This window comes from Aquimarina longa SW024, from assembly GCF_001401755.1.
Classification (GTDB): domain Bacteria; phylum Bacteroidota; class Bacteroidia; order Flavobacteriales; family Flavobacteriaceae; genus Aquimarina; species Aquimarina longa.
The window spans coordinates 1-48,254 of the sequence record NZ_AVQK01000035.1; the positions used below are offsets into that span (position 1 = coordinate 1).

The window sequence follows — 48,254 nt, forward strand, 5'->3', positions numbered from 1 at the left end:
ATTTTTTTTTCACCAGATAAGTATTGATAAAAATTTCGTACTATGGTCTGTGATTTGATGTATATTTATAGGCGCAAAAATAGAGTTCATAATAGTAGAAAATTGATTAATTATTTAACCTATGTTTAACCCATAAAAACGAGTTAAAACATAAGTATTTGGTTATCAATATTTTATATTATTCAAGTTAACTATACTCATAGGTCTTAAAGACCTGTGAGGTTTAAACATTTAATCTCAAAGTCTTACATAAAGAGAAAGAAAATAGGAGGTTCCAAATCCATAAAAATATTTTGAACCAAAAACAGGAGTATCACGCTGTGACTCTTCTAATGCTAGTCTATAATTGGCATTTCTGGCTTGTTCAAACCCTCCTGTTCTATAGTTTTGATCCAAAACATTCTGTATCGAAGCAAAAACACCAACGTAGTATTTCTTAATTCTCCAAGACTTACCCCCTACTATATTTACTAAAAAATAATCCTCTAACTGTTCTTGTTGTAAAAGATTTTTTGCAATACTCTCATCATAATCATTAAAAGATAATCCATCGGTATCTTTATAAAAATTAGTAGTTCTCCCAAAAGGACTTACATTAATATAGGCATTAGAAAAATAATTAGTAGTCGCTCCAAACCACCAAAAATCAGGATCACGATACTCAAAACCTAACTGTGCAACACGCTCAGGTCCTCCTGCAATATGATACCCATCTAATGATGATTTTCCAAAACTGCGTACTCCTTGATAATCTACAAAAGCTTCACTAGTACTTGCTAATACTAAATCTGGATTATTATCAAACATATAACTACCTAATGCTCCAACACCTTTCAATTTTATAGTAGGTGTAACCTGATATTCGATTCCTAATTCACCTCCTACATACCGTTTATCTATATCTGTTAGTATTTCTTGTACAAAACCTGTATCAGATCCCGAGATAGCTTCTGTAAAAAAGAACGAAATATTAGTTGCATCAAGCACCTTAGTATAATACCCTGTTAATTTGGCTTTTATCTTAGGAGACCGAAATACATAACTGGCATCTATGGACTGTATATGTTGACTTTCCTGTGTTCCGCCTAGTAGTTGTGCTACAGTAGTATTACTTTGCCTTGCATTTATGAATGCATTACGAATTGTAGGCGCTTTAGTAAAATAAGCACCATGAAACGTTATAAAATTATGCCCATTAATCGTAAACGTTACTCCTCCTTTTATTCCATAATTCGTAAAATCTATTAGCTCACTCTTTCCTAAAGATGCATTCTCAGGAAAATATCCATTCTCGAACAAACCGTTTCTTTGGTATGAGGTTTTAGAAATAGTTGCCCCTATAAAAGAATCAACTCTCTTAAATCTAAATTGCCCCTGAGCAAAACCATTAATTGTAGTTGCTACTACCTCGTAATTATAATCATACCGGTCACCTACAGTAACGATACGATTAGGGTTACGTAAATCACTCTGCGCTCTATTTATTAAATCAGAAGTAGTAAACCCTTTAGTTCCTAATGCATATATATCAATATCTAAAAAACCAGTACCTCCTAGAAGATCTGCTACTTCTGCAAAGTTTTCACTTTTTAGATTCCTATAATTAAGCGCTGTAGTAAACGAAATTGTTTTATTAAATTGGGTATTAAGAATTATTCCTCCTTGTAGCTGGGTATCATCTGTTCTATCATCATACAATATATATGTTGCATTAGTACCTAGTTTTGTATTTTGTTGATTTGTTTCTATGAGCCTATCCCATTGTAGTTGTCCATTATCAATTAAATTTTGTTGTGCTAAAAAAGCACTTTGATACTGTAACGGAGTTGGATTAGTATCAGCTAAAAAAGAGCTTGGTAAATTATCTGTATGTGCAGGATTAGTATCTGCACTTCTACCCCCTCCGATATAAGTTTGTTGACCATTTGGATCTAGTATTAAATCACTACCTCCAGTATCAATTCTACTGTTTGCAATGCTCCCTGTCTGAAATACTATATTAGTCTGTAAATGAGTATTCTTTGAGATATCCCAATAGTGATTGAGCATTAAAATAGGTTCTTTTATTTTTCGTTCTCTAGCATTTCTTATTGTACCATTCTGATATCCCCAATTGGGATTATATGTGTTTCCTTTAAGATCAAATACTTCTTTTGTAATTGCTGTAGATCTTCCTCTTCGGTTTGGAGTATAAAAACCTACAAAGTTTAGGCTATGTTTTTTTCCCAATCTCTTTTCTACCGAAATAAAAAATGAATTAGCATCATATACAGTACCTTCTACAAAACCACTATTGCCGTATCTTCGAGCCAAGGATGTAGAAAATGCCCACCCATTTTTTGTAATTCCGGAATTATATGTCGCCATAATTTTTCCCTGATAACTTCGGTTAGAATATGCATACGATATTTTGCTTACTTTTCTATACTGAGAAGCCCTCATAATGATATTAGAAGTCCCTGAAAGACCCCCAAAAGTATATTCATTCTCTGAAATTCCTTCAGAAAACTCTCGATTACGCTGCACATCATTGAGCCCTCCCCAATCTCCCCATTGTGGACGACCATTAAAAAGTTTATTCATTTCTACTCCATTAATCAGGATTTTTCCATTTTCACTTCCTAAGCCTCTAGGACGAAAAAATGTAGCACTAAAATCATATGCCGCAGCATTAAAAAAAACATCTTTTGTAGATTGCAACAATGCCGCTGGACTAAAAGATGTATTAGTATTATCATCTAGTTCATAATCAGAAAGATTAATGGTTCCTATCTGCTGCTCTATAGTAAAATCAAACTCTAGCCCTATTTTCTTAAGATCTAAAATACTTCCCTTATTAATAACAATAGGAAAACGTTTACTAATAAATCCTTGTTTTGATAATACTAGTATCTGTTCTCCTAAAGGAAGAGTATTAGTATTAAATTCGAACTCTCCTGCAGCATTAGTATGTGTAGAAATACTTGATTCTTTGATTAAAATAGTAACTGCAATAAGCTTCTCTCCTGTAATCTTATCAACAATTTTTCCTTTTATTCCTGTCTGTTGTGCATCTAATGTAGACATAGAAAAAAATAGAAATAGTATGATATATGGTAATATAAAAGGATAATAGTTCATAAAATAATAATGATATGTTAATAATATGGCAAGTATAAAACATCACAGTTTCATTTTTTGAAACTGGAAAAATTAATCTTTGCAATTAATTAACAATTCTAAACAACCCGTTTTATGTTAAGAAGTACATATATTCTTACTATTATAATGTTATTTCCATTCTTTGTTTTTGCTCAGAAAAAAAAGGAGTATAAGATTCATACTATTGCTTTTTATAATCTCGAAAATCTTTTTGATCCAGAAGATGATCCTATAACATATGATGATGATAGAACTCCAAATGGAAAAGATCATTGGACCTATGATATATACACACAAAAGGTAAAAAACATGGCTAGTGTAATCTCAGAAATAGGAAAAGATATGAGTAACAATTCTCCTGCTATTATAGGTGTTGCCGAAATAGAAAATAGAAAAGTCTTAGAAGATCTTCTAAATGACTCTCTATTACAACCTAAAGAATACGGTATTATTCATTTTGATTCGCCAGATAGAAGAGGGATTGATGTAGCGCTATTGTATCAAAAAGCATTATTTAAACCAGAACATACGAGTACTTATCCATTACTAATCTATGATCAAAAAACGTCTAAACGTGTATATACCAGAGATCAATTAGTAGTGAGTGGTTATCTCGATGGGGATTTGATCCATATCATCGTCAATCATTGGCCATCTAGAAGAGGTGGAGAAGCAAAAAGTAGATACAAAAGAGAAAAAGCAGCTGCATTAAATATAAAAATTATGGACTCTCTGTTTGCTATTAATCCATATGCAAAAATTATTACGATGGGAGATCTTAATGATAATCCTAATAACAAGAGTATTAAAAAAGTACTAGGGGCAAAACAGTATAAAAAAGACTTGGGTATAAAAACACTATATAATCCTATGGAAAAAATGGCTAAAAAAGGCATCGGATCTTTAGCCTGGAGAGATCAATGGAGTCTATTTGATCAAATTATTATTTCTTCAGAACTCGTAAAACCAGAGTATTCCTCATATAGATATTATACTGCTAGTGTGTTCAATCCAGAATATTTAATGACTCCCAGAGGTAAGTATAAAGGGTATCCATTTCGTAGTTTTGCTAATGGTACTTTTACAGGTGGGTATAGCGACCACTTTCCTGTTTATCTATATGTTATCAAAGAAAAAAGGTGATCAGAAGATCACCTTTTTCTTTAACATGATATATTTTATATTAATTTGCTCCTATCTGAGGGCATGCTACATTAAATTGATTTTCAAAAATTGATCCTTCTGGGATTTTCTGAGCTGTACCTCCTTCTACACTAAACGTTCCATCTCCATTATCACATACTTCACAATACGCTACACAATCATTTTTATCTAATAGAAAATCAGCATATTCCGTTTAAGGGAATTTTCCCCATAGTGTAAAAAAGATTTTCTATTCTAGTATAATCTCTTATTTTTGAGGTAGAATATACATAGTAATAACCACTTAATACAATCATTACTAATTTACACAAAAATCAATATTACATGAGAAATGTTGTCGAAGATTTACTTCCCCAAGAGGAAAGACAAAAAGCAGAACATCTAGTAACACAGCTAGAGTCCATTTTTATAGACAAGCTATCTGCCCTAACCGAAAAAAAAACATTACTCACAGTATAGCATAGATGCAGGTAAGGCAGGATCTACAGAAAAAGTAGTAGAACTTAAGCAGTTCTTTGCCCGTACCAAAAAAATCAATACCGAACCAGAGGAGTAACCCTCCACTTAGCAAGATATACGCTCTGCTGGGTCAAAAAGACGTTCCGTTTAGCAAAAAAAACGAAGTTTTTAGCTTACTGTATTAAAAAATTAACCTTTGTTGTTAAAATTTCAACACATTTAGTCGAAATTTTAACCCAAAGGGTTAAAAAATAAGCAAACCCAGCCAAACACTTCGTCAAAAAGACGCTCAGGAACGTCAAAAAGACGCACCCTAATGATCAAAGCTTTATAAACCAATACCAATATCTCTTATAAACCTAACCAAAAAACAGCAATGTCTACACTGCACACTACTAGATTCTATATAGACGGTCATAGCCTACCCGTACTAGCATATAGAGAAATCATACAACAACAAACCAATTATAACGGCATGCCCTCTAGTATACCATACGGCAGTGGCATCTATCAATTAGTAGTCCCCGATATAGGCAGATGGACACACCTATTCGACAATTGGGCACTATCCCCCACCATGCGAAAAGAATGTAAGATAGAAACCCAATCCATACAAGGTACTACAATGTTTAAAACCCTAGAGCTATGGGATACCTACTGTACTCGCCTAGAGTATCAAGATGGTGGATACGATGGAGCAATCTATACTCTAACACTATCAGCTGCCACCGTAATCCGTAATGGAGAGGTCATTACCTCTAAGTGGTGGCGTATAAAAGATCCTAATACAAGAAATGAACCTATACAGCAAGCAGAAGAGCTAAATCCAAGGATCATTAAACAGTACATCACTGATCGTAACGACGTAGAACTCGATCAATACCAACGAGGACACGAAATATATTGCGTTATCAAATCAGAACATATGGTTAACGAAACTATAGATATTGATCTTTCTAAATTCGAAGTGCCACTTTTATATCGTAGTAAACGCTTACAAGATAACATCATCAAAGACTATACAATTAATATCGATGAAGAAAAAATTCCATTAGAAGTAATCTCAGAAAACTACAAAGATGAGCAATAACTATAAGAATCAATACGGTAAGAATACGATTAAGATCATACATAGGGGTAAGGTCGTTAGCCAAACAAGTATGAAAGTACAGCTTGGCGGAGGTGATGTCGTAGACAAGCCCGTACAGACCAATATCACCTATACCGATGATGATGGTAAAGGCTTACTACATATCAATCACCAAGCTATTGTAGTAGGCGAAACTGTTGCACAAGTAAAACGCTCTACTACTGCCAAGGTTACCGACAGAGGGACGATACTAGTAAGTCAGTTAAAATCTGAAATTTCATCACGGGGCGAAGACGTATTTTTCTACGATAACTCACTAGGTACTTTTGAGGGCTCTTTAGCAGATGCACAACGTCTATTTCCTAATGTAGATTTTTCGGACTTACAAGTAGCTGATACTGTTGATCGTAGTAATCCAGAATTTAAAAACCTACCCAAAGTAACACGAGATCAGACGGTAACATGGCAAGAAATTAGCAAATACGATGCAGAAGATAATGGAGGCGCACCTACCACATGGGATGATTGGGCAGATAGCTTACAAACAGGATTAGATATTGCGGGGCTTGTTCCTGGTCTTGGAGAAATTGCTGATTTAGCCAATGGATGTATATCATTAGCAAGAGGTAATTATGGCGATGCAGCACTCAGTTTTGCAGCAATGGTACCAGGGTTTGGAGTCGCTGCAACTATTGCTAAACAAGCAAAAAAACTAAGTAAAGTAGTTGATAACAAAGGGATTTATGATTTAATTGTTAAAAATGGAGAGGATTTAAAAGGTTATATTGGTCAGTCTGAAAATGTAATTACCAGAATAAGAAGACATTTTGGAAAAAGGGGTAAATTGAATAAACTTACTAAGGTTGGTAATGAGATTTTATATAAAATGGCAGGCTCTACAAAAGAACAGCGAGAGATTTATGAGCAATATGTTATCTTTAAAAAATATACTGAAGAATGGAAAGATTTAGGGAAATTAATTAACAAAGTGAATCCAGTAGGAGGTAGATTTGATTTGAAATCAAAAAAAGGCTTAGAAGAATTTTACAAGAAAGCGGAAGAAATAGCAGATCATTGGAATTTACCTAAAGAATTTTCTAATATAGATTTTTAAAAGATATTTATTATGAAGTTGAAAAAAAATCCATTAGGGGATGTTTATTTGGAAATTAATAAAGGTTCAGACTTAGTCTTTGTAAAGGATGAATATAAAGATTCTAAATATACAATCCGACTTAATGGTGATTTTAGCACTAACGAATTGGAATTATTTGTTAAAGAATTTGCTAATGTAAAAGAGTTAAGATTTTGCAACGGATTAGAAGGAGAAAATGAATTTTTATATAGCTTGGAAAGTTTAGAGAATTTAATTTTACGATTTTATTCTGATGTACCAACTGTTGTAGATTTTTCTAAAATAGCACCTTTAAAATTTCTTGGTTTTGGGTATCAGAAAAAATATTTAAAAAATATTTGTTATCAAAAATCGTTACAAAAACTATCGGTTTCTGATTATACTGAAAAAGATATGACGGCTTTAAGTTGCTTAACCTCAATCAAAGAATTTAGGACAATAGCCGGTAAAATGAAATCTTTGGAGGGGATTCAGCATCTTACCAATCTTGAAAAATTGGAAATTAGCGCACATCGTTCTCTTACCGATATTAGCCAAATTGCAGCATTACAAAACCTTAAATATTTAGAAATAAATACGTGTTGGAAAATGGCAGATTTTAGCCCAATAGGGAAATTAAAAAACCTTAAACAGCTTGAAATTATTGATTGTAAAAATTTGGAATCAATCAAATTTGTAAGTGATATGCCTAATCTCAAATCATTAAATACATTGGGTACAACCATTATTAATGATTATGATACTACACCCGCTGAACACGTACCCGTATTTTTTGGTAGTCAGCATAATAAATACAACAAACAATATCCAGAAAAAGAAATCCATAAGAAGATAGAAGAGCTATAAATGAACGACTATCAATTCGATATGACGACCACGATGATGCATTTTCTTTTGATCACACCGTAGAGTTTGGAAACTTAGGTAATACTATAAAAAAAGAACTCCCTAGAAGTAATAGGAGGTATAGTTCATAAAATGAAAGGTTCTACCAAGCAAGAACGTGAAATATATGAACAGTTTATTATTTTAGAAAAATATGGAGGTGATATTTCAAGAAAAGGAAGCAAAGGATTTCACAATCTATTGAATAAGGTTAACCCTGTGGGAGGTAGATATGATTTAAAAACTGATATAGGCGTAGAAGCATTGAAAAAGAAAGCTAGAGAACTTGCTAAGCGTTGGGATTTGCCAACAGAATTTGAACCCGTAATATTGAATTGATATGTATTTACAAACAAGCGTACCAAATGAACCTTATCTAATGGTTAAACCCAATTCCGATTTAGATAATATTAAACCAGAATATTTAGAAAATAAATATGTGGTAAGATTGTCAGGGAGTAATTATGAAAAAAGTTTTATTGAAAAATTCATAATACAATTTAAGGATGTTAAGAATCTTGATATTGGAAATAAATCGGGTGGTGATCGAGATAATTCATTCATATATGAATTTCAGAATTTAGAAGGCTTAGTAATTTCGCTATATCGAGATACAGATTTTATACTAGATTGCTCAAGACTACCAAAAAGCCTTTATTCTTTAAATTTGAGTGTCTGGTCAAAAAAGCATATCATTAATATAGAAGCTCTAAACGATACAGATTTAGAAGTTTTGTACGTTGCAGACTTTGACGAAAAAGATCTTACAAAATTAAGTGGGCTTACCAATCTAAAAGGGTTGAGTGTAACCCGTTCTAAAATCAAATCTTTAAAGGGCATCGAAATGCTAACCAATTTAGAACGTATATCTTTTGGAGGTGTACGAAGTCTTACGGATATTTCAGACATTACAGCATTACAAAACCTTAAGCATTTAGAGTTTGATATTTGTTGGAAACTAAAAGACTTTAGCCCCATTGGAGAACTTAAAAAACTAAAAGAACTGGAGTTACTAGATTGCAAAAACCTTGAAAGCATCAAATTTGTAAAAAACTTACCAAATTTAAAACGTCTTTCAACATTAGGTACAACAATTATTAATGATTATGATACTACACCCGCCGAACACGTACCCGTATTTTTTGGTAGTCAAAATAATAAATACAACAAACAATATCCAGAAAAAGAAATCCATAAGAAGATAGAAGAGCTATAAATGAACGACTATCAATTCGATATGATGACCACGATGATTCATTTTCTTTTGATCACACCGTAGAGTTTGGAAACTTAAGTAATACTATAAAAAAGAACTCCCTAGAAGTAAAAGCGATTACCTACGTGTAGGGTATAATGACCAAGACCTGTTCATCAAACCCATTACAGTAGGCACAGGTTTACCAGAGTTTTATACTAATGATGGTAAGTTGATTATATTTGCTTTTAAAATGGTGGAGAAAATGGCTACAGAAATAGTGCCTAATCCTTATATAAGTAGTTTTTTTATCAATACAATTCGTATAACAGAGACGCAAACACTCTCGTCTATAAATACTATAAAGAAACAACTACTCTATGAGCGTGTCTCTTGGGACACGAACCAAAGTATGCGATATGGTTATACAACAACAGAGTCTAGTAACTTTATTATCAAAGGTAAAGCCAGTTTTGATACAGTATCAGAGTTCGAGACTATGACCAAAAAGAAGTTTAGCGACTATTTTAATCATCGAGATCTAAAAAACGCGGGGGTTATCGCATTAAAAGGAATTAGAAAAGCAATAAAAATACTCGATTTTATCAATGCTACTAAGACTGTAACCAGTATTTTTAAAACCCCAGAAGAAGGGCTACAAATCCCTAAACCATCATCTGTAGTCAGTGCTATGGGATTAATAAGTGCTATAAAAAGCATCCCCAGTTTTGGAGCATTAACACCTCTCTTTATGGTTGCAGATGTAATCAGTACCAAAGTAGTTAATGAGATTATCAATGAGTTTACAGAAGATTCTTTATTAGCATGGGAGCAAGCAAAACAAGGGGGACTTAATTCTGCACTAGCATGGGTACAAACTCAAAATGATGGAGCTAAGATGTTAGGCTTAGATTTTATTGAATATATAAGTCAATCACAATATGAAATGCTCTTGAATAATAAATTTAAAACATTTAAAGAATTTTATGATTATAGTCCAAATCCAGAAGATAATAATAAAAACTATTATACTTGTTTTTATTATGTAAAAGAGAAAAATGGAAGAAAGAAATATATAATAGATTCAATAATTTTAAGGTAATGAACAAAATAATAATATTTATACTATTTACTTTCTTTACTTGTACACAAGAAAAGGAAAGAATAAAAATAGATTATTTAAAAAATGATAAAGATTTTAGAATAACTTTTATGAAGAACGATTATCTAATCGATCTAGACACTGTTAATGTAATTATGGAAGTTTCTAAAAAAATATTACTACAAAACAATAAAGTATCTAATTCTCCAAAAAACATTGCGTTTTCTAACGATACTCTTTTTGGACAAAATAGTAATAGAGGTTTAGGTTATGCAGTTTTCACTTATCATAAAAATAAGCGCATTAAAATTAGAGATTTTACATTTAAAAAAAACACAAAATATGAATTAGAATTAGTAATACAATATAGAAATTTAATTTCTTTGGCTCACAAGAAAAAAATTATCAATAATCATTTAGTTAAAAAAGATTCAGTTAAAAAAAAATCAGAATATCAATCCTATCTATTAAAAAACACTAAAGAAAGTCATATAATTATAAACAGCATAATTCCAGATAGTTTAAAAGGTTATCTTCTTTTTAATATTGTCGATAAGAAAAAGAAACATCAATTTTATCAATACGAAAAAATTCGTTTTTAGCTTTTAATATTAAGCGGTTATGTTTAACAAATAGTAAAACATTTACAGAAGATTCTTTATTAGCATGGGAGCAAGCAAAACAAGGGGGTAGAGAAAAAGCACTTGCCTATGTACAAAACTCGCAAGGAGCGAAGATGATTCAACTAGGCGCAGTAGAATTTGTAAGCCAAGAAGCTCATGAAAAGTTTTTACAAAATAACATTAAAACGTTCGATGAACTTGAAAATTTCCCATCAATAGTAACAGCAAATAAAGCTAATAATTATTATACCTATTTTTACTATATCAAAGAAGAAAATGGTAGAAATAAATACTTAATTGACTCAATATTTATGCGATGAAAAAAACAATTTATTTTATTTTTATATACATAATTTTAATAGCATGTGGTTCTACAAGTGCTCAGAATGATGTGGCTATTTTACAAAAACGAACAAACCTTCCTTTAAAGTTAATTTACAACTCTCAAGAAAATGACTCCTCATATATCTATTTATGTTTTCCTAAAAAGATTTACATAGAAAATCAACCAAATATTAAAAATAAAATCCATAATTATCATGTTGGACAGCATCACAAAAATATTGATATACTTCATTATAAAACTTATGAGTACACAAATAAATTGATAATTAAAAAAGATATAACTCTTAATAACAATGAAACAAAAACTTTTATTTTATATCATGGTTACTTATTAAAGGTGTTGAATGAAAAACTAGATGTATTCATTAAAAATAAAAAAGAAAGTCAGATTTTACAAGGATTTAGTGTTTATGATATTTATATAAATGATACCATAAAAAAATGGGCTATTTCAAAAATAAGTGATAGTCTTAAAGGTAAGCTACATTTCTCACTACATAATAAAGAAAAAGGGTTTTTCTACAAGAGTCTAGATATTGAGTTATTTGATGATTAATACTCGTGTATCAATGAGTTTACAGAAGATTCTTTATTAGCATGGGAGCAAGCAAAACAAGGGGGTAGAGAAAAAGCACTTGCCTATGTACAACATTCGCAAGGAGCGAAGATGTTGGAGCTAGGATTTAGACAGGATGTACCTCAAAATGTATATAAAAAACTTTTAAACAATGAAATAAATTCATTTCAACAATTTATTAACGAAAAAGAAGATTTATCCTCTGAGAGCCATTACACAATATTTTATTATATTAAAAATGACTCTAGAAAAAAATATTTAATTGATTCAATATTCTTGCAATGGTAATAAAAATATATATCAAAATAATACTCCTATTTCTTATTCTTACTAGCTGTGTAACAACAAGTCAAACATTACAAATAACAAATAACAAATCTAAACTTCCTCTAAAACTAGTAATTATAGGAGAAAAAAAAGGAGCAACTATTGGTTATTTATATTTCCCTCAATTGATTACTATAAGAAATCCTAACACTTATGACATAACACAAATTGAAACTTTACTTGGAAACCAAGGAGCAAAAGGAACAAGTTTTATACAATATCATCTCAAAACTTTTGATAAAGAGATTATTAATTTCGAACAAAACTTTAAGGTTATTCGTAACTCAACAAAAATTATAGACATATATACTGGATATCGGATTAGTCTCGATAATTTAGACCTTTCATTGATTATTTCAAATGCAAAAAAGCAAGGAGTATTTGATTCTCAATATACTGTTTATGATATCCGTTTAAATCAAAAAATAAAAAGTTTTATTAGATCGAAAATAACAGACGATATAAAGGGTAAAATATGGTTTAAATATTATGATTCAAAAAATGAAAGGAAATATAATATTGATATTAGCCCAATATTTATATGATGAACAAAATAGTATTATTAACGGCATTATTTTTAGTTACTTGTAGATCTAATTCTCAAAAGGAAATAGAATTTACAACTAAGAAATTAGATTTACCATTAAAAATATTACATGGAACAAAAAAAGAAGATAGCACCTTTATATATTTATGTTTTCCAAAAACTATAATCATAAATAACCCTACAAAATATCCTTTAAAAATTGACAGATATAAAGTTGGTTTACATCCTAAGGGGATAAATTATAGACATTATAGAATTTTTAAGTATAAAGATTCTCTCTATTACGAAAACGAGTTTTTAGTTAAACCTATGACAAAAGACTCTTTTAACACGTACTACGGATATCAAATCAAGCTTAAAAATGAAATTTTAGATTCACTAATAAACAATAAAGTGCAAGAAATTAGCAAATTTAAAATATATAATATCCCAATAAACAATAACTCCAAAAAATGGGCTATTTCAAAAATAAGTGATAGTCTTAAAGGTAAGCTACATTTCTCACTACATAATAAAGAAAAAGGGTTTTTCTACAAGAGTCTGGATATTGAGTTATTTGATGATTAATACTCGTATATCAATGAATTTACAGAAGATTCTTTATTAGCATGGGAGCAAGCAAAACAAGGGGGTAGAGAAAAAATATGTTAAAGAAAAAAGGTGATCAGAAGATCACCTTTTTTCTTTAACATGATATATTTTATATTAATTTGCTCCTATCTGAGAGCATGCTGCATTAAATTGATTTTCAAAAGTTGATCCTTCTGGGATTTTCTGAGCTGTACCTCCTTCTACACTAAACGTTCCATCTCCATTATCACATACTTCAATACTCACTGGTCCATTTGCACATTGTTTGCAATTACCATTATCATCATCGCTACTACAAGCAGTAAATCCTACAAAAAGAGAAAATACTACTACAGATATAATTTTTTTCATTTTTACTTAATTAAAATAAATTTAATAGGTGCTAATATAAATTCACCACTATTAATTAACAAATAATTATGTTAATTAATGTTGTTATTGTATACTATTCAGCTTTTTTTTTACGAAGTTTTAAAGTGTAATAGAAAAATTACAATTTCTTACAATTAGAAAGTTCTACATAACGCTCAAAAGGAACTCCAATATCTTTTTCTTTAATGAATGCATTTCCATTAGGACCTCTACAAACTAAAATCGTTATACCACTATTAGTACATGATAAACATACTATACCAGGTAAAGTACAGTCTCCTATACGTTTTAGTTCTAGTCTATATATTTTTAGTTCTTCCTCTGTAGTAGAACAATTATTGTTTATAACATCTTCTAATGCCACTTTATAAGCTCCACATGTTTCTTTAGTAGCATCGTCATTAAACTTCATTGCTGTATTGCCTACTGCTTTTTCTGCATCAGTACAATTGATACCATCGTCATCACTTCCACAAGCTACAGACCCTAGGGCTAGGATATAAGCAGTAATGTATATGATTTTTTTCATTTTGATTACTCTTTTATTAGGTTAAGTAAGCCCAAAAGTAAGAAATTTAAACTGGATTGAATATGTAAGCCTTTTTAGAAAATCATATGATCATTTATTTTAATACTTCAATATCAATTGGTTTACCAATATATGCTAAGAAACTATTATCTTCTATTTGCTCTATATCCCTACTATACGATGGGATAATTCTAATCTTTTTATCAACATTTCGAATAAATAATGGGATAATATCATCATCATCTTTGGTCAATTCAATAATAGCTGAATACTGTTTTTTATCTGTAATTTTTATTTCCTGAATTCCAGGATATTTTTCTGCAAGATTAATAAGTTTATGGTAATCATCAGTATGAGAAAATAATCCTTCATGAGGATTATTTTGGGGATCTTTCATTTCCTCTACTGTAATTAGTCTATAGGAGCCATGTTCCCCAAATTGATCTTTAAACGTATCAATAGCATATCTATTAATATCACTATTTGCTGTTAACGCCATTAAATATCCTATATTATTAAGTTCTATATTGTCTTTAAGTTGATCTCCATAAATATTACCTTCAATAGCTTCTAACCCTAGATCTTTTGCTTTATTAATATTATTCCGGTTACTATCTACCAATACTACATGACGATTATTCTCTTGTAGGTATACTGCAATTAATCTAGAAATTTTGGAAGCGCCGATAATCAAAATACCTTCCGATTTTTTAAGAAATACCCCTACTATCTTAGCAAAAAAACGTGCTGTTGTAGCATTCAATAAAACTGTTCCTAATACAATCATAAACACCAATGGAGTAATATACTCTGCCCCAGGTACTCCTTCTTTCTGTAACTTTAATCCAAATAATGATGCAATTCCCGCTGCAACAATACCTCTAGGACCTACCCAACTAATAAACAGTTTTTCATTAATTGTAAGTCCTGATTTTACAGAGCTAAGAAATACGCCTAATGGTCTTACTATAAAAACAATAATTGAAAAAAGTAAAACTTCTTGCCAATTATATATCAATTGTAAATCCTCTATATTAATATTAGCAGCTAATAGAATAAATAGTATAGATATTAAAAGTACACTTAACGATTCTTTAAAATATAAGATTTCATCAATATGAGGGAGGTTAATGTTTCCTAATACCATACCCATAATAACTACAGAAAGTAAGCCTGACTCATGTGCAAAGGTATCTGATAACACAAAAACGCCAAGTACTACTGCAAGCGTAACCACATTAAGTAGATAATGTGGAATAATTTTTCTTTTAAGAGAAAAAGCTAATGCATGTGCAAAAGTAAAACCAAAGGTAAACCCTACCAGAACTATTTTTCCAAATTCTATCAGAGCAGTTAGTGTAAATTCCTCTCCTCCACCTGCTCTTATAAATTCGAATACCAAAACAGCTACCAATGCTCCTATTGGATCTATTAAAATACCTTCCCATTTTAATATTGCAGATACATCTTTTTTAAGAGGTATATTTCTTAAAATAGGTGTTATTACAGTAGGACCTGTTACAATAATCAGTGAAGAGAATAAAAAAGAAATTGGCCAACTCAGGTTAAAAATAAAGTGTGCTGCTATCCCTGCACCAAAAAAAGTAATGATTACTGCAACAGTAATTAACTTTATGATTACAGGACCTACATTAAGAATTTCACTTCTTTTTAAGGTAAGACCTCCTTCAAAAAGAATAATACTTATTGCTAAAGAGACAAAGTAAAATAGGCTTTCTCCGGGGAATAACCCTTCTTTTCCATTCCATATTGGTTGGATCAACTTCGTTCCATCACTTGTAAAAAAAGTAGCAAATGGTCCGACCAAAAGACCTATTAAAATTAATGGTAAAATTGCAGGAATCTTAAACTTCCATGCAACCCACTGAGCTAAAATTCCTAATATAATTATTCCTGATAATTCTAACATACTTTATCGATTATAAAAATTATGAGAGAAAGATCGTAAAAAAAATTATACATAACAGAAATAAGTGCTATTTTAAAGTTTTTAAAAAATTAAGTTTATATTATACCGCTTTTAAAACCATAAATAGAAAATATAAAAACCTTTGACAGAATTACCAATCCATAAATTTAATACCATCCTCATAGGTATCGCATTTTCGCCAAATTTAAAAAACAACATTTTTGAGACTATGCGAATGGTAGATTTTTTCGATTCTAGAATGATTATCGTTCATGTAGGAGAAAAAACAAAAGAAAAAGAAAGCACTATCAAAGAACTAATATCTGGTTTTTCTGATGATGATGATGAAAAAGTTACTATTGTATGGAAACAAGGTGACCCTGTAACAACAATTATTGAAACTGCTAAGCAAAAAAATGCAGACCTCATCATACTCGGTGCTATTCCAAGAGAAAATTTCCTTAAATTTTATATTGGCTCTATTGCTAGAAAAATAACAAGGCATGCACATTGTTCTGTATTATTACTTATAAAGCCATCAGAAGATTTAAGACCTTGTAATCATATTGTTGTAAATGGTCTTAAGGATAAAAAAACAAAACAAACTATCTTAGATTCATTTGAAATAGCTCAAAACCTAGGAGCCCAAAAAATTACTATCGTCGAAGAAATTTCTAGGCAAGAAGTTAAAATCGTAGTAGAAGATGATAAATCTTTGCGCAAAGATACCCTGATAAAAGAACGATTGGCAAAAAAAGAAGATATTAGAGTACAACATATCTTAAGTGATGTCCCAGAAGATCTTAAAACCGGTATTTTAATCAAAACGCAATCTATTTTTGGAAAAAGAGGGTACTCCATCGGTCATTATGCCAAAGTAGTTGCCGCAGATTTATTAATTATGAACGCTCCTAATAGAACCACATTTCTTGATCGCATCTTTGTTCATGATCTAGAACATATTTTATCAGAATTACCAACAGATGTTTTAATAATAAGATAGATGAGAAACAAGAAAAATAATATATCTGATTTTATATCACAATTGCCAAAAAATATTTTTTCAGGTTTTGTTGTTTCATTAATCGCTCTACCATTGGGATTAGGATTAGCATTAGCATCTGAGGCTCCTCCTATATCTGGTGTAATTGCTGCAGTAGTTGGAGGAATTATAGTTAGTATTTTTGGAGGGTCTAATGTTACAATAACAGGCCCTGGTAATGGGTTAGTAGTCGTACTATTAGGTGCAATAACAACACTCGCTGATGGAGACCTATATCAAGGCTATCTTTTTACATTAGCAGCCATTATATGCTCTGGAGTATTAATGATTAGTATCGGGCTATTACGATTAGGGATTCTTAGTGATTTCTTTCCTTCCTCAGCAATTCAGGGAATGCTTGCTGCAATAGGGATAAGTATTTTTGCAAAACAGTTTCATGTAATGCTTGCCAATACTAGTGTTAAAGGGGATACTATTTCATTATTATCAGACATTCCCAACAGTATTTCGCTATTATTCAATCCCGATTATAGTACTATTGTCATCGCTGCATTAGTTGGAGTCATCAGTTTTTTGATTATGAATTTTTATGGAAAAATAAGAAACAAGTACTTTCAACTAGTTCCTGCACCGATGTGGATTGTTCTTATTGCTATAGGATTAAGCTATTATTATGAGTTTTTTTCTACAGAACCTTATCCTATAGAGGAAAAACTTTTGGTTCAGATACCTGATAGTATTTTCTCTAAATTTCCTAGTCCTGATTTTTCATTACTACTGGATTTTAAATTTATAGGAGTAGTGTTAGTAATAACATTAATCTCTAGTATCGAATCTTTACTAAGCATTAAGGCTGTAGATAAATTAGATCCTCTAAAAAGAAGAGCTAATATCAATAAAGATCTTACTGCACTAGGTATCGCATCGATTGTTAGTGGATTTATAGGAGGTCTTAATGTAGTTACTGTGATTGCGCGTAGTTCTGTAAACGTTAATAATAGTGGAACAAATAGATCATCAAACTTTTTTCATTCAATATTTCTACTCTTATTTGTAGTATTGTTTCAGGATCAACTTAGGCGAATTCCTCTTACTGCACTAGCAGCAATTTTAGTATATACAGGCTATAAATTAGCCGCTCCAAAAAATTTAAAAATTATTGCCAAAATCGGTAAAGAGCAATTAATCATTTTCTTTGCTACAATTATAGCAACTATTACTACTAATTTAATAAGCGGAATCCTTGTTGGAATCCTAACCACTATCATTATTCATTTTATACTTAATAAAAGTCTTGGTTTTTTTGTTAGAAACCTTTTTAAACCCAATGTACTAATGTTTAAAGAAGGTGTTAATGGCATCTATTTTGTTAGTGTAAAAAATTTCTCGAGTTTCTTAAACTACTCATCATTAAAACGAAGATTAGATACAATTCCAGAAAATCAGGATGCAATTATTGATTTTTCACTTTGTAATTTTGTAGATTATACTGTACAAGAAAATTTATTAGGATATCAAGAAACATTTAAACGAAAAGGAGGTTCTTTTGAGATTACAGGACTTGATATTCATGGAACTTCTTCAGAACATCCTCTGGCAGTAAGAAGTTTAATTCCTTTTTCTAAAAAAATTAAGATTGGTGCAAAATCAAATCTCACCAAAAGGCAAGAAGATATACAAACAATTGCAAATGACTTTTCATGGCATTATGATCCTAAAAAAAATAATGATACTTCCGGAATACATGATTTTGTCTTTTTTAAAACCAAAAGTATTAACTATACTAATAATTCTATTTATGACCCTAAGTCTATTTTTAGGATTTTAGATGTAGAATTTTCAGAAGGAGAATTTATTGCTCGTACCCTAGTTAGAACTACAATATTAACAATACAACTAAAAAGAGAAATCCCTAAATTTACTTTAGATAAAGAAGGGCTATTAGAATTTGTATATAAGTTTGCTGGATTTAAGGATATTTCAATTCAGGGGCATCCCGATTTTTCAAAACGTTTTTTTCTTTTAGGAGAACATCCAGAAAAAATTCGCTTATTTTTTACTGATGAGTTAGTCTTATTTTTCGAGAGCAATCCATACTATCATATAGAGTGCACAGGTACTACTTTATTAGTAATGCAAAAAGAACGTCTGGCAAGTGTTAAAGAGATTAAAGCACTTTTAGATTATGGCACACGCTTACAAAAAGTGATCTCTACCATACAATATGGTGAAATATTGTTAAAAAGTCCAAAAATTAAATCCTGATCCCTATCATTTTTTCTATTTTGCAAAGATTTTTAATTTTTCGTGAAAATGTCATAATAGCTATCAATGTATATCAATACAATTTTTAGGCATTTCTATTGAATAATCAAAACATATAAAAATGAATTTATATCCTATAAATGCAGGAAATTTTAAACTTGATGGAGGCGCTATGTTTGGAGTAGTTCCTAGAGTTTTATGGAATAAAACAAATCCCGCAGACGAAAAAAACCTAATCGATATCGCTGCAAGATGCTTACTTATCGAAGATGGAGGTAGGCTTATTCTTATCGATTCTGGGATGGGAGATAAACAATCAGAAAAATTCTTTGGTCATTATTCTTTATGGGGAGAAGATAACTTAGATCGCTCTCTAAAAGCAAAAGGATTTCATCGAGATGATATCACAGATGTTTTTATTACCCATCTCCACTTTGATCATTGCGGTGGAGTTGTACAATGGAATGCTACCAGAACTGGATATGAATTAGCATTTAAAAATGCTAAAATATGGAGTACTAAAGAACATTGGCAATGGGCAATTAATCCTAATGCCCGAGAAAAAGCATCTTTCCTAAAAGAAAATATTCTTCCTATTGAAGAAAGTGGGCAATTAAATTTTATTTCCAGAACAGAACCTACATTCCAAAAAACCTCTGAATTAGGTTTTGGTCTATTATTTGCTAATGGACATACAGAAAAACAAATGATTCCACATATAGAATATAAAGATAAAACAATAGTTTTTATGGCAGATCTTCTGCCCACCGCTGGTCATGTACCATTACCTTATATAATGGGATATGATACCAGACCATTATTAACTCTGGATGAAAAGAAATTGTTTTTAGAAAAAGCTGCTACACACAACTGGTACTTGTTTCTAGAACACGATGCTCATAATGAAATAATAACCGTACAACATACCGAAAAAGGCGTGCGCCTTAAAGAAGTTTTTACCAGTCATGAAATATTTAATTAAAAGAAAAAATAAAATGATTCCTTCGTCTCATAAAGTTATTGCCACTATTGTATCATCTATTCTTATGATCAGTTGTGGCGCTCCTAGTGTTATTTCTACCCCTATAGAAAATATAGATGCAATCCCTCTTAAGAATATAGATCTAACCGATACTCAATTAAAAAAATGGGGAGCACTAGATTTAGCTACTGATACTATACCAGGAATGAGTATTGATAAGGCTTATAATGAGCTTATCAAAGATAAAAAAGGACAAACTATCATTGTAGGTGTTATTGATAGCGGAGTCGATATTGAGCACGAAGATCTAAAAGGAGTAGTTTGGACCAACCCAAAAGAAATTAAAGGTAATGGTAAGGATGATGATGATAATGGATATATCGATGATATACATGGATGGAATTTCTTAGGAAATTCTGAAGATGAAAACCTAGAGTATGTAAGAATTATCAAAAAGCTAAAGCCTAAATATGCAGGTAAGAATCTAGCTTCAGTACCACAATCTGATCGAGATGAATATCAAAATTATATCGAAGCTAAGGCAGAATATGAAAAAGAATTTCAAGAAAATTCAGCACAAAAAACACAATATGAGCAGATTCTACAGCAATCCAAAGCTTCTCATAAGGCTGTTGTCGCTGTATTAGGAAAAGAAAATTATTCTCAAAAAGAACTCTTAGATACAAAAGCAGAAACACCAGAAATGAAGCAACATGTTGCTTTTCTGTCTCAAATGTTTGGATTTATGGAACCTGATGATACCGTTCCAGATTTTATAAAAAATATTACCGAAGGTGTTGATCATTTTACAGAACAATTAAACTATAATCTAAATCTACAATTCGATGGTAGAAAAATTGTTGGTGATAATGTAGATGATATCACTGATACAAAATATGGCAATAACAATGTTATGGGACCTGACCCTAAAAAAGAAGGTATAAAACATGGTACCCACGTTGCAGGTATTATTGCTGCAGATAGAACTAATGGAAAAGGAATGAAAGGTGTTGCTAAAAATGTAAAAATAATGGCAATCAGAGCCGTTCCTAATGGAGATGAATATGATAAAGATATAGCTCTTGCTATACGATATGCCGTAGATAATGGCGCTAAAGTAATCAATACCAGTTTTGGTAAATACTACAGTACACATCCAGAATGGGTAGCAGAAGCCATTACCTATGCAGCATCAAAAGATGTCCTTATTGTAAATGCCGCAGGAAATGAAGGAATAGATATTGATCAAAAAGTAGTGTATCCTAATGATCAAATCAATACAGGTTCTGAAATAGCAAACAACTTTATTACTATCGGTGCATTAAACTATGTATATGGTTCTAATTTAGTTGCTGATTTTTCTAACTATGGAAAAAGTAATGTAGATGCCTTTGCACCAGGTGTTAAAATATGGGCAACGACACCTAATAATTCATATGAATACTTACAAGGAACTTCTATGGCATCACCTGCAGTAGCCGGAGTAGCTGCATTAATTCGATCATATTACCCTAAATTAAAAGCCGAACAAGTAAAAAAAATACTTATGGATAGCGGACTAAGTACCAAATCTTCTGTAGTAATTGGAGGGAAACCAACCAATGTAGGTCCCTTTTCTGAACTATCAAAATCCGGAAAAATAGTTAATCTATACAATGCCCTTATTATGGCAGATAAATTATCTAAATAGTCTTGTATATTATGTTTAAAAAAATTGCTTTTATTATTAGTATTGTAGCCTTTAGTGCTATTGGACAAAATAACACTTCCTATTGGCAACAACATGCTGATTATACAATAGATGTAGACATGGATGTTGATAAATTTCAATATAAAGGAATACAAGAATTAATCTATTCTAATAATTCTCCAGACACACTATATCAAGTATTTTATCATTTATATTTTAATGCATTTCAGCCAGGTAGTGAAATGGATGTACGTTCCAGAAATCTACCAGATCCAGATCCAAGAGTTGGCAATAGAGTAAACAATCTTACTTCTGAAGAAATAGGATACTTAAATGTTTCTTCGTTAAAACAAAACGGAAAACCATTAGTATGCCAAACTTCTGGAACTGTTCTAGAAGTAACACTAGATACACCAATTGCACCAGGAGAAAAAGTTACTTTTTCTATGAAATTTGATGGTCAGGTACCAAAACAAATACGTCGTTCTGGTCGAAATAGTAAAGAAGGTGTCGCATTATCTATGACTCAGTGGTATCCAAAAATCGCAGAATATGATTTCGAAGGTTGGCATGCCGATCCTTATATCGCCAGAGAATTTCATGGAGTATGGAGCAACTTTGATGTAACCATATCTATAGACAAAAACTATATTTTAGGAGGTACAGGATATCTACAAAATCCTCAAGAAATTGGATATGGATATGAAAAACCAGGAACTAAAGTATCTAGAAAAGGAAAAAAACTTTCATGGCATTTTAAAGCCCCTAATGTGCACGACTTTGCTTGGGCTGCGGATCCAGAATATCTACATGACGTAGTAAAAATCCCTAATGGACCAACACTACATTTTTTATATAAAAATAAAAAAGAGATCATCGATAACTGGAAAGATCTACAACCAAAAACTGTAGAATTAATGAACTATTTTAGTGAGAAAATAGGAGAATATCCTTATGATCAATATTCTATTCTACAAGGAGGAGATGGAGGTATGGAGTATGCCATGTGTACACTCATTACAGGAGAGAGAACCTTTGAAAGCTTAGTCGGTGTTACGGCACATGAAATGGCACACTCGTGGTTTCAACATATATTAGCTACCAACGAGTCCAAGCATGAGTGGATGGATGAAGGCTTTACCAGTTATATTTCTACTCTAGCGATGAATGAAGTAATGAAACAAAATAATCCTAATTCCCTAAGAGGAGTCTATCAAGGGTATTATCAGTTAGCTATTTCTGGTATAGAACAACCACAGACCACACAAGCCGACCGATACTCACATAATGCTGCTTATGGAGCTTCTGCCTATTCTAAAGGAGCTGTTTTCTTATCACAATTAGGATATATCATAGGCGAAGATAATCTTGCTAAAACTATTAAAAGATATTTTAAGGAATGGAAATTTAAACACCCTACTCCTAATGATTTTAAAAGAGTAGCAGAAAAAGTATCAGGAATTCAACTAGATTGGTATTTAACTGATTGGACAAAAACTACCAATACTATAGATTATGGTATTAAAGAGGTTGTACAAAATAACAATAATACTAAAATTACTCTAGAACGTATCGGATTAATACCCATGCCAATAGATGTATACGTAGAGTATACAGATAGTACAATAGAATCGTTTTATATACCACTAAGAATAATGCGTGGAGAAAAAGAAAACCCAATCCCATCAATGAAAAGAACTATATTGTCCGATTGGTCTTGGACTAACCCTACCTACTCATTAGAAATTTCTAAACCAAAATCAGAAATAAAAACAATCGGAATTGACATTACCAATACAATGGCAGATATAAACCCTAGAAATAACACCTTTTCTGAATAAATAAAAACAATCCAGAAACATCCTTTTTTTAAAGGTTTATTTGGTATTGTGCTATATAAAATCCCTCACAAGTATATAAGCCTGTGAGGTTTTTTTATCTACCACTACTAATTATACCAAATTCAATTACTACATTTAACACCAATGAAAGCTACTTTTAATAAAAAAGAAAGACTAAAAAGTAAAAAAGAAATAGAATTACTTTTTTCTGATGGCAAATCTATATCCAAATACCCTATTAGATTAGTGTATAGGAAATCAGTCTTTGAAGAAACTATTAAAATTAGAGCAGGAGTATCAGTCAGTAAACGTAATTTTAAAAAAGCTGTAGATCGCAATTGCATAAAACGTTTAATGCGCGAAAGTTACAGGAAAAATAAGTATCTTGTACTCAACACTACAAATCAATTTACTTTTATGTTTTTATTTTCGGGTAAAGAGATGCCAGAATATTCAGTAATAGAATCTAAAATTAAAAAAATATTACAAAAATTTATTGAACAAGAAATAGCATCAAAATGAGTGCAATACCTCACTCCTATTTGATGCATCTTATTTAAAGAAAACTATCCATGAAGAAGAAGATTATCTATCCCATAGTTGCTATTATTGTCTTACTATCCACAGTAAGTTTTAAATCAGATTTTTTTGAAATCGCCAAGCAAATTGAAATTTTTACGACCATGTTTAAAGAATTAAACATGAATTATGTAGATGAGACAAATCCCGCAGAATTAATGGATACCGCAATCAAAGCCATGCTAGATGATTTGGATCCATATACTAGATATTGGAATGAGCAAGATGTAGAAGCTTCTAAAATTCGTAATTCAGGGGAATATACAGGTATTGGAGCCTCTGTAAGAACTGTAAAAAATGAGATCACCATCATAGAACCCTATAAAGACTATCCCGCAGATAAGGCTGGTCTTAAAGCCGGGGATAAAATTATACAAATAGGAGACGTCAAAGTTGCTGATTTTAATGAAGACGCGGGAGAACTTCTTAAAGGAGCTAGTGGAACAACAGTAGACATTATCTATAAAAGACAAGGAGAAACTAAAAGTACCGTACTCACACGAGAAGAAATAGAAGTTGATGCTGTACCCTATTATACATTATTAGATGATAATACAGGATATATTGTGCTATCCAAGTTTAATAATAAAGCGTCTAGTGAGACAATTGATGCCTTAAAAGATTTAAAAGCCAAAGGCGCTGATAAAATAATTCTAGATTTAAGAGGAAATCCTGGAGGCTTATTAAGTGAAGCTATCAATGTTACTAATATTTTTGTACCCAAAGGAGAGTTAATTACCACTACAAAATCAGTCGTAAAAAAATATAATAAAGAATATTTTACCAAAAGAGCACCTATTGATACCCAAATACCTTTAGTTGTATTAGTAAATGGTAGAAGTGCTTCCGCCAGTGAGATTGTATCAGGTGGTATTCAGGATCTAGATAGAGGAGTTGTCATCGGTGCCAGAAGTTTTGGTAAAGGATTAGTACAACGACCAAAAAAACTAACCTATGGTACTCAATTAAAAATTACTATCTCACGATATTATACCCCTAGTGGTAGATGTATACAAGCATTAGATTATTGGAATCGTGATAAAAATAATAATGCTGTACGAATCAATGAGCATGATTTTAAAGCTTTTAAAACCAAAAACGGAAGAACAGTATATGATGGAGGAGGAATACAACCAGATATTAAATTAGAAACCTCTAAATTTAGTAAAATTACTACTGCGCTATTAAAATCCAATGCCTTTTTTGAATATGGTACAAAATATTACTATTCGCATCAATTAAAAGATGCCAATGAATTTAAATTTACAGATAGTGATTATCAAGATTTTAAAAAATTTGTAAAACAAAGTAATTTTAATTTTGAAACTGAAACCGAAAAGTCATTCAAAAAATCAATGGAGATTGCAAAACGAGAAAACTTAGACAATAATATTACGTCATCCTATACTTCTCTTATTACTTCAATAGATGCCTCTAAACAAGCGTTGTTAGATACTCATAAAAAAGAAATTATTAATTTACTTACGGACGAGATTATTAAACGATATTTCTATAGAGAAGGCTTGTATGACTACTATGTAAAAAACAATCCAGAGGTTCTTAAAAGTCAGGAAATACTTAACAATAGTAACACATATCAGAATATTCTAAAATAATCATACTGGTAAGTCAGTATCTATAAAGATAAACAGATTTACTTTTTTCACCAATCTGCCCCATTGTCGCCAACTCTACATATTACCTATATATGTAATGGGCGACACTGGAAATTATAATCGTTTTAGTTTGCTGTATTTTGGATGATTTTTGAAACACCGTTTTGTTTGTCTCACTGAATGAAAGAGAAAAATTCTGGACGTTCATATGAATAAACTATATTTACCTTTCAAGGCACACACAATTTGTATATTGCATATGCTCCCTTCAGGAAGCAAGCGCACCATATAAGAGACATTGTCTCTTATTAATGTAAATCTGCAACAATCACAATGTTTTAAGGTTTTATATTAAAACCTAACGTTCAATATGTGAATAATAGTGACTTGTTTAAACTTTTTATATTATTACCTATCTTATTGACTTCAATGATTGGATATGGTCAAGAAAATATTGTGGAATTGACCGGCATAGTTACAAGTCCCAATAATACTGTTTCTAATATTTTGGTTGTCAATATAAATTCTAAAAAATCAACAATTATTGATATTAAAGGGGTTTTCAGTATTGAAGTTAAATTGCAAGATACATTACAATTCTCTGCTGTTCATTATAGAACGAAAGAAATCGTTATAATAGATGAAATTTTGAATAAGAAGACAATCCTAGTTGATTTAGAAGAAAAAGTTGTCAATTTAGACGAAGTAGTAATTCTACCACATAATCTAACAGGTCAAGTCGCTCTTGATATAAAAAAGTTTGGTACTAAACATAATGTTACTTCCTCTTCTTTGGGGTTACCAAAAGCAAATATAAAGGTGAAGACCAAAAACGAGAGGTTACTTTTTGAAGCCGATGATGGAAAGTTAATTAAATTTTATGGAATTGCGGCTACCATAAATGTTACTAAATTACTCAATAAGATTTCAGGTAGAACAAAAAAGCTTAAAGATCACATTTTACTTGATAAACATATTAAAATCGAAAATGAAATAGATAATTTGTTTTCAAAGAAAGTATTATCCGAAGAACTAGGAATCCCTCAAACGAATATTGCTGATTTTCTTGACTTTTGCCTAAATCAACCAGATTTCACTAAATTGTCGGATACTATAAGTGCATTACGAATTTTGGAATACTTTAAAGGCAAAAGTTATGAATACAAAAAAGCAAACGGGTTAAATTGATAAGTTTATATCACGAAGTTATAGAGAATCATAAATTAAGTAAAACAAGGAATAACACCAAATATGATGTCATAGCAGTTAAGTGATAACCCAAAGGTTCTTGTATATTTGCTATGGTACAAAGATTTTATAGTAGAAAATATATAAAATCAACGCAGATTTGTTGATGGCTTGGTAACATTCTGCTCTGCTAGGACAATACTTATAACGTTATTAAAATACGCTACAATAAGATATGGAAAATAAGAATAGTAAAGAACAACCCAATAATCCATTACATGGAGTTAAACTGGTAGCTATTTTAGAATATTTGGTAGCACAATATGGCTGGGATGAACTAGGATCTAGGATTAATATTCGATGCTTTACTAATGATCCTTCAATCAAATCTAGTCTTAAATTTCTAAGAAGAACGCCATGGGCAAGAGATAAAGTAGAGCAATTGTATTTGCAATCTATTTAGAAACAAGAATGACAAAAAATAAAAAAAGAGGCTGAATTTAGTAATTCAGCCTCTTTTGGTTTGATCAATGACCTAGGAGCAAACCTATAAGGGATTAAAATTAATTTTTCATAATCTTTTTGGTTATATTAAGTTTTCCACTAGTATCAAAAGCACGGATCACATAAAACCCTTTTGGATAGCGATCCATATCGATGGATAACTTTGATTCTCCGATATTAAGTCGTATCGTTTGGGTATATATAGTTTTACCTGTTATATCTGTAATTTCAACAGCTACATTTCCTTCTACAAAAGTAGTAAAAGCTACCGATAGCTTATCTTTAACAGGATTAGGAGCAAGAGTAATATTAATTTCCTCCACACCAAATTCTTCATTAAGTAACTCACTTTCTAAAGCAGTAGGATTTTCTGCATACACAATAGCTTCTTTAGAAACAATACTTTCACCATTTTGTAAGCACACAATAGCATCTAGGTCATACCCATCTGCAAACCATGGAAAAATAGCTTTATCACTAGTATCAGTAACTTTGATATATTTAGCAGATTTTAGATTACCAGTAGCAAGATCAAATTCTCCGTCCTGACAAGTGGTTCCTAAAGAAACAAACGCTACACCATCCTGTGATGCAAATACTTCTGCTGATTCTGGGTAGTAATTACAAGGAATATTGTCAAAGAACCCTGTAGATTCAAATACTGCAAACTCATTACTATCAGCATTGTCATAGATTTCGTTATTTAATTCTATCGTTATTGATCCACCAAAACCTAAACTTACAAAATTAAAGTACCTTCTTTCTCTTGGTTTTCCTATAGCACGTTTGGCTTTGCTTCTAAACCAAGATACGCTTCTCCCATCTTTTCTTCTCCCTTGATCAAAAGCCACTACAGAAGCTCCTGCACATTCGTTTTCTACAAATTCTGGTTCTAATAAGAATCGTGCAGAAACTGGCAGATGATCTGATGTCGTAAATGCATAATCATTATCATATACCTCATAATGTACCGATACAGATTTATCAATATATGCATCTTTAAGCTCATTAGTTATTGCAATATGATCGATCATATTTTCTCTAAAAACATATGATCGTAATCCTGCTTTACTTAATGCAGCAGATACAATGTTATAGTTAGTAGAATCTGCTACATATTTTTGAAAACTAGAAACAGTAGAAGAGATATCAGCTACAGTTTCATCAACATCATCATTATAATCTCCTAGAAGAATCACTTTATTAGTAGCAAAATTAGCATCTAATGAATCTTTTAATACCTCTACATCATACTTACGCATATCATAACGATTCTGTGGATCACGACTACTATTTGCTCTAGCATGTAATGCAATCAGATCAATACGTTCTGTTACACCATTAATAGTTACATCTGCTGTCATTAGGAATGGTAATCGTCCACTGGCATAAAAACGAGAAGTTTCACTAGGATAGTTTACAAGAGCAGAATCATCACCTCCATTATATAATGGGTGAATAGATGTAAACATTGCTCTAGTATTGACTACAGAAACCGTTTCTTTATTATAAATAAATCCTACTTTTTGTGACACTTCAGTAGAGGAAGGATACGATACAGCATCAGACAGAATGTAATCATATCCTGGCAATTGGTTTACTAACTCTGCAAATAATGCATCATCAGCAATTTCTTCTACTGCATATACATCTGCATTCAACTTTTTTAATACAGTGGCTGTACTATCTCTTTGGATAGCATCAGACATTGGGTTTTCTCCCACAGGAGAATTTTTTTCATCACCAAACCATTCGATATTCCAAGTTACTACATCAAAAGTGTCTTCTTTAGGATATCCTATAGTATCTCCTGGAGGAACAAATTCTACAGCACAAGGAATATCTGAATCTTGTCTTGGTAATAGTTGGAAGAACTCTTTAAAACGACCTATTACACCGGTTATTTCTGGACAAGTAACGGGCTGTGCTTTACCTACTATTGTAGCAACATCATTATCAATACGCATTTGACCATTTCCACTAGCATCAGTAAGCGTAACATTAGAATTACCAAATAAGATATCTCCGGGATTAGGGAATGTAGTAGCACTTACACGTACTAATTCTCCGGGGTGATTAGCAAATTCTGCTAAGGTAATCTCTAGTGGAGTAATAGGATTTTTAGGAAGCCCATTATTGACCACTTTAGTTACTTTATTAATCTGTATCTGATCTTTAAAAGTTGCTCTACTACCTGTTACTGTAATAGAATCCCCAGCTTTTACATTAATATTAGCATGTACTTGCTCATCAAAAATAGCAATACCACCGGTAGTATCCTGAATAAATGCTGGTCCATTAAAATTATCAGTAACCGTTAATACTCCAGTAATCGTTACAGGAGTACCTTCTACTGTTGCTCTAGCCTCTGCAATAGTAAGTAACTCTCCTGGTGTAACGACAACACTATCATTAGCTACTCCTGGCGTTGGAGACTTTGCTACATATGATAAGGTATTACGAGTACCTCCTGATCCATTAGGAATACGTTGTAAAGATTCACTATCTTTTTTTCCGTTTTCATTTTCATTTAATTGAGGTTGATCAGCATTTAGTAAAACTAACAATTCTGCATCATCATTATCATTGGTATCATATACAATAGCATCTATAAGATTTTCTGTAGTAATTGCTGTTCCATTAGGAAAAGAAGTAGCATCTCCAACGTATAATGCTACAGCATCAGCCCCATTCTGAAATGTATTTCCTGGAACAACAATACTAACATTAGGAACATCTGCATTACCGATTACAAAATACCCTTGCGCATTGGTAGTAAAACCATCTAGATCAATCGCATTGTAACTAGTATTATTTTTTCCATTATAATTTACTAATACATATCCATCTAGTGTAGTATTTCCTTTTCCGCCATCATATAACTCTATAAATTCTAATGTATCCGAACCTTGGGTATCTGCATCTAGTTCATTAATAACAAGAGTTACAGGCTCGGTTGCAGCAGTATTAGCTGCTCCTGGCGTAGGGATAGCCTGCGTATATGTTGTTGTATTTCTTATTCCTCCTGATCCATTAGGAAAACGTTGTAAAGATTGGAAATTCTTATTTCCTTTTTCATCTTCGTTTACTTGTGGTTGCTCGCTATTCAGTAATACTAATAATTCTGCATCATCACTATCATTAGTATCATATACAATAGCATCTATAAGATTTTCTGTAGTTACAACAGTTCCATTAGGAAAATTAGCTGCATTTGTTTTATAAAGTGCTACAGCATCAGCACCGTTCTGTAACCCATTCCCAGCAAATGTAATATCGACATTAGCCACATCTACATTACCAATTACAAAATACCCACTAACATTTGTAGTTGATCCTGCTAAGTCATAAGTAGCATAACTTTTATTGTTAGATCCGTTATAAAATACTAGAATATATCCGTCTAGAGAGGTGTTTCCTGTACCACCATCATATAGTTCTACAAATTCTAATACATCTGATCCATCTGTATCGGCATCTAGTTCATTGATTAGTAGAGTTGTTACTGGTGGAGTAGTATCTTCAATAACTACAGTTTCGCGATTAGGAGTATTCACTGCTTCTCCTGGTTCTGCTACTACTGTAGGAAAACTTAATAACCCACTACCATCAAAATCATTTCTGATCCAATCAGTGACAGCATTAGTATCTTGCCCATTAGGATATCTAGAGGCACCACCTACGGTAAAAGAACTACCATCAAAAGATTGTAATAAGGTAACAGTAGCATAATTAAGATCTGATGCCCCGCCATCATTCACTCCAATATCATCAATACGTTCTGTCCATGGAGTACTATCAAAAATACCATCATCATTAGTATCTAAATCTTGCCCTAGACTACCCGTAAAATTCTTTACTAAAAGTAATGAGACAGTTCCATTTTCATATACATTACTACCAAAAGGAGTGGTAAAATACCCATTGATATCTGTAGTACCTAATTGTATAACCTCATCAATAACACCAGATGCATTACGATCTCCTTCGATTTCTAGAATCCAATATTCACTTAGATCTGTTTCTGGTCCAGCAAGTATTTCTACAAATTCATCAGTATCTGACCCTGCGTGATTGAATACAAACTCATTAAGTACTGGTGTTATAAAAGTTGTTCCAAAAACTTGGTTGGTATTGACTGTATTATAAGAATTTGCAGTAGTTACCTCCCATGTAAATTCTGAAACCGTTGTTCCTGTTCCTGCTAATTGTAGAGAGGCTCCAACAGCAGTACTACTAGATTCGGTTACTCCGATATCGGTACTAGTTACTCCCGCTGCAGGACCATCTACTGCTGTAATAACTCCTTCATAACTTAAAAACTGAATCACGGTAGCGTTATTATCAACTAATGCAATCCCATCAGGGCTACCATTTTGTAATCCATTAGTAGAAAGAATTGTTGCTAATGTTCCAAAACCATTTTGCTGATCAGGAATTATTCCCGAAATAGCAATCGTATTATATACACTACTATTCGATCCATTATACAAAACAATACTCCATCCCGAAAGATCTGTTCCTGCTATTCCTGCAATTTCGATAGCTTCTTCTACATCTGTACTAGCATTATCATAGTGTATTTCATTGATAAATACAGATTGTGTAAACCCATTGTAAATCCCTAAAAACCAAGAGACAACGAATGGAATTAAAAGTAATTTTAATTTCATAACTGTGTGATTTAATTTGTGTGATTTTTTGCGTAGGGTAAGGTATCGTATTAAAATGATGGGAACTTTGCGAATATGTTAAAAAAAGTTTAACAAATGTGAGTATTATTTTAAAACAGACCTAAGAGTATGTTAAAATGTATGTAAACAGAACATAACAACCTCGGAGCAAGCTACATGTCATTACGTTAGGAAGTTAAAATATTAATTACAAGTTTTTTAATAATAAGACCGTTGCAAAATTAAATACCTAGAAATAAAACATTTAAAATTCATAAAAGGCTTAAGTCCCTTTGCTCATCTCCCTGCAACGGTCTTACAATGCTTTCTGCTTGTCATTCTAGCCCTTAGGCTTAGCTCAGGATAAACTAAACGGCTAGAATCTATAATAAGAACAAATCCACGAGGTATACTTCCGAAAAAAATAGTTTGATTTAGAGATAAGCCTCGTAATAGTATACCCTCAATGAGGGATTAATTGCGTTTTAATCTTACATATACCGGAAAATGGTCACTATATCCGCCAGTATATTTTTTTCCAATATAAGTTCTAAAAGGATTTCCTTTATAGCGTCCTCTATATATTTTTAGAAAATCATCATCAAAGATGGCTGCATCAGAAAAGGAATGCTTTCCTTTTTCATATTTATGAAAATTGTGACTAAATATAATTTGATCAAACAAATTCCATTGGCTTCTATAATTTGTAGTACCTCTATATCGTGTAAGTAATCGCTCCATTGGATTAAAAAGATCTTGTTGTACAAGATGTTTTTTAACACTCTGGCTAGAGGGATCGTCATTAAAGTCTCCCATAACAATGATTTTTGCTTCTGGATTTTCTGCCGTAATCTGACTAATAATCTCTCGATTTTTTTCTGCGGCATCAATACGTTTATACGCTGTAAGTTCAGCACCATCGCGCCTTGATGGCCAGTGGTTTATTAAAATATGAATTTCTTCATCATTTAAGTTACCCGTTATCCATAAAATATCACGAGTATAATCTCTATCCCCATTATCGTTATTTACCAAAACAGTAATCTTTTCGGAGTTTTTAACCTCAAAATATTTTTTTTGATACAATAAACCTACATCAATACCTCTCTCATCAGGAGAATCATAATGGACAATACCATAATCTTTATGCTTTAAATGCTTAGAATTAATAAGATCTTCTAGGACACTTTTGTTTTCTACTTCTGCAACACCTACTAAAACAGGAGCTTTCCTTGTTTTGGAAAATCCAATGTTAGAAATAGCAGTTCCGAGCTTAACTATTTTTTTTTCATACCGCTTACGGTTCCATTGTTTTTCAGAATCAGGTAAAAAATCATTATCTAAGGTATATGGGTCATCCTTAGTATCAAACAAGTTTTCTAAGTTATAAAATGCTATGGTATAATGGTCTGTATGTGTTTTATTGAAGTAACGGGTAGTATTCATAGCATCTAATTTTATAAGAAACCTCTTATACTATTGGTTCCTGAGTGTATAATTGTTGTACTTTTGTACATTTGTTTAAGAGTACAATATAATTAAGATATAGAAGAATAGGTAGCTAATGTTAGAAAAGAAGGAAATAGCATACGAAAAAACCATTTTAATAGGTATTATTACTAAGCATCAGGATGAGGAAAAGCTTAATGAGTTTTTGGATGAATTAGAATTTCTTACCTATACTGCGGGAGGTGAAGTAGTAAAACGATTTACTCAAAAAATGGATATGCCTAATTCTAAAACCTTTATAGGAACGGGTAAAATGGAGGATGTACGTGCTTATGTGGAGCAACATGATATTGGCACTGTAGTTTTTGATGATGAATTATCACCTGCACAACTTCGTAATATTGAGCGGATCTTAAAAGCTAAAATTATTGATCGTACGAATTTGATTCTTGATATTTTTGCGCAGCGTGCTCAGACTAGTTATGCAAGAACACAGGTAGAACTAGCACAATACCAATATTTATTACCTAGATTAACAGGTTTATGGACGCATTTAGAGAGACAACGAGGGGGTATCGGAATGCGTGGTCCTGGAGAAACAGAGATAGAAACTGACCGTCGTATCGTTAGAGATCGAATTTCTTTATTGAAGAAAAAACTACTCACTATTGATAAGCAAATGGCTACTCAGCGAGGTAACCGTGGTAAACTAATTCGTGTGGCTTTAGTAGGATATACTAATGTTGGTAAATCTACCTTGATGAACGTAGTTGCCAAAAGTGCCGTTTTTGCAGAAAATAAACTGTTTGCAACTCTAGATACTACTGTAAGAAAAGTAGTTATTGGTAACCTCCCTTTTTTACTTAGTGACACAGTAGGTTTTATAAGAAAACTCCCTACTCAACTTGTAGAAAGTTTTAAAAGTACGCTAGACGAAGTAAGAGAAGCTGACTTATTATTACATGTGGTTGATATCTCTCATCCACAGTTTGAAGATCATATCGAATCTGTACATAAAATCTTAAGAGAAATTGATTCTACAGAGAAGCCTACAATTATGGTTTTTAATAAAATTGATGCATATAAGCATGAGACGATAGCAGCTGATGACCTAACTACAGAACGTACTAAAGCACATTATACCTTAGAGGAGTGGAAACAAACCTGGATGAATAGAATAGGAGATAATGCGTTGTTTATTTCTGCTATCAATAAAGAGAATATAGACGATTTTAGAAAACGAGTATATAAAGAAGTTAGAGCTATACATGTAACTCGTTTTCCTTATAATAACTTTTTATATCCTGAGATTATTCAGGAAGAAGAAGAATAAACCACTATGGATTTCAAAATCCATAGTTTTAAATAAAAGAATTCTATTCTTTTTCTTAACACAAGAGTGTCATTACTGCGTAGGCAGAAATCCATTCTTATAACTAGTATTATGGATTCCGCATCAAGTGCGGAATGACAAAAGACAAAACCTATAAAAAAGTATATAGAAACTAAAGTAACTACAATCAAATTGCTGGGTTTTAACCATTAACTAGATAATAAACTTACAACTTCCGAGAATGAAATACTTAGGGGTAGTATTACTCTTTAAACTTAGCTAAAGCACCTTTGGTAAACTCAGAAAGTACGAGTTCTCCAGAAATTGCAGCTCTCTCTATTAACAATTCTTGCCAATGCTCTGTTCCTGCCCAACTTATTTTTTTCATTTGCTGTATTGCTTGTGGATTATAGCTCGCTAGTTTTTCTGCAAAAAGCTGTATTTCTATATCTAATTCTTTTATGGTTTCAAAAACACGAGCATACAATCCCTGTTCTTTTGCCCAATATGCATTCTTCCATTGAGATGCATCCCACGCTAAGGCTTCGAACCCTGCTAGTCCTATTTTTCTGGATACTGCAGGTTCTATAACAAATGGACCTATACCAATGGTCAATTCACTTAGTTTTATTGATGCAGCTTCTGTTGCCAAGCAATAATCACAGGCAGCAGCTAATCCTACGCCTCCTCCTACAGTTTTACCTTGTATCCTACCTATTATAGGTTTTTTACACTTTCGCATCGCATTAATCACATTAGCAAACCCAGAAAAAAATCGTTTTCCTTGCTCTAGATCTGTAATCGCTATTAATTCATCAAAAGAAGCTCCGGCACAGAATGCACGATCTCCTTCTGACTTAAGAATAATAACTTTCGTTTCCTTATCATCTGATAATTCATTAAAAGCTTTTGCTAATCTGGCTAATAGTTCTGAAGGAAAAGAATTACTAGCATCGTGGGCAAATTCTATAATTCCAATATGGTTTTCGGTATGAGTATACAAGCTTCCGTTAGATCGTGGTATCATTATTGTTATAAGTTTTATAGTAAAAGTAACAAATACTATTGAACATTAAAATGCGATGGTATCCTATTTTATCTGATAAATACTTTTACTGACGTAAAAACATAGAGAAGAATTTATAAAATGTAAGGAAATGATGCTAGAAGATTTTTTTGAAAAAAACAGACTACTAATTGGAATTCTTTTAATTCTTATCTACGCACCCTTGTTATTTGTCCTTCTTTACTTTGAGTAAGACAATAATGGTAAAAATTTACTTCTAAACTTGGTGATAAGCATAACTCCTCTAAACAGTGCCCAAACCGTAAATGCTATCCATATCCCATATAATTTTAAATCAAAAAAATTACATAAATATAGCGTAGGTATAAATGCTAAAAATGTAGCTCCTAATAGTACATTTCTTAAGTATCCCATTTCGCCTAGGCCTTTAAAAATCCCATCAAAGACAAAAGCAAGCCCATTAATAGGCTGTACTATTAAAATAATAAAGAAAATACTATAAAAAGTTTCTAATACAACTGTATCACTTGTAAACACTTCCCCAATTGTTGTGTAGAATATAAACCCAACTATTGCTAAAATCAAACTTACACCAATACCATAAAGACTCACTCGTTTACTTAAGATCCATAATGATTTATAATCTTTTGCTCCTAGTAGTTTTCCACTCAGAATATTACCTGCGCCTCCATAGCCATCAATAAAAAATGCAGTAAACATCCAGATATTCATTGATATCGTATACGCAGCAATATATTCATCTCCATAATCAGTAGCATTAGATGTTGCAAAATATAATGCAGTATTAAGGGCAATAGAGCGAATAAACAAGTTAAGACTCATCGTAACAAATCTACCCAATTCTTTGTTTAATGGAAATCGTAGCTTAAGACTAACATCAGTTTTAACGATTAATAATACAAAAACAATGATTGCCATTAAAAATTGCGAAATTAAACTTGCCCATGCTGCTCCACTAATCCCCATTGCAGGGATATAGTTCTCGATACCATAAACTAATATAAAATCCAAAACAATATTGGTTACCGCACCAATTATAGCTACAATCATTGGCCAAAACGTGTTCTGAAGTCCTCTGAATATCCCAAACACTGCAAAAGTAAATAGTGTAAGAGGAAAACCCCATACTCTAATATCATAATAGACTACACAGTATTTTAGAATCAGTCCCGAGGCATTGTATAATTTAAAAATTTCTTCAACAAAAAAAACAGTAGAAACCAATACTACAATACTAAGGGCAACATTAAAAAAAATAGCCTGTGCTGGTAATGTTTTTACTTCTTCGATCTTACCAGCTCCTAGGTATTGGGATATAATCGCAGATATAGCACTCCGAGTCTGTCCCAGAATCCAGATTAATGCAGATAAAAAAGAGCCTACAATCCCTACTGCTGCAAGAGATTCTGTACCATACTCGGGGATATTACCAACTATAGCAGTATCTGTTATCGAGAGTAATGGTTCTGCAATGCCAGTAATAATAGCAGGGATAGCAAGACGATTAATGTTTTTAAATCCGATTATTGTACTCATATAATAAGTTCATAACAATGAAAAGGGTGCTCACTTTGCTTCGGAAAATAAATATCACCAAGACGTTGATATCCTCTGGTTTCATAAAACGTAAGGTTCCTTTTATTTTCGCCAAATGTATCTAATCGAATAGACTGATATGCATTATCTTTTGCATATTGTTCTGCAAAATCCATTAATTGCTGCGCATACCCTTTACCCCAATACTCTGGATCTATGGCTAATCTATGTATATATAAGTTGTTATTATTTTTAGTCAACCATTGTATAGGAATATACTCTTCATCCATCAGCTCCGTTAATACAATAATTCCTTTAATATGGTTTTCTTCTTCTAAGACATATAACTCCTGTAACGCTATATCTTTTTCAAAACGTTCTTTGGTAGGATAATTCTCATTCCATTGGTAAATACCATTGGCAATCATGGCTTTGGCACAAGATTGTGTTAATTGATGTATAGAAGTAAGGTCGTGTAATAATGCTTTTCTAATCATATATATTCTAAAAAAACTCAAAAGTACTAACTTTATCGATCAATTAGATACTAGTATCCCATGTTTAAAAAAACTTTATGAAACTCTAACAGAATAGTTTTTTAATTATACTAAGTTATATGATGTACTCATTATAATACATAGTACAACGATCAAGCTTACTAGATACATTTCCTAAAACAACAAAAAAATACAACAACTCTTATACCATAAATTTTGAGTACTTTTGGTACTGTTATATACGTATAGTACTACACTAGGGGATGTAGCTCAGTTGGCTAGAGCGCTTGACTGGCAGTCAAGAGGTCGTGGGTTCGAATCCCATCTTCTCCACCAGTAAAAAAATAAAGCTTCATAGAGATGTATCTCTGTGAAGCTTTTTATAATACGATCAGAAATCGTAATCTTTTGATGCCTACTTATAGTGCAGCAGCTCTACCGAGTTGCCAGCCAATAGCGATTAAAATAGCAGATACTATCAATACAAATCTTACTATATCAGTATCCTTTGCTGTATTGATTTTATTAGTTAGTTTTTTATATAACATATTTTTCATAATTCTGTGTAATAATATTGTTTATGTAAAAATAAGGAAAAGACCTTTAATTAAAAAGGTCTTTTCTGAAATTTTATTAGCCTCGAGCATATTCTCTACCTAATTCCCAACCAGCAACAAATGCTGCTCCTGCTAAACTAAGTACTTCTACAATAAGATTTCCTCCATTTATTGAAGTCATTTCCTGAGTTTTTAATTCTTGAACTTTTATCAAATCTAAATTTTTCATGTTTTATTATTTTTCTAAATTAATTTTTATTGAATAATATATTTTTCATATGCATATCCCCATGCGAAACCTATTATTGGTAACAATAATATACCTCCACCATTAGTTTTGTTTAATTCTTCAGTGTTCATATTCTGAACTCCTAAATTCTCTAAATTTTTCATGTTTTAAAATTTTTAAGATTTACTATTTATTTTTATAAGATTTACTACAGATTTCGTCAAACCAATTAGTAGATCGGGTGTTGTTGCAACAACTATAATAGGAGTGCGCTAACTCTTATTACACTACAATACTACAATCTCAGCGTCTCAAAAAATGAGACGCTGCTATAAAAAGTTTTTTTTGCTATACTGATGTTAGTAAAAACCTATAGCTCTGTATACCTCCTCCATATATAGATCGAATTTCTTCATAATTGAGTTCTCCTTGTATAAATCCAAATTGAAACCGTACGATATCTGTATATACAAAACTTTGTCTAGTAAAGTCATATTCAATAGGTGCGTTTAATGCTTTCATGGTATCAATAAGCCGGTATACTTTAGCTCTCGATACTTCTAATCTCGATGCTAATGTTGCCGGTGATCCCGTTGCTTGTAATCGGATCAATCGATCAATACGCTCAATAAGTTCTATCTGTTTGATCATACTATTCATTACGGTTTATTTTTTATGTAGTTTTTAAAATTTAAAAAGCCAAGTGTCAGATATCCTAATCTCTACTTGTTTTCTCCCCATTTCCATACTCAAATACGCACCAACTTCTGATTTTCGACTTGTTGGGGCATCTGTTTTTGCCATAGCCTATAATATTTTTCTTGTTTAGCATATAATACTTGATGATTCCCTTGTTCTACAACTTTTCCTTGTTCTAATACTACAATTGTATCAGCATTAACTACTGTACTTAATCGATGGGCAATGATAATGATGGTTTTTTGTTGATTTCTTAAGCTTTGTACTGCTTTTTGGATATAATTTTCTGAGGTACTATCCAGTGATGAGGTTGCTTCGTCTAGCACTAATACTTCTGGGTTTTTATATAATGCTCTGGCAATGGCAATACGTTGTTTTTGTCCCCCAGATAAGGTAGCACCATTTTCTCCAAGATAAGTAGCAAAACTATTAGGCAAGTTTTCTATAAACTCTAAAATTCCTATCGTTTTACAGACCTCTATAATACGTTCTATATTGGGTGCAAATTCTCCTACTGCGATATTTTCTATCACATTACCTGCAAAAAGATCTATCTTCTGTGGTACTACACTCACCAAATTTCTTAGGCTATTATTTTCGATATACTTTAGGTCGTAGTTTCCTATAGTTATTTTTCCTTTTTGGATAGGATAAATATTCTGTAGTAAAGACATTAAGGTAGATTTACCAGAACCACTCTCTCCAATAATTGCGGTTATTTTTCCTTTAGGAATGGTAAGTGTAAAATCCTTAAACACTTCTACTCTAGATCCGTATCTAAACCCTACATTAGAAAATGTAATATCATCGATATGTTCTTTGGTAAGTACTATTTTCTGAGCATCTTGTTCTCGCTCTAAATCCATAATCTCAAACAAACGATCTGCAGCAATCAATGCATTCTGAATCTGTTTATTGGCACTGATCAAACTGGCAACAGGACTGGTAAAATATCCTATAATTGCATAAAAAGCCATTAATTCTCCAGCAGTGATTTCTTTTTTAATTACAAAATACGAACCACTCCATAATAGAATAATGGTAAATAACTGTGCAATGGTACCTGTACTAGAATTAGAAAACACACTATTTAATGCAGAGGTATACCCTGCTTTTAATACTCCTATAAACCGTGTTTCTGTTTTAATATTGGCAAAATCTTCTAGACCAAACCGTTTGATGGTTCCTACTGCGTTTAAGGATTCTACCAGTTGACTTTCTAGCTCTGCTGATTTTTCCATAATTCCTCGTTCTGTACGTTTGTTTAATACATTGATGATTAGGTATATAATTGCGTATACTGGGATAATTGCCAACATAATTAATGCTAACTTCCAATAGTAAGTAAACATCAGTCCAAAAGAGAATACAAGTATTAACACATTAACCGTTAGATCTAATGCTACTCCATTGATAAAGTTTCTAATTTTTACGGCATCATTGATCCGAGAGATAATCTCACCAACTCGCATGGTATCAAAAAATTGTTGGGGTAGTTTTAGCAAATGCTTGTAATACCCTAAAATAAGCCGAGCATCAATCTGTTGACCAGTTTTGATCAAAAAAACATCTTTATACGCTCCTACTACAAGTTTTAAAAATAATAAAGCGATCATAATAACCCCTAGTAAATTAAGCAGTTTGGTACTGGTACCCATAAACACATGATCTGTAAGTTTTTGAATATATATCGAGGTAGAGAACCCTAGCAATGTATAGATAATAGCTCCGACAAATGCTTGTAGCAATACACCTTTATGCGGTTTTAACAAAAACCAAAACCGTTTACATACCGATACCTTAGTATTACCTGTTATAAAATCTTCTTTGGGTAATAGTAATACCAATACTCCTGTCCACTCTGTGGTAAATTCTTGATGTGTTTTTTTATGAAATTTACCATCTCCTGGATCCATAATTTTAATATACTCCTTCGTTACTTCATAAATCACTACATAATGTTGCAGTTTTTCATTAACAATCACATGGGCAATGGCAGGTTTAGGGATTTTAAACAAACTTTCTAGATCTCCTCGTACTCCTTTGGCTTCAAATCCTAATTTCTCAGCTGCCTCGATTAACCCTAATACATTGGTTCCTTTTTTATCGGTACTGGCAAACTGCCGAATACGAGCAATAGGTAATTGTAATTTATAATGTGCCGATATCGATGCTAGACAAGCTGCCCCACAATCAGTAATATCATGTTGTTTTATGTTTGTTTTTGACATGTTTTCTGTTTTAATCCCTCTACTTGTTTCAAAACGATCTATTTACAACTTCAGTCGCCTGACTTTAGATCTTTTTATATAACATTTCACTTACAGACTCATTGCCTTTTTAACTTGCTAACCTCATATCCCAAATACTTGGCTTTTTCATTTGATATTCAGTATTGATTATTCAATATTTATCACGTCTGCTATAATTGGACTAGATGGATTAAGCCAATCATCAATCTTATCATATAACAATTCAAATAAGGTGCGTTCTGCAATTGGAAATCGTGCATTAAATGTCATCCCTTTATGCAAGCTCCCTTTAAAACCATTTTTGAGTTCCAAATGATTCTGGTTGATAGCACAGCGAACTTTAAAAACAGGTTGTTTATTAATCATATCCACATCTTTACTAATCTCCATAATTTTTCCTGTAGCTAGCCCCCATTGGTTATAGTTAAAAGCATCTACCTGAAAATTTACTGATCTATTCTCACGGATTAACCCTATATCAGACGGAGGCAGATAACATTCTGCAATAAGGGTAGTATTAGGAGAGATTTCTGCAAGATTAACTCCAGCAGTAATCAGACTACCTGATGCAATCCCCATTACATTTTTAAGAACCCCGTCTATTGGCGCTATAATAACTAGCTCTTTTTGATGTTGCTCTAATTGCGATACTCCATTTCTTAACTCTCTAATAGTATTATGATATTCTGCTACTGCTACCTGCCAAGTATTCTTTTGTCGCTTTCGATATTGTTGTAATGAAGTGGATGCCAATTGATACTCAAAAACACTATTTTCATAATCTACTCTGGAAATCACGTTTTTTTTATATAATTTTTGGTTACGCAAATAATCAATTTTTGTTTTCGTAGACCGAGTGCGTAGCTCTCGTAATTTTTGAGTGAAATACAAATACTCTTTTTGATAACGTGCTGATTGTATCTTATTCAATTTTGGTATAGTAGTATTAATTAAGTATTCACAATCTGTAATATAATGTTCTGTTTCTGTGATCTGCGTAATCGTTCTTTTTATCTTTTCTTTTACCAAAATCGTATTGACCATTAGTAATGTATCTCCTTTTTTTACGTTTTGATTATCGACCATATGAGTAAAAACCACTGTACCTGATTGAAGCGAAGTAATACCTACTCGTTCTTTACTCGGTTTTAGTATCCCTTTTGCAGTAGTATAAATATCGATACTGATAAATGGCAAAAGCGTCAAGCCAATTAGAAATACAATTAATATAATAGTATAGATCATTTTACTTTTATTACTATGTCTAAACTGATGTACTTCTGTAGTGTATTCTATAATCTCTTTTGGAAATAACTGTTTCATCTAATTGAATTAAAACATTAAGAAAAGGATGCATATAAATGCATAAAATAATCTATTAGAAAAAAGGTTGTTTGTAAAACCAAATCGATAAATACTGTCATAATTTTTTTGTGTTTTTAATTCACTAAGTAAGGTTTTAATATTTCTAAAACTTATCCTGAGATAATATACTAGTATAAAATCAACATTAGCAAACTACTAATTACTACTACCCAAGGAATAAATCGATGATCAGATAGTAAGGTGCTTATCGTATGTAATGATCTATAATGGGATATAAACCACGACTTCTCTAAGCACCCTCATATCCTTAGGGTAATTGCTAACTCAACTTTTTTTTATAGTATATGAGGCATTCAGTGTTTTATTATGTGAGTGTTACCTCTATAAAACTCATCTACTACTCAACTCAGTTACTTAAAAAACTTTTATAATTATAATTTTGCGGTTGTACATTTTACATTTTTTAATTTCTATGTTTCTTTGTTTTCATTATAAATTCTAGCCTTTAGTTTATCCTGAGCTAAGCCAAAGGGCTGGAATGACAAACAAAAAGCGCGCGCTCCTTTGGGAAGGGTTGGGGATCGGATACCACCCACCCTCGCTACCTAACACCTACCTCTTACTTGCTCTGTTCTTATAGAACGCTCTGGTTTTTCATAGAATCCAAATGAAAACCCTACTGCTCTGGTATATATAAAACTCTGTAAAGAAGCACTATAGACTATAGGAGCATCAAATGTTTTCATGATATTGATAAACCGATATAATTTAGTTTTAGAAATCCCCAAACGAGAGGCAAATTCCTCTGGTGACCCTGTTGCTCGTAATCGGATCAGTTGATCCATACGTGTTATACTTTTAAGTTGTTTGACAATGATATCCATTTTGTTTCTTTTTTTTTATGTCATTAAGTATGTGAGGATATAAATGTTACTTCTATACTCATCAGCAACTACCAAACTCAATTCTTAAAAACTTTTACATTTTTCATTTATAATTTTACGGTTGTACATTTTTAACCTCAGTATTCATCATTCGATATTCAATATTTTTAACCTTAGAGGCTAAACATTTAACTTCTTATATGGATCATTTAACCTTAGAGACCGAGTGATGTGTCTTTTTGACGAAGTGTTTAACCTCCTCTATCAAAATTTTAACTCTGGGAGTTAAAATTCCTGCCTCCGAGGTTAAAATTTTAAGCAACTAGGTTAAACGTTTAACCTAGTTGCTTAAAATTCTTGCCTCAGCAGTTAAACCGAGCGTCTTTTTGACCTATCGGAGCATCTTTTTGACTTATTGTTGTTACATACTACATATTATACTGTGGTGTCATTATCCTGTGGAGTACTTTTAGAACGAGAAAAGAATTGTTTTAATTCTGCTACTTTTTCTGTAAACCCTGGTTTTCCTGCTCCTTTACTATATTGCGAATAGGCATAATCATTTAGAGTATCCTGATAGTTATCATAATCATGTAATATTTTGGTACTCTCTAGGCGATAGGCAAGACTTTCTATACGTCCCATTAGGTTTTCTGCAAATCCTCGTGCTTTATAATCATTTTCAAACTCTTGCCAATCCACATCAGGAGTACTTAGCGTACTGTTATGCTGGCGATAATCCCATACTTTGTTTACAAACAACTTGTTTTTTTCATTAATCGCCTTGTAATTGCCACGCTCTTTTTCTGTTAGTGCAGCTAGCTTATCTGTAAATATGGTTTCGAGTTCTGTAACTAAGCGTGCTGCCTGTTCTTTTTCTTCTGCACTAAGTTGATCTTCAATAATGTTTCTCATTTTTTATATGTATTATTAATTTATAATTTTTTATAGCTCTCAGAGGCTCGATATCTGAGATCAGATGTTTTTTTTTAACTACTCAACTTGGGGAACTCACCCACTACCAAATTCCCCTCTCACATACTCTTCTATCCGCATCAGGGTACCATAGAACAGAATTACTTCTTTGCCAACGATTTTTATATAGGGATTCATTGTTATAAGTAGGGTATGTATAAACTCTTGTGGAGCTTTGGTACGTACTGCAATTTTATGACTCGCTAATGTTTGCTCTGCGGTACTGAGTTGATTATAGACGATAGTAGGCATAAGAGATTAGTTCTTGTTTTTTTAAAACTTTACAGTTGTACATTTTTAACCATAATGTATTATAAAGGGTCAGGAGAACTGCATAAACCCCGTTGGGAGTTTAGTAATAGAATATTACGTGCTTTATAAATCAGTTGTATGGCATCATCGGTGGTTTTTCCCTTGGTATAGAGTTTATTGATCCAAGTATATAGGATGATCTCATAAGGGCTATATTGTACTAGATTGTACATAAAGGTATCTACCTTATGATGTAATGCCTGTAAGATATCAGAAATATACTTACTCTTATGCTGTTCTATATATGTACCCATGCTACTTGTTTTTGATAAAGCCAAATATAATGGGAGGGATTGCGTTAGTGCAAAGGGAGTATATCGAGATTCTAGAAAATGGAGCATAAGATTCTAGAATTAAGACTACAACGATTACCTTCTTAAAAGATCTAATAATTTGATTTATAGAAGTTTTAAAAACAGCTTTTGATAGAAAATATTAACTGTATATTTGTTTTGTTTATTAAGCATAATTGTAATACCCTTTAAAACAAAATATAAATTAGTTAAGAAGAACCTGTAAAATGTATATGCGTAAATCGCTTTTTTATTTTATTTTTTTACTTTTTATTCAAAACTCATTGTATAGTCAGGATATAACTTCTAGTTCCTTAGATTCTCTAGTTACTTTAAAGTTTGAAGAACTTGACACTAAATTTCATGAGATCATAAAAATAGATCTATTAAAAGGAGAACCATATGCAAAAGCTTATTTACTAAAAGGAAAACATAGTAATGATGTTATTAAAACAGCTAAAGGATTCCATTTATTAGCTCGTATCTATGATTATAAAAAGAGTATTACCTATCTCGATAGTGCAATTGCAATTACTAAAAATATACACCATAAGAGATATCCTGTTGTTTTTTATGCCAATAAAGGAGTAGAGTATGAAAATATTGGTATCTATAGTAAAGCTTTAGATAATTATTTTGATGGTTTGGCATCTGCCAAAAAAACAAATAATGCGCTCTTTATCGCTATTTTTAAACATAATATTGCGTTATTAAAAAGAAAACTTGGAAAATTTAAAGAAGCAAAATCCATCTTTAAAGAGTGTTTGACTTATGAAAGATCAATGATTGGTAAAAAGAAGAATGATACTGTAAGTTATCTAGTAACCCTCTCAGAATTAATTACTGCATATCGACAGAATAAAGAAATAGATTCTGCTTTAGTATTAAATACTGAAGGTCTCAGAATGTCTAAAGGAACAGATATTGAGTGTTTGTTTACACTCAATAAGGGACTTATATACTATCATACTAAGAATTATAAAAATGCTATTCATACACTACACCAAGGATTAGATGAATTATTGAACAGTAAAAGATTAAAATACTATGAAAAAGATAATCTAATTAATGGGTATCTTTTTTTAGGAAAATCATACGTAGCTGTCTCCAAAAAAGAAGTGGCGATTACCTATTTTATAAAATTAGATTCTCTTATTCAGAAAACCAATTATTTTATCCCTGATGCCCGATCAGTTTATACAGAAATTATTGATTACTATAAATCTATAGGTGATAAGAACAAACAATTATACTATATCAATAGGTTATTATATAAAGATAGTATTCAGAATATTAACTATAAATATATGAGTGATAGGATAATCAAGGATTATGATACACCTATCTTATTAGATAAAAAAGAAAAATTAATCACGGAGTTAAAAACCAAACAGCATCACTCTAATTATGGTTTAATTATTTCACTTATCATACTACTGCTTATCACTATATTATTAGTATTAAATTACAGAAAAAGTAAACAGTATAGAATTCGTTTTAATGAATTAATGCAACTACATAAAACAGAAGAAAAGCTCAACAATGAAATTGTTAAAAAACCAAACGATTCTATTGGTATTGATGCAGGTGTTGTCGAAACGATTCTTAAAAGTTTAGAAAAATTTGAAAATAACAAAGGATTTTTAAAAAAGAATATTACGTCAGGGATACTTGCCAAGAATATCAATACCAATTCTAAATATTTGACTAAAGTTATCAAATACCATAGAAACAAAAACTTTACTCATTATATCAATGATTTAAGAATCGACTATATCATCCAAGAGTTAAAAACAAATACCAAATTACAAAAATATACGATTAAAGCACTTGCTATAGAAGCAGGATTTAATTCTACAGAAGTCTTTTCGAAGTCTTTTCATAAAAAAACAGGGATCTATCCATCATATTTTATAAAAAGAATACAAAGTTCTGTTTATCAATAAAATAAAGTATTTTTTTTTGTAATCTTAATTCTAGAATTAAGATTGGCTTTTTGAATAAATAAAATGAATTTCGATAGCTTTTATTCTATATTTATCAAAAAATTTAAAAGCTTTATAATTATGAAAAAAGAAAGAACACTCAAGAAATTAGATCTAAATAAATTAACTGTATCAAAACTACCTAAAGAACAATCATTAAAAATTGTTGGAGGAAGCACCCTAGGTGGAGGTTGCAAAACCGTTAAGGGAGATCATGTTTGTTAAATTTAAAATACAATCCTAAAAATATGCTAAAGAGATTGTTGATGATTATAATTCTTATTACTTCTTGCTCCAAAGAAGCCAAAAAACCGCCATTAGCGGTATCAGTAGTGGCAGTAGATACCTATCATGGTCAAAATATTGAAGATCCCTATAGAAATTTAGAAAATCTAGAGGATTCTACCGTAATTAATTGGTTAAAAGCGCAAGGAGCATATGCCTATAGTAGTCTACAAAATATAGCTAATAGACAACGGATCATTGATAAACAATTATCCTATGATACCAAAGAAGGAGTTATAAT

44 protein-coding genes, 1 tRNA gene and 1 pseudogene are annotated in these 48,254 nt (G+C 31.7%); 27 read left to right on the forward strand and 19 right to left on the reverse strand.

The window, feature by feature from the left end:
• Positions 1 to 237 precede the first annotated feature (237 nt).
• The gene (locus N456_RS08130; RefSeq protein ID WP_240315506.1) at positions 238 to 3,066 is read right to left on the reverse strand and encodes a carboxypeptidase-like regulatory domain-containing protein; all 2,829 of its coding nucleotides are present in this window, start codon (positions 3,064 to 3,066) and stop codon (positions 238 to 240) included.
• A gap of 168 nt (positions 3,067 to 3,234) precedes the next feature.
• Here N456_RS08130 and N456_RS08135 point away from each other — a divergent pair, with 168 nt between their 5' ends.
• The 13 genes from N456_RS08135 to N456_RS08195 all read left to right on the forward strand — a co-directional run bounded on the left by N456_RS08135 (position 3,235) and on the right by N456_RS08195 (position 13,157).
• On the forward strand, positions 3,235 to 4,284 hold the full coding sequence (locus N456_RS08135; protein WP_062055780.1) for an endonuclease/exonuclease/phosphatase family protein: 1,050 nt from the start codon (positions 3,235 to 3,237) through the stop codon (positions 4,282 to 4,284).
• Between the two features lie 345 nt (positions 4,285 to 4,629).
• The gene (locus N456_RS25135; protein ID WP_262482821.1) at positions 4,630 to 4,764 is read left to right on the forward strand and encodes a hypothetical protein; all 135 of its coding nucleotides are present in this window, start codon (positions 4,630 to 4,632) and stop codon (positions 4,762 to 4,764) included.
• Positions 4,765 to 5,140: 376 nt separating this feature from the next.
• Positions 5,141 to 5,854, forward strand: coding sequence for a type VI secretion system tube protein TssD (gene tssD, locus N456_RS08140; protein WP_148639242.1), 714 nt, complete (start codon positions 5,141 to 5,143; stop codon positions 5,852 to 5,854).
• Positions 5,844 to 6,968 (forward strand): GIY-YIG nuclease family protein, encoded by a 1,125-nt coding sequence (locus N456_RS08145; protein ID WP_148639243.1) that lies wholly within the window; start codon positions 5,844 to 5,846, stop codon positions 6,966 to 6,968. Before tssD ends, N456_RS08145 begins: the two co-directional genes overlap by 11 nt.
• Before the next feature lie 12 nt (positions 6,969 to 6,980).
• A complete protein-coding gene (locus tag N456_RS08150) occupies positions 6,981 to 7,835 on the forward strand; it encodes a leucine-rich repeat domain-containing protein (RefSeq protein WP_062055786.1) in 855 nt (284 codons plus the stop codon).
• Between the two features lie 132 nt (positions 7,836 to 7,967).
• Positions 7,968 to 8,213, forward strand: coding sequence for a hypothetical protein (locus N456_RS08155; RefSeq protein WP_062055788.1), 246 nt, complete (start codon positions 7,968 to 7,970; stop codon positions 8,211 to 8,213).
• Between the two features lies 1 nt (position 8,214).
• Positions 8,215 to 9,090 carry a leucine-rich repeat domain-containing protein gene (locus N456_RS08160; protein WP_062055790.1) on the forward strand — a complete coding sequence of 292 codons (876 nt, stop codon included), beginning with the start codon at positions 8,215 to 8,217 and terminating at the stop codon, positions 9,088 to 9,090.
• 244 nt (positions 9,091 to 9,334) lie between these two features.
• A complete protein-coding gene (locus N456_RS08165) occupies positions 9,335 to 10,171 on the forward strand; it encodes a hypothetical protein (protein ID WP_148639244.1) in 837 nt (278 codons plus the stop codon).
• Between the two features lie 155 nt (positions 10,172 to 10,326).
• Positions 10,327 to 10,773, forward strand: a complete 447-nt coding sequence (locus N456_RS08170; protein WP_148639245.1) for a hypothetical protein — start codon at positions 10,327 to 10,329, stop codon at positions 10,771 to 10,773.
• 134 nt (positions 10,774 to 10,907) lie between these two features.
• On the forward strand, positions 10,908 to 11,114 hold the full coding sequence (locus N456_RS08175; RefSeq protein ID WP_062055796.1) for a hypothetical protein: 207 nt from the start codon (positions 10,908 to 10,910) through the stop codon (positions 11,112 to 11,114).
• Positions 11,111 to 11,695: a hypothetical protein gene (locus tag N456_RS08180; protein ID WP_062055798.1), complete on the forward strand. Its 585-nt coding sequence runs from the start codon at positions 11,111 to 11,113 to the stop codon at positions 11,693 to 11,695. Before N456_RS08175 ends, N456_RS08180 begins: the two co-directional genes overlap by 4 nt.
• A gap of 302 nt (positions 11,696 to 11,997) precedes the next feature.
• Positions 11,998 to 12,588, forward strand: coding sequence for a hypothetical protein (locus N456_RS08190; RefSeq protein ID WP_062055802.1), 591 nt, complete (start codon positions 11,998 to 12,000; stop codon positions 12,586 to 12,588).
• The gene (locus N456_RS08195) at positions 12,585 to 13,157 is read left to right on the forward strand and encodes a hypothetical protein (protein ID WP_148639246.1); all 573 of its coding nucleotides are present in this window, start codon (positions 12,585 to 12,587) and stop codon (positions 13,155 to 13,157) included. Before N456_RS08190 ends, N456_RS08195 begins: the two co-directional genes overlap by 4 nt.
• A 138-nt stretch (positions 13,158 to 13,295) precedes the next feature.
• Here N456_RS08195 and N456_RS08200 read toward each other — a convergent pair whose 3' ends face one another.
• The 3 genes from N456_RS08200 to N456_RS08210 form a co-directional block, all read right to left on the reverse strand.
• A complete protein-coding gene (locus N456_RS08200) occupies positions 13,296 to 13,532 on the reverse strand; it encodes a hypothetical protein (RefSeq protein ID WP_062055806.1) in 237 nt (78 codons plus the stop codon).
• Positions 13,533 to 13,671: 139 nt separating this feature from the next.
• Positions 13,672 to 14,082 carry a hypothetical protein gene (locus N456_RS08205; protein ID WP_062055808.1) on the reverse strand — a complete coding sequence of 137 codons (411 nt, stop codon included), beginning with the start codon at positions 14,080 to 14,082 and terminating at the stop codon, positions 13,672 to 13,674.
• Between the two features lie 94 nt (positions 14,083 to 14,176).
• Entirely contained in the window at positions 14,177 to 16,012 is a 1,836-nt protein-coding gene (locus N456_RS08210) for a cation:proton antiporter (protein ID WP_062055810.1), read from the reverse strand.
• Between the two features lie 142 nt (positions 16,013 to 16,154).
• Between N456_RS08210 and N456_RS08215 the strand changes: the two genes are divergently transcribed.
• From N456_RS08215 to N456_RS08255, 9 genes are all read left to right on the forward strand, one after another.
• Entirely contained in the window at positions 16,155 to 17,015 is an 861-nt protein-coding gene (locus N456_RS08215) for a universal stress protein (protein ID WP_062055812.1), read from the forward strand.
• Positions 17,016 to 19,280: a SulP family inorganic anion transporter gene (locus N456_RS08220; RefSeq protein ID WP_062055815.1), complete on the forward strand. Its 2,265-nt coding sequence runs from the start codon at positions 17,016 to 17,018 to the stop codon at positions 19,278 to 19,280.
• Between the two features lie 121 nt (positions 19,281 to 19,401).
• A complete protein-coding gene (locus N456_RS08225; RefSeq protein WP_062055817.1) occupies positions 19,402 to 20,262 on the forward strand; it encodes an MBL fold metallo-hydrolase in 861 nt (286 codons plus the stop codon).
• Positions 20,246 to 21,952: a S8 family peptidase gene (locus tag N456_RS08230; RefSeq protein WP_082422483.1), complete on the forward strand. Its 1,707-nt coding sequence runs from the start codon at positions 20,246 to 20,248 to the stop codon at positions 21,950 to 21,952. Before N456_RS08225 ends, N456_RS08230 begins: the two co-directional genes overlap by 17 nt.
• Before the next feature lie 11 nt (positions 21,953 to 21,963).
• Positions 21,964 to 23,793 carry a M1 family metallopeptidase gene (locus tag N456_RS08235; protein WP_062055819.1) on the forward strand — a complete coding sequence of 610 codons (1,830 nt, stop codon included), beginning with the start codon at positions 21,964 to 21,966 and terminating at the stop codon, positions 23,791 to 23,793.
• Positions 23,794 to 23,937: 144 nt separating this feature from the next.
• Entirely contained in the window at positions 23,938 to 24,315 is a 378-nt protein-coding gene (rnpA, locus tag N456_RS08240) for a ribonuclease P protein component (protein ID WP_062055821.1), read from the forward strand.
• A 50-nt stretch (positions 24,316 to 24,365) separates the two neighbouring features.
• Positions 24,366 to 25,988 (forward strand): S41 family peptidase, encoded by a 1,623-nt coding sequence (locus tag N456_RS08245; RefSeq protein WP_062055823.1) that lies wholly within the window; start codon positions 24,366 to 24,368, stop codon positions 25,986 to 25,988.
• Between the two features lie 372 nt (positions 25,989 to 26,360).
• Positions 26,361 to 27,176, forward strand: coding sequence for a peptidase associated/transthyretin-like domain-containing protein (locus tag N456_RS08250; RefSeq protein WP_148639247.1), 816 nt, complete (start codon positions 26,361 to 26,363; stop codon positions 27,174 to 27,176).
• A gap of 235 nt (positions 27,177 to 27,411) precedes the next feature.
• Complete coding sequence (locus tag N456_RS08255) at positions 27,412 to 27,639, forward strand: VF530 family protein (RefSeq protein WP_062055826.1); 228 nt, start codon at positions 27,412 to 27,414, stop codon at positions 27,637 to 27,639.
• A gap of 100 nt (positions 27,640 to 27,739) precedes the next feature.
• Here the strand turns inward: N456_RS08255 and N456_RS08260 are convergent, their stop codons facing one another.
• Together N456_RS08260 and N456_RS08265 are read right to left on the reverse strand one after the other, a co-directional pair.
• Positions 27,740 to 32,353 carry a T9SS type A sorting domain-containing protein gene (locus tag N456_RS08260; RefSeq protein WP_082422484.1) on the reverse strand — a complete coding sequence of 1,538 codons (4,614 nt, stop codon included), beginning with the start codon at positions 32,351 to 32,353 and terminating at the stop codon, positions 27,740 to 27,742.
• Positions 32,354 to 32,827: 474 nt separating this feature from the next.
• Positions 32,828 to 33,799, reverse strand: coding sequence for an endonuclease/exonuclease/phosphatase family protein (locus tag N456_RS08265; RefSeq protein WP_062055828.1), 972 nt, complete (start codon positions 33,797 to 33,799; stop codon positions 32,828 to 32,830).
• Between the two features lie 118 nt (positions 33,800 to 33,917).
• On the opposite strand from N456_RS08265, the gene hflX reads away from it, so the two are divergent.
• Positions 33,918 to 35,135, forward strand: a complete 1,218-nt coding sequence (hflX, locus tag N456_RS08270) for a GTPase HflX (RefSeq protein WP_062055830.1) — start codon at positions 33,918 to 33,920, stop codon at positions 35,133 to 35,135.
• A 262-nt stretch (positions 35,136 to 35,397) separates the two neighbouring features.
• Here hflX and N456_RS08275 read toward each other — a convergent pair whose 3' ends face one another.
• From N456_RS08275 to N456_RS08285, 3 genes are all read right to left on the reverse strand, one after another.
• The gene (locus N456_RS08275; RefSeq protein WP_062055839.1) at positions 35,398 to 36,162 is read right to left on the reverse strand and encodes an enoyl-CoA hydratase/isomerase family protein; all 765 of its coding nucleotides are present in this window, start codon (positions 36,160 to 36,162) and stop codon (positions 35,398 to 35,400) included.
• Between the two features lie 219 nt (positions 36,163 to 36,381).
• Complete coding sequence (locus N456_RS08280) at positions 36,382 to 37,719, reverse strand: MATE family efflux transporter (protein ID WP_062055841.1); 1,338 nt, start codon at positions 37,717 to 37,719, stop codon at positions 36,382 to 36,384.
• Positions 37,716 to 38,216 (reverse strand): GNAT family N-acetyltransferase, encoded by a 501-nt coding sequence (locus tag N456_RS08285; protein WP_062055844.1) that lies wholly within the window; start codon positions 38,214 to 38,216, stop codon positions 37,716 to 37,718. The genes N456_RS08280 and N456_RS08285 overlap by 4 nt, the downstream gene beginning before the upstream one ends.
• 259 nt (positions 38,217 to 38,475) lie before the next feature.
• On the opposite strand from N456_RS08285, the gene N456_RS08290 reads away from it, so the two are divergent.
• A tRNA-Ala gene (locus N456_RS08290) sits at positions 38,476 to 38,552 on the forward strand.
• 83 nt (positions 38,553 to 38,635) lie between these two features.
• Here N456_RS08290 and N456_RS24325 read toward each other — a convergent pair.
• From N456_RS24325 to N456_RS08325, 10 genes are all read right to left on the reverse strand, one after another.
• Positions 38,636 to 38,773 carry a hypothetical protein gene (locus N456_RS24325; RefSeq protein ID WP_158447851.1) on the reverse strand — a complete coding sequence of 46 codons (138 nt, stop codon included), beginning with the start codon at positions 38,771 to 38,773 and terminating at the stop codon, positions 38,636 to 38,638.
• Between the two features lie 76 nt (positions 38,774 to 38,849).
• Positions 38,850 to 39,002 carry a hypothetical protein gene (locus N456_RS24330; RefSeq protein ID WP_158447852.1) on the reverse strand — a complete coding sequence of 51 codons (153 nt, stop codon included), beginning with the start codon at positions 39,000 to 39,002 and terminating at the stop codon, positions 38,850 to 38,852.
• A 26-nt stretch (positions 39,003 to 39,028) separates the two neighbouring features.
• Positions 39,029 to 39,166, reverse strand: coding sequence for a hypothetical protein (locus N456_RS24335; protein WP_158447853.1), 138 nt, complete (start codon positions 39,164 to 39,166; stop codon positions 39,029 to 39,031).
• 184 nt (positions 39,167 to 39,350) lie between these two features.
• Positions 39,351 to 39,662, reverse strand: a complete 312-nt coding sequence (locus N456_RS08295; protein WP_062055845.1) for an HTH domain-containing protein — start codon at positions 39,660 to 39,662, stop codon at positions 39,351 to 39,353.
• Positions 39,663 to 39,751: 89 nt separating this feature from the next.
• Positions 39,752 to 41,932: a peptidase domain-containing ABC transporter gene (locus N456_RS08300; protein WP_062055846.1), complete on the reverse strand. Its 2,181-nt coding sequence runs from the start codon at positions 41,930 to 41,932 to the stop codon at positions 39,752 to 39,754.
• Positions 41,933 to 42,100: 168 nt separating this feature from the next.
• A complete protein-coding gene (locus tag N456_RS08305) occupies positions 42,101 to 43,276 on the reverse strand; it encodes an HlyD family secretion protein (RefSeq protein ID WP_062055848.1) in 1,176 nt (391 codons plus the stop codon).
• 608 nt (positions 43,277 to 43,884) lie between these two features.
• Positions 43,885 to 44,163, reverse strand: coding sequence for a DNA-binding protein (locus tag N456_RS08310; RefSeq protein WP_148639249.1), 279 nt, complete (start codon positions 44,161 to 44,163; stop codon positions 43,885 to 43,887).
• Positions 44,164 to 44,598: 435 nt separating this feature from the next.
• A complete protein-coding gene (locus tag N456_RS08315; protein WP_062055852.1) occupies positions 44,599 to 45,078 on the reverse strand; it encodes a hypothetical protein in 480 nt (159 codons plus the stop codon).
• 96 nt (positions 45,079 to 45,174) lie between these two features.
• A complete protein-coding gene (locus N456_RS08320) occupies positions 45,175 to 45,390 on the reverse strand; it encodes a hypothetical protein (RefSeq protein ID WP_062055854.1) in 216 nt (71 codons plus the stop codon).
• 59 nt (positions 45,391 to 45,449) lie between these two features.
• Positions 45,450 to 45,791, reverse strand: coding sequence for a hypothetical protein (locus tag N456_RS08325; protein ID WP_205410259.1), 342 nt, complete (start codon positions 45,789 to 45,791; stop codon positions 45,450 to 45,452).
• A gap of 185 nt (positions 45,792 to 45,976) precedes the next feature.
• Between N456_RS08325 and N456_RS08330 the strand changes: the two genes are divergently transcribed.
• From N456_RS08330 to N456_RS08340, 3 genes and pseudogenes are all read left to right on the forward strand, one after another.
• Entirely contained in the window at positions 45,977 to 47,689 is a 1,713-nt protein-coding gene (locus N456_RS08330; RefSeq protein WP_158447854.1) for an AraC family transcriptional regulator, read from the forward strand.
• Between the two features lie 120 nt (positions 47,690 to 47,809).
• Positions 47,810 to 47,953, forward strand: a complete 144-nt coding sequence (locus N456_RS24340; RefSeq protein WP_158447855.1) for a class I lanthipeptide — start codon at positions 47,810 to 47,812, stop codon at positions 47,951 to 47,953.
• 41 nt (positions 47,954 to 47,994) lie between these two features.
• Positions 47,995 to 48,254 (forward strand): annotated as a pseudogene (locus N456_RS08340) (hypothetical protein); the annotation flags it as partial.

Coding starts and splice junctions, on each gene's coding strand:
- N456_RS08275 (WP_062055839.1), bottom strand. CDS start 36,162: ATGATACCACGATCTAACGGAAGCTTGTATACTCATACCGAAAACCAT.
- N456_RS08225 (WP_062055817.1), top strand. CDS start 19,402: ATGAATTTATATCCTATAAATGCAGGAAATTTTAAACTTGATGGAGGC.
- hflX (WP_062055830.1), top strand. CDS start 33,918: ATGTTAGAAAAGAAGGAAATAGCATACGAAAAAACCATTTTAATAGGT.
- N456_RS08195 (WP_148639246.1), top strand. CDS start 12,585: ATGATGAACAAAATAGTATTATTAACGGCATTATTTTTAGTTACTTGT.
- N456_RS24340 (WP_158447855.1), top strand. CDS start 47,810: ATGAAAAAAGAAAGAACACTCAAGAAATTAGATCTAAATAAATTAACT.
- N456_RS24335 (WP_158447853.1), bottom strand. CDS start 39,166: ATGAAAAATTTAGAGAATTTAGGAGTTCAGAATATGAACACTGAAGAA.
- N456_RS08170 (WP_148639245.1), top strand. CDS start 10,327: ATGGAAGTTTCTAAAAAAATATTACTACAAAACAATAAAGTATCTAAT.
- N456_RS08305 (WP_062055848.1), bottom strand. CDS start 43,276: ATGAAACAGTTATTTCCAAAAGAGATTATAGAATACACTACAGAAGTA.
- N456_RS08285 (WP_062055844.1), bottom strand. CDS start 38,216: ATGATTAGAAAAGCATTATTACACGACCTTACTTCTATACATCAATTA.
- N456_RS08155 (WP_062055788.1), top strand. CDS start 7,968: ATGAAAGGTTCTACCAAGCAAGAACGTGAAATATATGAACAGTTTATT.
- N456_RS08295 (WP_062055845.1), bottom strand. CDS start 39,662: ATGAATAGTATGATCAAACAGATAGAACTTATTGAGCGTATTGATCGA.
- N456_RS08325 (WP_205410259.1), bottom strand. CDS start 45,791: ATGCTCCATTTTCTAGAATCTCGATATACTCCCTTTGCACTAACGCAA.
- N456_RS08165 (WP_148639244.1), top strand. CDS start 9,335: ATGGCTACAGAAATAGTGCCTAATCCTTATATAAGTAGTTTTTTTATC.
- N456_RS25135 (WP_262482821.1), top strand. CDS start 4,630: ATGAGAAATGTTGTCGAAGATTTACTTCCCCAAGAGGAAAGACAAAAA.
- N456_RS08315 (WP_062055852.1), bottom strand. CDS start 45,078: ATGAGAAACATTATTGAAGATCAACTTAGTGCAGAAGAAAAAGAACAG.
- N456_RS08145 (WP_148639243.1), top strand. CDS start 5,844: ATGAGCAATAACTATAAGAATCAATACGGTAAGAATACGATTAAGATC.
- N456_RS08135 (WP_062055780.1), top strand. CDS start 3,235: ATGTTAAGAAGTACATATATTCTTACTATTATAATGTTATTTCCATTC.
- N456_RS08175 (WP_062055796.1), top strand. CDS start 10,908: ATGATTCAACTAGGCGCAGTAGAATTTGTAAGCCAAGAAGCTCATGAA.
- N456_RS08220 (WP_062055815.1), top strand. CDS start 17,016: ATGAGAAACAAGAAAAATAATATATCTGATTTTATATCACAATTGCCA.
- N456_RS08255 (WP_062055826.1), top strand. CDS start 27,412: ATGGAAAATAAGAATAGTAAAGAACAACCCAATAATCCATTACATGGA.
- N456_RS08245 (WP_062055823.1), top strand. CDS start 24,366: ATGAAGAAGAAGATTATCTATCCCATAGTTGCTATTATTGTCTTACTA.
- N456_RS08200 (WP_062055806.1), bottom strand. CDS start 13,532: ATGAAAAAAATTATATCTGTAGTAGTATTTTCTCTTTTTGTAGGATTT.
- rnpA (WP_062055821.1), top strand. CDS start 23,938: ATGAAAGCTACTTTTAATAAAAAAGAAAGACTAAAAAGTAAAAAAGAA.
- N456_RS08310 (WP_148639249.1), bottom strand. CDS start 44,163: ATGGATATCATTGTCAAACAACTTAAAAGTATAACACGTATGGATCAA.
- N456_RS08330 (WP_158447854.1), top strand. CDS start 45,977: ATGCGTAAATCGCTTTTTTATTTTATTTTTTTACTTTTTATTCAAAAC.
- N456_RS08265 (WP_062055828.1), bottom strand. CDS start 33,799: ATGAATACTACCCGTTACTTCAATAAAACACATACAGACCATTATACC.
- N456_RS08210 (WP_062055810.1), bottom strand. CDS start 16,012: ATGTTAGAATTATCAGGAATAATTATATTAGGAATTTTAGCTCAGTGG.
- N456_RS08230 (WP_082422483.1), top strand. CDS start 20,246: ATGAAATATTTAATTAAAAGAAAAAATAAAATGATTCCTTCGTCTCAT.
- N456_RS08205 (WP_062055808.1), bottom strand. CDS start 14,082: ATGAAAAAAATCATATACATTACTGCTTATATCCTAGCCCTAGGGTCT.
- N456_RS08235 (WP_062055819.1), top strand. CDS start 21,964: ATGTTTAAAAAAATTGCTTTTATTATTAGTATTGTAGCCTTTAGTGCT.
- N456_RS08280 (WP_062055841.1), bottom strand. CDS start 37,719: ATGAGTACAATAATCGGATTTAAAAACATTAATCGTCTTGCTATCCCT.
- N456_RS08320 (WP_062055854.1), bottom strand. CDS start 45,390: ATGCCTACTATCGTCTATAATCAACTCAGTACCGCAGAGCAAACATTA.
- N456_RS08160 (WP_062055790.1), top strand. CDS start 8,215: ATGTATTTACAAACAAGCGTACCAAATGAACCTTATCTAATGGTTAAA.
- N456_RS08260 (WP_082422484.1), bottom strand. CDS start 32,353: ATGAAATTAAAATTACTTTTAATTCCATTCGTTGTCTCTTGGTTTTTA.
- N456_RS08190 (WP_062055802.1), top strand. CDS start 11,998: ATGGTAATAAAAATATATATCAAAATAATACTCCTATTTCTTATTCTT.
- N456_RS08180 (WP_062055798.1), top strand. CDS start 11,111: ATGAAAAAAACAATTTATTTTATTTTTATATACATAATTTTAATAGCA.
- N456_RS24325 (WP_158447851.1), bottom strand. CDS start 38,773: ATGAAAAATATGTTATATAAAAAACTAACTAATAAAATCAATACAGCA.
- tssD (WP_148639242.1), top strand. CDS start 5,141: ATGTCTACACTGCACACTACTAGATTCTATATAGACGGTCATAGCCTA.
- N456_RS08150 (WP_062055786.1), top strand. CDS start 6,981: ATGAAGTTGAAAAAAAATCCATTAGGGGATGTTTATTTGGAAATTAAT.
- N456_RS08300 (WP_062055846.1), bottom strand. CDS start 41,932: ATGTCAAAAACAAACATAAAACAACATGATATTACTGATTGTGGGGCA.
- N456_RS08130 (WP_240315506.1), bottom strand. CDS start 3,066: ATGTCTACATTAGATGCACAACAGACAGGAATAAAAGGAAAAATTGTT.
- N456_RS24330 (WP_158447852.1), bottom strand. CDS start 39,002: ATGAAAAATTTAGATTTGATAAAAGTTCAAGAATTAAAAACTCAGGAA.